This is a genomic window from Flavobacterium sp. PL002, from assembly GCF_054165825.1.
Genome location: NZ_CM135110.1, coordinates 2,501 through 60,171 on the forward strand (window position 1 = coordinate 2,501; position 57,671 = coordinate 60,171).

The window sequence follows — 57,671 nt, forward strand, 5'->3', positions numbered from 1 at the left end:
TAACACTACTGACTAAAGCGCCCTATTCAGACTCGCTTTCGCTACGGATCCGTGACTTAACCACTTATCCTTGCCAGCAACGTTAACTCGTAGGCTCATTATGCAAAAGGCACGCCGTCACCCCACTAAAGGGCTCCGACCGCTTGTAAGCGTATGGTTTCAGGATCTATTTCACTCCGTTATTCACGGTTCTTTTCACCTTTCCCTCACGGTACTGGTTCACTATCGGTCTCTCAGGAGTATTTAGCCTTAGCGGATGGTCCCGCCAAATTCAGACAGGATTTCTCGTGTCCCGCCCTACTCAGGATACCACTATTGTTATCTTCTATTACTTATACAGGGCTATCACCTTCTTTGGCTTTACTTTCCAGTAAATTCTAATTCTATCCGCAACAAATAACGTGGTCCTACAACCCCAACATTGCCGTAACAACATTGGTTTGGGCTAATCCGCGTTCGCTCGCCACTACTTACGGAATCACTTTTGTTTTCTTCTCCTCCGCCTACTTAGATGTTTCAGTTCAGCGGGTTTGCCCACCCGAAGGTGTACTAGATCTTCAATCTAGTGGGTTGCCCCATTCAGGAATCTACGGATCAATCAATGTGTGCTTGTCCCCGTAGCTTTTCGCAGCTTATCACGCCTTTCATCGCCTCTGAGAGCCAAGGCATCCCCCATACGCCCTTATTTTGCTTATTGTACCAATCTTAAAATTAATTAAGACCGTTTTTTCTTGTATTTTACTATCTCTAGTAAAAAACGCTTTCTACTTTTAATATTTTTCTTATCTCAATATGTCAATGAACTTTTTCTGTAAGCATGAAGGCTTAATTATTAAGGCATAAGTTCTCACTTAATCCTTATTTCTTAATCCTTACTACTTTAGATAGTGGAGAATAACGGAGTCGAACCGTTGACCTCCTGCGTGCAAGGCAGGCGCTCTAGCCAGCTGAGCTAATCCCCCATTTTTGAGCGACTAGTGAACAGTAATTAGTGACTAGCACTAATTTTTGTTGCTTTTCAACTCTAGAATTTCCTTTAAGTTTAAATAGTTGTCTCGGACAGACTCGAACTGTCGACCCCTACATTATCAGTGTAGTACTCTAACCAGCTGAGCTACGAGACACTCTTATTCTTAAATTATTTTTTATTCAATTTCTTTAAATTAACAGCAAGAGTAATAAAACTTCTAAATCAGACCCCAATGTCTCTTTTCGTCTCTTTCCCTACCGTGCTTTTCTTAATCCTTAATTCTTAAGTATAAATACTTATTCATTAAAAATAATACTTAGCTAACACTAAGGCTCTAGAAAGGAGGTGTTCCAGCCGCACCTTCCGGTACGGCTACCTTGTTACGACTTAGCCCTAGTTACCAGTTTTACCCTAGGCAGCTCCTTGCGGTCACCGACTTCAGGCACCCCCAGCTTCCATGGCTTGACGGGCGGTGTGTACAAGGCCCGGGAACGTATTCACCGGATCATGGCTGATATCCGATTACTAGCGATTCCAGCTTCACGGAGTCGAGTTGCAGACTCCGATCCGAACTGAGAACGGTTTTGTAGATTCGCTCCTGGTTGCCCAGTGGCTGCTCTCTGTACCGTCCATTGTAGCACGTGTGTAGCCCAAGGCGTAAGGGCCGTGATGATTTGACGTCATCCCCACCTTCCTCACAGTTTACACTGGCAGTCTTGTTAGAGTTCCCGACATGACTCGCTGGCAACTAACAACAGGGGTTGCGCTCGTTATAGGACTTAACCTGACACCTCACGGCACGAGCTGACGACAACCATGCAGCACCTTGTAAATTGTCTTGCGAAAAGTCTGTTTCCAAACCGGTCAATCTACATTTAAGCCTTGGTAAGGTTCCTCGCGTATCATCGAATTAAACCACATGCTCCACCGCTTGTGCGGGCCCCCGTCAATTCCTTTGAGTTTCAAACTTGCGTTCGTACTCCCCAGGTGGGATACTTATCACTTTCGCTTAGCCACTGAGATTGCTCCCAACAGCTAGTATCCATCGTTTACGGCGTGGACTACCAGGGTATCTAATCCTGTTCGCTACCCACGCTTTCGTCCATCAGCGTCAATATATTAGTAGTAACCTGCCTTCGCAATTGGTATTCCATGTAATCTCTAAGCATTTCACCGCTACACTACATATTCTAGTTACTTCCTAATAATTCAAGTCAGACAGTATCAATGGCCGTTCCACCGTTGAGCGATGGGCTTTCACCACTGACTTATCTGACCGCCTACGGACCCTTTAAACCCAATGATTCCGGATAACGCTTGGATCCTCCGTATTACCGCGGCTGCTGGCACGGAGTTAGCCGATCCTTATTCTTACAGTACCGTCAAGCTGGTTCACGAACCAGTGTTTCTTCCTGTATAAAAGCAGTTTACAATCCATAGGACCGTCATCCTGCACGCGGCATGGCTGGATCAGGCTTGCGCCCATTGTCCAATATTCCTCACTGCTGCCTCCCGTAGGAGTCTGGTCCGTGTCTCAGTACCAGTGTGGGGGATCTCCCTCTCAGGACCCCTACCCATCGTAGTCTTGGTAAGCCGTTACCTTACCAACTAACTAATGGGACGCATGCTCATCTTTCACCGATAAATCTTTAATAGTGGTCTCATGCGAGACTACTATACTATGAGGTATTAATCCAAATTTCTCTGGGCTATCCCTCTGTGAAAGGTAGATTGCATACGCGTTACGCACCCGTGCGCCGGTCTCATTATCCGAAGATAACTACCCCTCGACTTGCATGTGTTAAGCCTGCCGCTAGCGTTCATCCTGAGCCAGGATCAAACTCTTCATCGTATATTATTTGCTTATTACTAAGCTATTTATTTTTGACTGAAGATCTATTGGTTATACTCTAATCTATCTATTCTATTACTCTTATTCTTTTGTTCTAACATCTCTATTAAAACGGCTGTCAATTCAATATGTCTAGGAACGTGTTCTTACCTTTTTGTTAACCTCGTTTTCATGTTATACATGTTTCTCGAAGCGGGTGCAAAAGTAATAAACTCTTTTATTTCTCACAAGCTTTTTTTAAAATAATCTGAAAATAAATTTTCAACTTATTTCGTTTTGCCTGCCATAATGTAAAGAACTTATTCGCTGTTGCGGGTGCAAAAGTAACTCCTTTATACCGTTAAACAATACTTTTGATTGCCTTTTTTTAATGTTTTTATAACTTTAATTTTAAACTACTGAAAACCTTGTCTTTGAAAAAGAGCTGCTGATGCGGTTTTGTGTAAAAGTAGGAATTATTACTATTGTAGATTGGGTTTTTATTAGATTTACAACCTATTAATTGTTTTCCCTAAGTTACAACTCGCTTAAAAATACTTTCATTAAACTACTTTACAGCTAAGAGCGACTTTGTAGAAGCGACTAATCCTCTTAACACAACTCAGTTATTACCTTTTATTACTAAATGCAATTTGAATAAACTAATCACTCCTTATATATAGGTATCAAAATCTTGATTCAAACACACCACTCCTCCCCTAGCCCTGATAGTAGTGGAAATCCTAGGGAGCCTCCCGATAACTATCGGGATTAGCGAACTAGATTGTAGCGGATAGCAGGAAATAGCTCCTATAAATTAATAATTCATTTTTCAATATAAAAACTTAACCCCGTCTCCATAAAAAAAATCCATAATCAAATATAGATCTAAATAAAAAAAAAAAAAAAAATGGAACCCAAGGGTTCCATTTTTATAATAGTAACAATATAATTTAAATTCTTAATTTTATTTTAAAAATTAAATTTTACATTTTAGCTTCTAATGCTTTTTTCTCAGCAGTCATTTCTAAAGCACTATATACTCCTAAAAGTGTTTTTGAAACATCCCCATTTTTAGGGTCAAGTTCTAATGCTTTAGTTAAATAAGGTATTGCAGTTTTAAACAATTCTTGCCTCTGTTTTTTCAATACATCATAACGCTGCATATCTTTATCAGAAGTGCCTAATTTATTCATTTCTGCAATAATCACACCTTCTTTATCTAATTTTAATGCCGCCATATTAATATAAGCATTTAGGTATTTAGGATTGATTTCAATAGCTCTATTATAATACTTTTCAGCATCAGCTACATTTTTAGCATTCGAACTAATTACTCCTAAGTTGAAAATTAAATCAGCATCATTTGGATTTTTTTCCAAAACTTGACCTATTAATTTCTTATAAGTATCAAAATCTTTAGTTTCTAAATACAAATTAGCCTCTGTCAAGATTAACGACGTATCATCTGGGTTTGTTTTTCTAGCAGCAGTAATCGCTTCTTTAGCCTCAGCAGTTTTACCATTTTGAACCAAAATTAAAGCGATATTTTTATAAATTTCTCCTCTTTTAGATGGAATTTCTTCAATTGTAGGCTGTTCATGAGTTCCTAATTTAACCATCCTATCTCTTTCTTGAAGCGTGCTGAAATTATCATTTTGTTGATTTAATTTATTAATCGCCAAATAATTTGTTGCTTTCCCCGAGTAGTTTAAGTCTTTTAAATCACCATATAACTTTAACGCATTATCATAATCCTGTGCATTGACATAAGTTGCAGCTGCGTAATACAAATTCAGAGTATCTTTTTTATCTAATAAATAAGCATCGTACAATTTTTTTGCACTTGAAGCGTGTTTATCGATTTTTGAATCAGCAATAGCACTATTTATTAACTTATTTTTTATAGTAATTATAGAATTCGCAGCCTCTCCTGAATATTTAGATTTCCCTGAAGCTTTTTCGGCAGCAATTAAACTTACATAAGCATCTGCTGCTAAAGATAAATTTTTATCCTCTTCTACATTTTTATTTGCTAAATCTAATAAAGCATTTCCTTTTATAAAAAAATATTGTGCTTTTTCAGAATCTGACGCATTAGTTATTAAACTTTCTGCTTCATTTAAAATTCCAACAGCTTCTTGAGCTTGCCCTTTTCTAAATGCTTTTTCAGCTGCTTTAATTTGATCTTTTTGAGCAAAAGTAGCTACTGATACCATTAAAGCTGATGCAAGTATTACATATTTACCTTTCATAACATTCCTTTTATTTAATTTTAATTTATTTATTCCTATTTATTAATCTTCATCTGAATCATCAGCATCATCCTCACTATCATCCTCTTCTACTTCGTCATCAGAATCATCGTCGTCATCGTCATCAGAACCTTCATCTTCTAAAACCTCTAATACAGGTTTCACTCTTTCGATTGTTTCAACCTCAATAACATTACCGTCTTCATCAACAATAACCTCTTCAGCGTCATCTTTCATTACTTTAGTAACCGCAGCGATAGAGTCTTTTCCTTTCAGGTTGATTAATTTCACCCCTTGAGTCGCACGACCCATAACACGCAAATCTTCAATAGCCATCCTGATTGTTAATCCTGATTTATTGATAATCATTAAGTCATCAGCATCAGTAACCGCATTTATGGAAATTAATTGACCTGTTTTCTCTGTAATATTCAAAGTTTTCACTCCTTTACCACCACGATTTGTAATACGGTAAACATCTTCTCCGTCTTCATCAACTAATTTAGTACGTTTTCCGTAACCTTTTTCAGTTACAACTAAAACTTGGGTATCATTTACAGCGTCTTTATCAACAGTAATCATACCAATTACTTCGTCATTATCATCTTTAAGTGAAATTCCACGTACTCCAGAAGCCGTTCTTCCCATTGGTCGTGTTTTAGTTTCTTCAAAACGAACTAATTTTCCAGACTTTAAAGCAAGTATGATTTGGCTTTCACCATTTGTTAATTTAGCTTCTAATAACTCATCACCTTCCTTAATAGTAATTGCAGCAACACCATTAACTCTAGGTTTTGAATATTTCTCTAAAGAAGTCTTTTTAACCTGCCCTTTTTTAGTAACCATTACTAAATTATGAGAAGTAATATAATCTTTATCTTTAAGATCTTGAGTACAAATAAAAGCCTTCACTTTATCATCGCTCTCAATATTTATAAGATTTTGAATAGCCCTACCTTTAGCTGTTTTATTTCCTTCAGGGATTTCATAAACACGCATCCAGAAACATTTCCCTTTTTGAGTAAAGAACATCATATATTGATGATTTGTAGCTACAAACATGTGCTCTAAGAAATCTTGATCTCTTGTACCAGCACTTTTTTGCCCTACCCCACCTCTATTTTGAGTTTTATATTCCGATAAATTAGTACGCTTGATATATCCAGCATGCGAAATTGTAATTACAACATTCTCATCAGCAATTAAATCCTCGATACTAACATCACCACCAGCATATTCAATTACAGAACGACGTTCGTCTCCGTATTTCTCCCTAATTTCTTCTAATTCTTCTTTAATCAAAGCTATTCTTAAATTCACATCAGCAAGCAAAGCTCTTAAATGCTCAATTAATTTCATGATTTCATCATATTCTGCTCTTAACTTGTCTTGTTCTAAACCTGTTAATTGACGCAAACGCATTTCAACGATTGCTCTCGCTTGAATATCTGATAATTTGAATCTTTCGATTAATTTTCCCCTAGCCTCTTCTGTATTACTAGATGCTTTAATTAAAGCAATAACTTCATCAATATTATCCGAAGCAATAATCAATCCTTCTAATATGTGCGCTCTTTCCTCTGCTTTACGCAATTCAAACTGCGTTCTACGAGTTACCACATCGTGACGGTGTTCTACAAAATAGTGAATCATGTCTTTTAGATTCAACATTTGTGGACGACCTTTTACTAATGCAATATTATTTACACTAAAAGAAGATTGTAATTGTGTATACTTATATAAGGTATTTAAAACTACATTAGGAGTAGCGTCACGCTTTAAAATATAAACGATACGCATACCGTTTCTATCAGACTCATCACGTATATTAGCAATTCCTTCAATTTTTTTATCATTTACTAAGTCTGCCGTACGCTTAATCATGTCGGCTTTATTCACTTGATAAGGAATTTCAGTAACAATGATACATTCTCTACCATCTACTTCTTCAAAACCAACTTTAGCACGCATCACAACTCTACCTCTACCTGTTTTAAAGGCTTCGCGAACACCTTCATAACCATAGATTACTCCACCTGTAGGAAAATCAGGTGCTTTAATATAAGTCATTAACTCATCGATCTCAATATCATTGTTATCCATATAAGCTAACGTACCATTAATCACCTCTGTAAGATTGTGTGGCGGCATATTTGTAGCCATACCTACAGCAATTCCTGTTGCACCATTAATTAATAAAGTAGGAACTCTTGTTGGCATTACTTTTGGCTCATATAAAGTATCATCAAAGTTCAATTGAAAATCAACTGTTTCTTTTTCGATATCTGCCATAATTTCTTCCGAAATCTTACGCATTCTAGCCTCAGTATAACGCATTGCTGCTGGACTATCTCCATCAACAGAACCAAAGTTACCTTGACCGTCAACTAATAAATAACGTAAACTCCATTCTTGAGCCATACGAACCATGGCGTCATAAACAGATGTATCTCCGTGTGGGTGATACTTTCCTAAAACTTCTCCAACAATTCTTGCGGATTTTTTATGGGCTTTATTTGAAAAAACTCCTAAATCATACATTCCATAAAGAACTCTTCGATGAACTGGTTTTAAACCGTCTCTAACATCTGGAAGCGCTCTAGATACAATTACTGACATCGAATAATCAATGTAAGCTGATTTCATTTCATCTTCTATGTTAATAGGAATTAACTTTTCTCCTTCAGACATAAGTTGTTATATTAAATAATTATATTAGTTTCAAAACGTGCCAATATACAGCTTTTTAAAATTTTTTAAAGCTTTTAACAACACTAATTTCAAAGATTTATTAACAATGTTTTTATTGAATTTATTTACTATTTTTAAACTTAGATTAGCATATTTCCACTTTTTTTTGTCAATTAGCTGACAGACGAACTTAGGAACGGTTTTTGTTTTTACAATAGTAATTCACTAAATTTACATTTACTAAATATATATTATGGATGATAATTTTTCACCAAGAGTAAAAGATGTTATTACCTACAGTAAAGAAGAAGCTTTACGACTGGGACATGACTTCATTGGAACTGAACACTTAATGCTAGGCATCCTTAGAGATGGTAATGGCAAAGCAATACAAATACTTAATAACCTATCTGTTGATTTAGAACATTTGCGTCGAAAGGTAGAAATACTAAGCCCTGCAACACCTGGAACAGATATAAATACAGATAAAAAAAACCTACACCTTACACGCCAAGCAGAACGCGCACTGAAAACAACTTTTCTAGAAGCTAAAGTTTTTCAAAGCACTTCTGTAAGTACTGCACACTTATTATTGTGCATTTTAAGAAACGAAAACGATCCTACAACCAAGCTATTGAATAAACTTAAAATAGATTATGATCTAGCTAAAGAACAGTATATAAATATGACACCAAGCGAAGAAGAATTCTTGGAAAATTTACCAAGAGCGTCCGACTCATATAATGATGAATCAGGACAAGATGACAGTCTTAAAGAGAGTAATTTCAATAATCCCGCCAATAAATCCAATAAAAAGTCAAAAACGCCGGTTTTAGATAATTTTGGGAGAGATTTAACGGAAATGGCTGAGGAAGGTAAACTAGATCCTGTTGTGGGTCGTGAAAAAGAAATAGAACGTGTTTGTCAAATTTTAAGCCGACGCAAAAAGAACAACCCATTACTTATTGGAGAACCTGGTGTTGGTAAATCTGCTATTGCTGAAGGATTGGCTTTACGTATTATTCAAAAGAAAGTTTCTCGTATTTTATTCAATAAACGAGTAGTTACTCTTGATTTAGCTAGTATTGTTGCTGGAACTAAATACAGAGGTCAATTTGAAGAGCGCATGAAAGCGGTGATGAATGAATTAGAAAAAAATGACGATATCATTCTTTTCATCGATGAGATTCACACTATTGTAGGTGCAGGTGGAGCTACTGGCTCTTTGGATGCATCCAATATGTTCAAACCTGCATTAGCAAGAGGAGAAATCCAATGTATTGGAGCAACAACTCTTGATGAGTACCGCCAATACATTGAAAAAGATGGTGCCCTTGAAAGACGTTTTCAAAAAATAATTGTAGAACCAACATCTGTTGAAGAAACGATTACTATTTTGAATAATATCAAAAACAAATATGAAGATCACCACAATGTAACCTATTCGCAAGAAGCCATTGAAGCTTGTGTGAAGTTGACGGATCGCTACATGTCAGAACGTTTTCTACCAGACAAAGCTATTGATGCTCTTGACGAAGCAGGATCTCGCGTTCACATTACAAATATCGAAGTCCCTAAAAAGATTTTAGATCTAGAACGCCAACTTGAAGAAATAAGAGAACTTAAGAATGCTGTTGTTAAAAAACAAAAGTATGAGGAAGCTGCTAAACTTAGAGATGATGAAAAACGTATCGAAAAAGAATTAGCAATCGCTCAAGAACAATGGGAAGAAGATGCTAAAAATAACCGAATTGAGGTTACTGAAGATAACGTTGCCGATGTAGTTTCGATGATGACTGGAATCCCGGTAAATCGTATTGCGCAAACTGAAAGTAACAAATTAGCTAAACTACCTGAGCTTATTGAAAGCAAAGTAGTAGGTCAAAAAGAAGCTGTTTTAAAAATTGCTCGTTCGATTCAAAGAAATCGTGCTGGTTTGAAAGATCCAAACAGACCTATTGGTTCGTTTATTTTCTTAGGACAAACAGGTGTGGGTAAAACACAATTAGCAAAAGTATTAGCCAAAGAATTATTTGATTCTGAAGATGCTTTAGTTCGTATTGACATGAGTGAATACATGGAGAAATTTGCTATCTCTCGTTTAGTGGGAGCGCCTCCGGGATATGTTGGATATGAGGAAGGTGGTCAATTGACTGAAAAAGTACGTAGAAAACCGTATGCTGTAGTTCTTTTGGATGAAATTGAAAAAGCGCATCCGGATGTTTTCAATATGTTGTTACAAGTTCTTGATGATGGCTATTTAACCGATAGTTTAGGTCGAAAAATCGACTTTAAAAACACAATCATTATTATGACTTCTAATGTAGGAGCAAGACAATTGAAAGATTTTGGACAAGGTGTTGGTTTTGGAACTGCTGCTAAAGTTGCTCAAGCTGATGATAACTCGAAAAGTATCATTGAAAATGCACTAAAGAAAACTTTTGCTCCTGAATTCTTAAATAGAATTGACGATGTAATTGTATTCAATGCTTTAGAAAAACATGATATTGATTTAATTATCGAAATTGAATTGAAAAAGTTATATGCAAGAGTTGCTGAATTAGGATACAATTTAAAACTATCTGATAAAGCGAAATCATTTATTGCAGATAAAGGTTTTGATAGACAATTTGGCGCAAGACCATTAAAAAGAGCCATTCAAAAATACGTTGAAGATGCCTTAGCCGAAGAGATTATTACTTCTAAAATTGTATCCGGAGATGAAATTTTTATGGATATAGAAGAAGGTGCTCAAGAGCTAACTGTAAAAGTTCAGAAAGCAGAAGAGCCTACTAATTTATAATAAAATTTGTATAACTAAATAATAACAAACCCGTTACGTTTTTATAAACTAACGGGTTTTATTCTTTATATAAATACCCTTTAATTTAAAAACAAATATTTACATTTGGTTTTTATAAACAGTCTTAACAAAAATCGCTATATGTCTGAAAATAAAGTTATCCTTGGTAGTGAGGAATGGTGTTCATTTCCTGAATTAGGTATTCCTACTATAAAAGCAAGAGTAGATTCAGGTGCAAAAACATCTGCACTACATGCTATTAATATTGCTCCATTTATAAAAAATGAATCTAACTGGGTACGATTTGACATCAACCCTATTCAGAACAACCTTAAGACTGTTATCCATTGTGAAGCTCCTTTAATTGATAAACGAATCGTTAAAAGTTCAAGTGGTTTTAGAGAACAACGTTATGTAATTCAAACTAATTTGAAAATTGGTGAAGGATCATGGCCTATTGAAATGACGTTAACAAACCGTGACTCGATGGGTTTCCGTATGCTTTTAGGGAGAGAAGCAATGAGCGGAAGAGTACTTGTTGATCCAGAAGAAAAATACCTTTTAGGACAACCTACACCGGAGTCATTAAAAGAGTTATATGTGAATTCTGAAAAAGCCCCTACGGGATTAAGAATAGGAGTTTTAGCCAGTAATCCTGAATTATATAGTAATAAACGTATCATGGAAGCGGGTGAAATGCGTGGTCATGAAATGCATTTCTTAAATATTAAAGAATGTTATATGAAACTGGATGCACAAACTCCAGAGATTCATTACAGAGGCGGTATCATATTGAATCAATTTGACGCTATTATTCCAAGGATTCGCCCTAGTATTACTTTTTACGGTTGTGCATTAACCCGCCAGTTTGAAGCTTTAAAAGTATATAGTTTAAACTCGGCAAATGCCATCACGCAATCAAGAGATAAATTATTCTCCTTACAGTTGTTATTAAATAGCGGAATTGGCATTCCTACAACAGGATTTGCTAATTCTCCTTTAGACACTAATGATTTGATTAAAATGGTTGGTGGATCTCCATTAATTGTAAAATTATTAGAAGGAACTCAAGGAAAAGGTGTTGTACTTGCTGAAACTAAAAAAGCAGCCGAAAGTGTTATTAATGCTTTCAAAAGTGTAAATGCCAATATACTAGTTCAAGAATTCATCAAAGAGGCTGATGGTAAAGATTTACGTTTATTTGTAATTGATGGAAAAGTAGTGGCAACAATTCAGCGTGAAGCGATGCCAGGCGAATTTAGAGCTAACATCCACCTTGGTGGAACAGCTTCTATAATCAAACCAACTCCCGAAGAGAAAAAAATTGCTATTAAAGCAGCCAAAGCTATGGATTTAAAAGTAGCTGGAGTAGATATTATTCGTTCTTCTAAAGGGCCTTTATTGCTAGAAGTAAACTCTTCTCCAGGGTTAGAAGGAATTGAAGGTGCTACAAACAAAGATATAGCTGGTGAAATGATTAAAGCGATTGAGAAAAATTTTAAACACAGAATGTAAATAATCGCCAATGAACGTCTATTTAGATATCATTTTTAGAAGTACAGCGATCTACTTTTTTATGATTATCGCCTTGCGTATTTTTGGAAAAAAAGAATTATCTCAACTCAACACTGCTGACATCATATTAATCTTATTGATTAGTAATTCGGTTCAAAATGCAATGGTTGGAAACAACACTAGTCTTGCAAGTGGCTTAGTTGCTGCCTTAGTTTTATTTATATTAAATTTTATCTTAAAGAAAACACTATTTAAGTACACCAAACTAAGCGCTTTAATTCAGCAAAAACCTGAGGTTTTAATTCATAATGGCACCTTGGACTTTAAACTCTTAAGCAAGTTAAACATAAGCTCTGAGGAATTAAGAGAAGCAATGAGAGAACATGGCGTTGAACATTTTTCTGATGTAAAATTATAAATGCTAGAAATTGACGGAAACATTAGCATTATAACAGGAACTAATAATTTAAAGCAAACGCATTACAAAAGGCTAAAGAAATTAAAAAAGACAATCTATTAATTTTTTGAAACAAAAAAACCATCTTAGTTTAAGATGGTTTTTTTGTGCTTTTAAATTTATTTTTTAGATAAACAAACTAAGTATATAATAAACGATTGCTGCTAGCAAAGCCGAGATAGGAATAGTCAACACCCAAGCCCATAAAAGACTTACAGTAACTCCCCAACGCACTGCTGAGACGCGTTTAGTTAATCCTACTCCAATAATAGATCCTGTAATAGTGTGTGTTGTACTTACTGGAATCTTTAAATGTTCAGTGAAATACAAGGTCAAAGCTCCTGCAGTTTCTGCGGCAACACCTTCAAATGAAGTTACTTTGGTAATTTTTGAACCCATTGTTTTTACAATTTTCCAACCTCCGCTTAATGTTCCTGCGGCAATAGCAGAATAACATGCTAACGGAATCCAAGCTGGCATTTTGAACGCACCACTCTCTGATGGTAAAACAACATCCAACCAAGAATCCATATGTATTCCAGGATTAGCATTAATATAAACCGCAACGGCTGCTGCTATGATACCCATTACTTTTTGAGAATCGTTACCACCGTGTCCTAAACTAAATGCTGCAGAAGAAACTAACTGCATTTTTTTTAAGGCTGCATCTGCTTGATGTAGATTTAAGCTACTAAATATTAAACAAAAACAACTCACTGTTAAAATAATAAAAGCAACTAAAAACCACTTGATATTGTGAGGTTCAAAGGCGACACTCCAAAACTCAGAGTTCTCAAAACGAGGTAATTTTCCATCAGCTGTAATAACGTCGTAAGGAATCATTTGAACGTATACAAACCAAATTGTAGCAATCATTAAAGCAACGGTAAAAATCTTTGGATAGATACTTTTGCGTGAAGCATTAAGTAACCAAATAGAGATTAAATAAGAAGCCATAGCACCTAATAAAGGCGCCAAAACGATGAAGGCTATAATAATCAACACTCCTGATGGCATTCCACCATCTTTACTTGCTTTGTACCAGCTAACAATTTCATACCAATAATGTGTTGCCCCGTCAGCACCTATATAGGCTGAAAAGCCGTGCATTGCAATAGAGTGCGCAATTGCAGCTCCTGCAAAACCACCAATTAAAGTATGTGATGAACTGGATGGAATACCCAACCACCAGGTTAGTAAATTCCAACAAATGGCTGCGATTACTCCCGCAAGAATTACCACAAGAGTAATTTCCATGGTATTGGCCGTTTTAGCTACAGTATCTGCAACTCCAAAACCAAAAACCCAATAGGCTAGAAAATTAAAAAAAGCTGCCCATAGAACAGCTTGAAAAGGCGTTAATACTTTTGTAGCAACAACGGTAGCAATGGCATTTGCAGCATCATGAAAACCGTTGATGTAATCAAAAATTAAGGCTAGTACTATAATAACTAAAAGTAACGTCATAAACTTAGAACTTCAGAATGAAATAAAAATGAACTTTAAGAGTGTTTTACCGAAATAGATTCTAGAATACTAGCAACACTTTTACATTTGTCAGTAGCGGATTCTAAAACCGATAAAACTTCTTTGTATTTAATAATGTTCTTAGCATCAGTTTCGTTTTCGAAAATTTCAAAAACGGCCTTGTTATATACATTGTCTGATTTATTCTCTAATTTCGAAATTCTAGCACAAGCCGCTGTAATATTAGGAATGTTCTTGAAATTTTTCAACTCTTTTACAGCAGCATCAATATTCTGGCAAGCTTCAAGATTAATTTCAGTCAATTTTCTAATGGACTTAGTAATTTTATCTACTTGATACAAACGCATGATGCTTGAAGCTCCATGCAAACGGTCAGCTACATTATCAATTGCAGTTACTAAAGAGTGAATGTCTTCTCTATCAAATGGAGTAATAAAGTTTCTACTCAATTCTAAATTTGTTTGACGAGTGATATCTTCTCCTCTTTGTTCTAATTCATCAATTTTATGAAAAATCACTTCTCTTTCTTTTAAAGGAAGGTTTACCGCTTCGTGTAAATTTGAAGCCAATTCAATTAAATTACTTGATGCTTGTTCAAAAAGTGGAAAGAATTTTTTATCCTTCGGTACTAAAAACTGGAAAAGACTATTTAATGACATTTTGTTTATTTTTAAGGGTGCAAATTTAATTGATTTTTATCTTCGAAAACTAATCTAGTGCAATAAATCTTCTTCAATCTGGAAACTGTTCAAAAATGTAACTGTTTTCTCTATATCATAATGCAATATTCGGTCATCTTTTACAAAAGAAACTTCTTCGCGATAAGCATTCAAAAACATTTCAATAAATTCACTTGACTTCAACGGACTTCTAAACGCAATTGCTTGTGAAGCATTCATCAATTCAATTGCTAAAATACGTTCTAAATTGTCCATTACACGCAACGCTTTTGTAGCACCATTAGCTCCCATACTCACGTGATCTTCCTGACCATTACTAGAAACAATACTATCTACGCTTGATGGTGTTGCTAATTGTTTGTTTTGACTAGCAATACTTGCTGCTGTGTATTGCGGAATCATGAATCCTGAATTCAATCCTGGATTGTCTACTAAAAATGCAGGCAAATTACGTAAGCCTGATATTAACTGGTACGTTCTTCTTTCGGAAATACTTCCTAATTCAGCTAAAGCGATTGCCATAAAATCTAAGGCTAAAGCCAATGGTTGGCCATGAAAGTTCCCTCCAGAGATGATTTCATCACTTTCGATAAAAATATTAGGATTATCAGTAACCGAATTAATTTCGGTCTTAAACACTTTTTTCACATAGTCAAAAGCGTCTTTTGAGGCACCATGAACCTGTGGAATACACCTAAAGGAATATGGATCTTGAACATGTGTTTTCTCCTGCGCAATAATTTCGCTACCTTCAAGAAACTCTTTCACTCTTCCAGCAGTTACAATTTGTCCTTTGTGAGGCCTAATAAAATGAATCAATTCATGAAAAGGTTCTATTCTACCGTCAAAACCTTCTAAAGATATGCTGGCAATTAAATCCGCTAAATAAGAAAACTTATTTGCTTTTATCAAAATGTGAGCTCCATAAGCACTCATAAATTGTGTTCCGTTTAATAATGCTAAACCTTCTTTAGACTTTAAAATTATTGGTTCCCAACCAAAACGTTCCATTATTACTTTTGAATGCACTTTCTTTCCTTCAAAATAAACTTCTCCTTCACCTAATAAAGGCAATGATAAGTGTGCCAAAGGGGCTAAATCACCCGAAGCTCCTAACGAACCTTGTGTATATATGACTGGTAAAATATCATTATTATAAAATTCAATTAAACGATCCACAGTTTGCATCTGGATACCTGAATGACCGTAGCTTAATGATTGTATCTTTAGTAACAACATCAATTTAACAATTGTAAGGGGTACTTCCTCCCCTGTGCCACAAGCGTGTGATTTTACCAGATTTTCTTGTAGTTTGGATAGGTTTTCGTTCGAAATTTTCACATTACAAAGTGATCCAAAACCAGTGTTGATTCCGTATATAGGAGCTGAATGTGAAGCCATTTTTTTATCCAAATAATCACGACACTTTTGAATATTCACTTTCGCTTCTTCTGATAGTGCCAATAATTTATTGTGAGCTATAATTTCTTGCACTATTTCGAGCGAAAGAATTTCAGTACTTATATAATGTGTATTATCCATGTGGTTTTGAATTTTGAGTGCCAAAATTGATTAAATCAATATTAATAAACAACATATAATGGTTATAATTTAAAATATAGTTAAAAATATAGTCTGTATTTAAATTTCTGGCAATAAAAGGCTGAAAAATAGCACTTAAAATAGCTGTCTCTTTTTTAGTTATCCAAATAAAAAACTAAAAATGACCGCTAATAATTACAATAAACCAATTATTAGACAGAAAACGGTGTAATTAAATACCAATAATTTTGAAATCGTGAATTCTTACGAACCTTTCCTTAGTATTATTTCTGTTTTAAATAACAATAGTCTTGATTATCACCCTTAAAAATAGGAAATCTTAAACCTGAACCAATAAACTTAAGTTTTTTTAAAATATTCGTAAAACGATCTAAAAGGGTTTTTGAATTTTATAAAAAGCTGTATTTTTGAAAAACAACAATGATAAACAACAACGCAACATATCACTCTTCGATAACAACTCTAATTTGGGTTGGCACTGCTATAACGTTTACATTTTCTACTACAACTACAACCCCTTAGGGGTATACACTTTTACATATAACCGTATAATATTGTTATTTCTTTCGAGAGATAAAATTCTTGGGTGAATAATAAATATTCGCTTTTTTTCAAAATCAAAATGCACAACATGAAAGTATTAAAATTTGGCGGTACATCAGTAGCCAATGCCACAAATATAAAATTAGTCTTAGACATCGTTCAAAATCAAGCCAAACAAGAGCCATTAATCGTAGTGGTTTCTGCATTGAGCAAAGTGACCGATTTATTACAAACCGCTGCAGCAAAAGCGGCTTCTTGTGACGAGACTTACAAAACGTTAGTAATCGAAATTGAAAAAAAGCATTTAGACACCATTAAAGAATTTATTCCCGTTAGTGAGCAAAGCGGTTTATTGAGTCACATAAAAAGAATCGTAAACCACCTTGAAACGTTATTAGACGGTTGCTTCCTTCTAGGCGAACTATCTCCTAGAACAGCAGATACAATTTTGAGTTTTGGAGAATTATTGTCATCATATATTATAGCCGAAGCTTTAAAACAAAAAGTAACTAATTCAGGATACAAAGACAGTAGAGAGTTAATTAAAACCAACAGCAACTTTGGGAAAGCGGCAGTAAACTTTGATGTAACAAACGATTTAATTGCTACTTATTTCAAATCAGTTACCCATCAAGTAACGATCATGCCTGGTTTTATTGCGTCGTCACAAGACGGAATCACAACAACTCTTGGTCGTGGCGGATCTGATTATACGGCAGCAATTTTAGCAGGTGCCTTGGATGTTTCTGAATTAGAAATATGGACAGACGTAAACGGAATGTACACTGCAAATCCTCGTATTGTAAAGCAAGCCCAACCTATTGCTACTATTTCGTATCAAGAAGCGATGGAGCTGTCTCACTTTGGTGCTAAAGTTTTGTATCCACCAACAATTCAGCCCGTATTACGAAAAAATATTCCTATTCTAATCAAGAATACTTTTGAACCAGCAGCCGAAGGAACTTTTATTTCCAATAAGGCTGTCGCCAATGGGAATCCAGTAAAAGGAATTAGTCATATCGATAACATCTCGCTGATTACGCTTGAAGGACCTGGAATGATTGGGGTTTTAGGATCTTCAAAAAGATTATTCGAAACACTATCGCAGGCTAATGTGAATGTTATTTTTATTACACAAGCATCATCAGAGCATTCAATTTGTATCGGAATTTTGAATGCTGATGCTAATAACGCTGAGGAAGCTATCAACAAAGCATTCGAAATCGAAATTGCGCAAAACAAAGTGGAGCCTTGCATCGTTGAGAAAGACCTTTGCATTATTGCTCTAGTGGGTGAAAATATGAAAAACCACCAAGGATTAAGTGGTAAAATGTTTAGCACTCTTGGTAAAAATAATGTCAACATTCGCGCCATCGCTCAAGGTGCTTCTGAAAGAAATATCTCGGCAGTAATTAATGAGCGAGATGTTAAGAAAGCCTTGAACACACTTCACGAACGCTTTTTTGAAGAGAACACTAAACAACTTAACTTATTTGTTATGGGTGTTGGGAACGTAGGTGAAAAGTTTATCGAACAAATAAAACAACAGAAAAAATTCTTAAAAGAGAATTTGAAAATAAACTTGAGAGTGATTGCACTAGCCAATTCAAGAAAAATGCTTTTTGATGAGGAAGGTATTGATTTAAAATCTTGGCAAGGACTTCTTGATAATGGAGAGAAAGCAGACCAACAGCTATTTATCGAGCAAGTAAAAAACCTAAATTTGCGCAACAGTATTTTTGTTGATATTACTGCTAACGAAAGTGTTTCACAAACTTACGCTCATTATTTAAGAGAAAGTGTGGCGGTAGTTACTTGTAACAAAATTGCTTGTTCTTCTGCTTTTGATAATTATAAAAATTTAAAGAGTTTGTCACGCAGGTACAATGCCCCTTTCCTTTTCGAAACAAACGTTGGAGCAGGATTACCGATTATTGATACCGTAAAAAACTTAGTAGCTTCGGGTGATAAAGTGAATAAAATTCAAGCCGTATTATCAGGAAGTTTAAACTTCATCTTCAATAATTTTGATGCAAACAATTCTTTCCATGATGTGGTAAAAGAAGCCGGTGTTCAAGGCTTCACAGAACCAGATCCAAAAATTGACCTGAGCGGAATTGACGTTGCTAGAAAAATCTTGATTCTAATCCGCGAAAGCGGGTACCAAATGGAAATCGAAGACATTGCAAACGAATCGTTCTTGGCTGCCGAATGTATGGCAACGACAAACAATGACGACTTTTTTAAATCGCTTACACAATACGCAAGCCATTTTGAAGGAATTTTAGCGGAAGCCAATGCCAAAGAGAGTCGCTTGAAATTTGTAGCACAATTTGAAGATGGAAAAGCGAGCGTAGGATTGCAATTCATACCAAAAGACCATCCTTTTTACAACTTAGAAGGAAAAGACAATATTGTATTGTTCTACACCGATCGCTACGTTGACCAACCTTTATTAATCAAAGGTGCCGGTGCCGGAGCTGCAGTTACTGCCTCAGGAATTTTTGCCGATGTGATTAGAATAGGGAATGTTTAAAAAAAAGTTACTAAGTTACAGAGCTGCAAAGTTGCAAAGTTGTGAAGTTGTAAAGTAAAAAAATCTGTTTATAACCGCAAGCTTGCTATCTGTGAAACTCTGAAACTCTGAAAATCTGCAAATCTGAAACTTTGAAACTCGAAAGCTCTGAAACTCTGAAGCCTTGAAACTTTGAACCTTTGAAACTCTGAAACTCTGAAACTCTGAAACTTTGAAACTTTGAAACTCTGAAACTCTGAAACTCTGAAACTTTGAAACTTTGAAACTTTGAAACTTTGAAACTTATCAGCTAAGCAACTTAGAAACTATAAAAAAAATGAACGAAATAAAAATATTCTGTCCCGCAACCATTGCCAATCTATCTTGTGGATTTGATGTCCTAGGGTTGTGTTTGGACAATGTGGGTGACGAAATGATTATTAGAAAATCAGATCAAAAAGGCATTCGCATCACTAAATTAGTGGGTGCCGACTTACCGCTCGAAACAGAAAAAAACGTGGCTGGAGTTGCGGCTTTGGCAATGCTTGAAGCTTTGAAATCAGATGCGGGATTTGAAATCGAAATCTACAAAAACATCAAAGCCGGTAGCGGCATTGGTAGTAGCGCGGCTAGCTCTGCAGGTGCGGTTTTTGGAATCAATGAATTATTAGGAAGACCTTTTGAAATCAAAGATTTAGTGCAATTTGCCATGCAAGGCGAAAAACTAGCCTGCGGAAACGCCCATGCCGATAATGTAGCTCCTGCCCTTTTGGGTGGTTTTACGTTGGTTCGCAGTTATGCACCGTTGGATATTATCAAAATCGAAAGTCCGTCAGAATTGTATGCTACCGTGGTTCATCCTCAAATTGAGTTAAAAACATCGGATGCGCGTTCGGTATTGAAGCAAACAGTATCCCTAAAAAGCGCCATCATGCAATGGGGAAATGTAGGCGGATTAATCGCAGGACTGTATACTAAGGATTACGACTTAATTGGTCGCTCTTTGCATGACGAAATCGTAGAGCCTTTGCGCTCGGTATTGATTCCGGGATTTGATTTAATCAAACAAACCGCTTTAGAAAACGGGGCTCTAGGATCTGGAATATCCGGTTCTGGTCCATCTATTTTTGCATTAAGTAAAGGAGAAGCAACCGCAAACAAAATCGCCAAAGCCATGAGCGCAGTATATGACGAAATGCAATTACCGTACGGAATTCACGTGTCAAAAGTGAATCCTGATGGTGTGAGAGTAATAGCCCCCTAACCCCCGAAGGGGTATAAAATAATAAGATTAGATATTTAAAAAAGTTACGCAAAACACAAGTCACATCCGCATAGACTCCCTCCCCTTCGGGGAGGGCTGGGGTGGGGATCTCAATACAAATAAAATGAAATACTACAGTTTAAACCATAACGCACCAAAGGTTTCTTTTCAAGAAGCCGTAATTCAAGGATTGGCCAGTGATAAAGGATTGTATTTTCCAGAATCGATCACGCCACTACCACAGTCTTTTTTTGATGGTATCGAAAATTTATCAAACGAGGAGATTGCTTTCACAGCGATTCGCCAGTTTGTGGGAGACGAAATTCCAGAAAACGTATTAAAAGAGATCATCGCCGAAACCCTTTGTTTTGATTTTCCGGTGGTGGAAGTTGAAAACGGAATCTATTCTTTAGAGCTATTCCACGGGCCAACCATGGCTTTTAAAGATGTGGGAGCACGCTTTATGTCGCGTTGTTTGGGGTATTTTAACAAAGACAAAAAAAACAGTAAAAATACCGTGCTTGTAGCGACTTCTGGCGATACAGGTGGCGCGGTGGCTAGCGGTTTCCTTGGTGTGAAAGGCGTTGATGTTATTATATTGTATCCTTCGGGGAAAGTGAGCGATATTCAAGAGCGCCAATTGACAACCCTAGGACAAAATATTAGAGCTTTAGAGGTTGACGGATTTTTTGACGACTGCCAAGACATGGTTAAAAAAGCGTTTCTAGACGACAGTTTGAAGCAACACAATTTAACGTCGGCAAACTCCATTAATATTGCGCGCTGGTTGCCCCAAATGTTTTACTTTTTCTTTGCTTACAAAGCCTTGAAAAAACAAAATAAACCATTGGTTTTCTCTTGTCCTTCTGGGAATTTCGGGAATATTTGCGCGGGAATCATCGCTAAAAAAATGGGCTTGCCTATTGCACATTTCGTTGCATCAACCAATGTAAATGACACGGTGCCCCGCTTTTTGGAAAACGGAATCTACGATCCAAAACCATCTAAAGCGACCATTTCGAACGCGATGGATGTAGGGAATCCTAGTAATTTTGTGCGCATCCAAGAAATGTACAACAACGATTTGGAGCAATTCAAAAAAGACTTTTCTTCTTTTACATACAACGACGCCGAAACTCTAGAAGCCATGAAAACCATTTACAACGGCAACGGATACATCGCCGAGCCACATGGCGCTGTTGGATACTTGGGTTTGAAAAAAGAACTGGTTAATCACCCTGATGCTATTGGAATCTTCTTAGAAACTGCCCACCCTATCAAATTTTTAGACACCGTCGAACCGGCTTTAGGTATTAGCTTACCGATTCCGACGCAAATAGAAAGTGTGCTGAATAAGGATAAAGTAAGTACCAAAATCAAAACCTACGAAGAGTTTAAAGCATTTTTAGGATAAACAATACCAATATCAAAAACGACTAAAGTGATTTTACTTTAGTCGTTTTTTTTGTGCTTCATTTGGGCATGCCCCTACTTCCACTACGTTACAGTAGCGTGATACTGTACTAAAAAAGTGTGTAAAGTAAAAAAGTTGTAATTTTAAATTATGACAAATAAACTTACATACTATGAACCTTACACACGCTCAAATTTCGGAATTATTGTTGAATATAGCAAATTCTGAAAATGGAACAAACTTACTGATGCAAATGACATTAGATGCTTTTATGAAAAGTGAACGACATCTACATCAACTAGAGCATCCAGGAGATTCTGCAAATGGATATCGTACAAGGAAAGCACGAGGATTTGGTAAAGAAATGGTTTTAAAAGTACCTAGAACAAGAAATGGAACATTTTATCCAGTGCTTTTAAATGTGCTTCGCAATGAAGATGAAGAACATCGCAAGTTGATTTTTAGTTTATATCGCCGAGGCTTAACAACCGAGCAAGTTAGTGATGTTTACGAAGAAATTTACGGAAAAGAGTACAGTAAGCAGCAGATCAGTTATTTAATGAAAGATAGTCGCGAGGAAGTTTCAATTTGGCTTAAGCGCAAATTAGATTCTCACTATTTAGTGTTTTATATAGATGCAACTTTTGTTCATACTCGAAGAGAAAAATCGGTCAGCAAAGAGGGATATTATACTATATTAGGCATTAAAGAAGATGGTTCTAGAGAAGTCCTTAGTATTGTAAATCATCCTACAGAAGGAGCTTTGTTGTGGCAACAAGAATTAGAATCATTAAAAGAACGGGGTGTTCAGAGTGTTGGCCTAGTTGTCTCAGACGGCTTAACGTCAATAGAAAATGCCATTGCAAGGTCTTTTGTTAATGCTCAGCATCAGTTATGTGTAGTGCATCTCAAACGTAATATTTTAGCAGTTTTTCCTAGAACAAAACGTTTAGAAATAGGTAAGGAACTTCTTGAAATATTTGCAATAGAAACAAAAAACATTACCGTAGTAGAAGCATTTGAAAATTTATGTAAATTCGTAGAAAAGTATAAAAAAAGTTATCCTAGTTTAAAATCATTTTCAAACCAGCGAAATATAGCATATTTCACCTATTTAAATTATCCAATTTCGATTCAGAGAATGATTTATTCAACCAACTGGATAGAACGTTTAAATCGAGATTACAAACGGGTATTGAAAATGAGAGGAGCAATGCCAAGCTCAGAATCGGTACTTTTTTTAATGGGATCAGTGGCTATAGAAAAAGAATATAAATCCTATGTTTATCCCGTATCAGTTTTTAGAGAGATTGAAGAATTAAAAAGAATAATAGAAAAAGAAGAAGTCTAGTTCCGCTACGCTTCACTAAACTTCTTCTTTTTCTATTGAAATAATAATAATAACTTTTACACACTTTTTAATACACTACCAGTAGCGTCGGGCTGTACGCTACAATCTCCCGCAAAAAAAAGCGGGAGGATTTCCACTGCCATCCCTCATGCGCATACATTTTCGTACCACAATAACTGCTGTAGGAAAATTTGCTAATAAAATTCATTTCAAAACTTTAACATTTGCTTTTAAATGCTATATTTGTTGGAGAAACAACTGTATTCTATTACATAGCAGTTAACTTAAAAAATTACACTTTGTGATGATATTGTGTGGTTGTAATATATTTTAACGCCGAATTTTGCGGTGAAAAATTCCTTGCTTCACTCCTACTAAGAAAATAATCTGCAATCCAAAAAGTTGTCGTTTATAAAAGAAAATTAGAACAGTTTTATGTGAAATAGATTCTGGCGAAATCGTCAAGCCGAAAATAATTTGCTTGAATTAAAGTGATGCAGTTTGCGTCGAAATAGATTGTGGCGAAATCGTTAAGCCGAAAGTAATTTGCTTCAATTAATGCGATGCAGTTTGTGGTGAAAAATATTGTACCGAAATCATTAAGCCGAAAGTAATTTGGATTAATGAAAATGATGCAGTTTGTGGCGAAAAGTATTGTGCCGAAAAATTGAATAACGAGAAATCCTTGTGTTGATAAAAACATATTACAACAGCGGTTTGCATAAATGGCGAAATATGTGGTAAATTCACGTTTATCTTTCGCAAGAAATTTTATCTTAGCCGAAAATAATCGGTTACGAAGTTCGCCACTTTTGCAAGCCGCGACACGTTGGCAGAAATAATAGAAAATATGTGGTCAAAACTGAAAGAATTATTTGCGTCTTCACATCCTTTGGATTTGACAATTATTGATGAAACTAATTTGAAATTGGATACTTTAGTTAAATCCTTAATGGAAGAATTAATAACTAAGGATATTTGCTTAAAGCTTGAAGGTAAAAAAGTTGATATTATTATTCCAAAAGACTTTGGTGCTACAGTTTACAAATATGCAATTGATGAAGAAAAAGCCCATTATGATGCAAACGGATTATCGACTTCAAACGGCAATTTTAGTATTACGACTAAAAATAATATAATTTGTTTTAAACTTATTATTAATTCTCGCGTATTTGAGGATTCATTATATCTTAGTACAGTAACTCATGAATTCACTCATGCAGTTGATTTTTCAGAATACATAAATAAATATTCAAACCCATTTTTAATGAATTCTTCTATGAAAAATAAAAATTATTATCGAGAATTTTACTTGTGGACTGAATATAACGCAAAAAAGAAAGGGTTATTAAGATACCAAAAAGAACTCGACAAGGATAACTTAAAATTATCTATTACAGTAAATGATTTTATTCATGATGTAGAAAGCGAAATTTATAGTTTGCCAAAACTATATTCTTTAATGCATTTTTTTGCTAGAGTTTTTGTTTGTAATTATCAAGGCTATAAATTTAATATAGACAATTATGTGAGTAATTTTTTAATCTGTAAGTTTGGTTCAAATGTATTTTTAATTCAAACAACCATTGAAAAAATCAAAAACTTTAAAGATTTTGAAAAAAAGAAAGTAATTCTCAAATATTTAATTTTTCCATAATAAAGTACTTCTGCTAACAGCGGTTATTACAGATTTATCTCTACCTATAACCCCTCCTATTTTACTCATTGAAAATCCTTGTGAACGAAGTGTAGCAATTTCGTATCTTTGTTCAATCGTTAAATGTGACATCTTTTTTTTGTGCTTAGTAACCCAAAAATAAGAGAAATTTTTTTCGTAGCCTACTGATAAGTCTTGAAGATCTAGATCTTCAAGACTTATCAGTAGGCTTTATTTAAACAAATAAGGAGTGTTGCATTTATCACTTGAATATAAGAACAAATAAAACATGAAAATCAAAAAAAGTAATTATATATTTGAATTGATAGAAATAGTTGCCACGAAAGAACTCCTTGAAAATGCTTTATTTACTTGATTTCTAGCAGGAGTTCTTTTTTACAATGTTGCTAAAAACAGTTTGGGAATGTTGACTTTGATCTTCTGTATTTCATTTACAAATTGACTAACATCCAAGAAACAAAAAGAAAATTGGCTTAAAAACCTTATTAATAACAAAAAAAATGAAACTAAAAATTATCCAAATTTCATTGTTTTTAACTTTATTTATTTTACAATCTTGTAAAAATAAATCAAAAGAAGAAAATAATCACATTCAAGTTACTTCTGTAAATAATCATATGGAAGTAGATACCATAATTTCTCAAAGACAAAATAAAAAAAGTATGGTTGTTAAAACCGTTACTAATGCTACAAAAACATATAAAGATACTTTACAATATTTACAGGAAGGAGAAAATGAAGACAATATATATTCAATTTTTTTAACCAAAAAGTTGGATACAATTCGTATCGTTTTAGAAAATAATGAATATCTTACAAATGATTCCACAAACAAAATGTATGTTGCTGAATGGGAAAATATTTTTGTGACCTCAGGTGGAGATAGCGAAATAAAATATCAACAAGCATTTATGAAGAGAATGATTGAAATAAAAACAAAAAAATTCAAATAAAATTACTACAAATTGCAGTTTGCAAAAATGGCGAGATATGTGGTAAATTCACATTTGTATTTTGCAAAAAATTTAATTTTATTGGAAAATATGCGGTTATTAAATTCGTCAATTCTGCAAGTGATGACACGTTGAGCGTAATTATGTAGGAGGGACAAAAATAAAGTAAAAAATAGAAAATGATAGAAAATTTACCCTCATATATTACTTGGACTTTTGGACTAACAACAGTTTTGACTTTGTTCCTTTTTATTTGGACAATTGGAAATTCAAATTCGGAAACAACACGAAAAAAATCAATGTCAATTTTAATCGGTTTGACAATTTGGTTAATAATTCAAACTGGTTTGACGCTAAAAAATATTTACAAAACAGACACAAATTTATTTCCACCTAAAATTATGTTGTTTGGAATTTTACCTACAATATTGACAATACTATTTTTATTCGCTACTCAAAAAGGACGACAATTTATAGACAGTTTACCTCTCAAAAATTTGACTTATTTGAACGTTGTAAGAATTCCAGTTGAGCTTGTTTTATTTTGTCTTTTTCTCAATAAAGCAATCCCAGAACTAATGACTTTTGAAGGACGAAACTTTGATATTATTGCTGGTATAACAGCACCAATTATTGTTTATTTTGGACTATCAAAAACCAAATTAGACGACAAGGTAATTTTAATTTGGAATTTAATTTGTCTTGGACTTCTAATAAATATAGTTATAAATGCTTTATTTTCTGCACCTTCACCAATACAGAAATTTGCATTTGAACAACCTAATATAGCAATTTTGAATTTTCCCTTTAGTTGGTTACCGACATTTATAGTTCCAATAATATTATTTGGACATTTAACTTCGATTAGACAATTATTAAAACGAAAAAAATACTAAAAACGTCAAATAACGAACGCACAACTTCGATTTGCAAAAATGGAGAAATTGCGTTAAATTCAAGTTTATCTTTTGCAAGAAATTTTATATTTGTAGAAAATATGCGGTTATGAAGTTCGCCACTTCTTGAAGCCGCGACACGTTAGCGGTCAGCAGTGTTGGAGCGCAGAGAAAATTGAATAAACAAAAAGCAGAAACTTTAAAAGTAAAATTTCAATCAGTTTTTATTAGCTTTTTAAAGTAGAAAAAGAATGTTTAGTAGAAACCAATGACGACAAAATATAATGAAATATTTGAGCAACTTTTGACAGAATACAAACTGTCAAATGACTTTATATTTTCAGTCAACTTTCCGACAGAGGTTAAAGATATTCTTTCTGACCAAATATTATTGACGAAATTTGGTATTACATTAAAATCATTTGATAGACTCTATAATGCAAATGAGAATTGGGAAAATCAATCTATAATTGAAGACAACGAGAACCATTTTCATGTTGACTCATATATAGAGCCTGTTAACAATAAAAAAGCATTTATGCTTGGTGTAAAAACTATAACTTTATTAGCGGACAAATTTCAAAAAGAAAAAATGAATAATATTAGGTTTTGGTACTCTTTTCAGACACCCGAACTCGGAAGGCTTCATGCAAGTGAAAACAATCTAGAAGAAGCAGATGATGACTATTTTATTAGTGACCGATTAAGCTTTTTTAAATTGCGTGACGGAGAGGATGTCATTACAATTAGCGAATTTGAAAATAAATTTTGTGCAATCTTAATAATAGATATTTAAAAATAAAACTCAAAAAATAAAAAGTAGAAACTTGGAAAGTGAAATTTTTACTAGATTTTTTTAAATGTTTAATGCATAAAGAAGATGTTCAAGACAAAAAAAAGAATTAAATTTGGAATAATTAGGAATGGACATACATAAAACATAAACTGCCGAACCGCTAACAGCGCTTTGTAAAGATGGCTAAATATGTGGTAAGTTCATGTTTATTTTCGTAAGAATTTTTATCTTAGTCCAAAAAATATAGGTTACGAAGTTCGCCACTTCTTGAAGCCTCGAAACCTTACTGATATTAAAAAAACCGATATGGAAAAAGTATTTAAAAAAGACATTCTTAACATTTATTCTAAATTTCAAGATAATATTATTCAACAATTAGAATATCATCATTATGTATTATCAATAATTCTTATCGAAAAAAATTTAGATAAAGAAAATCAAATTGAAAAGTACTTAGGAGTTCAACAAAAAAAAAACATTTGATAATGCAAAAAAGAATCTAGAGAAGGATGGCGAAGGATTAAGAAAAATAACTAATGAAATTATTTATAAAAATTATTATCAAATATATGAAGAGTATATTGCCTCCTTATTTTATGCTTTATTCTCTCACTATCCAAAATTTATCAAAAAGGATAATGATAATTTATTGGTTCAATACTCTAACATTTTTGAAAATGAAAGCATTGATTTTGTAAAAAATGCAATCATAGAAAAAAGAATTAAAGAATTAATGCAGAGTAACAATGTTACTAACATTATAAAAAAGTTTAAAACAATTTTTTGTATTGATATCAATATTGATAAAAATGAGATTGATTTTCTTAAAATTTTTGCGTTAAAAAGAAATTTACTAACACATAATAATGGAAAAGTTAATTCAATATATTTAAATGAGCTTGAAAAATTAAATATTAAAACTGGCTTAAAACTTAATGAAAATATTTTTTCTGATTCAAATGATAGTGACAAAGTTCTTGCAGATATTATGAGTATTTCTCAAAAAATAAGAGAAACTATATTACAATTTGAAAAACAAGTTACAAAACACCATCAAAACATCAGCTAATAACGGTTAGCAAAAACCACAAACGCTTGGACAACTTCTTGAAAATCCTGTCGGATTTTCTATTAGGTTTTTATTTATTATATAACCAGTAATAATAGATTAAAATTCAAATCCTTTTTAAAATATCCTCTTTACAATGAAAATATTCAAATACATAGTGATCAGAATTTTAGTTTTAATAGGCTTCTTGACACTATTATGGAATAATGCTTATTACCTTTTGCCAGAAAGTTTGCAAGAAGGTAAATTCAGTTTTTTTTCAGAAGCAGTTGTTTTTTTAAGAATAAGTTTGTTATTTGTATTTTTGTTTTTGTGCTATACACTTTATGAACTCAATAATTTTAATAAAAACAGTCAGTATCAATTACGAAATACTGCAATTGTTTTTAGCCTTACTTTAATATTAATAGCAACACCCTTAGTTATATACAACATAAAATATTAGCTCAAATGAAATTTATATTACCCTTTCTTTTTCTGTTATTTTACTCCCATTCTTGTTTTGCACAGGAAGGATATCCAGAACCTGAAAAAACTACAAGCCGCCTTTTTTATATACAACACAGCAACAACCACAATACTTATGTTTATGATGCCAATATAAAAGATGGTGTTATTAATTCGACTGCCCCTATTGACGAATACCAAATTGTTTACACTGAAAACGGAATAAAAAAACCACTGTCTATCATTCAAAGAAAATTAGCTTATGGAATGATTTTAGAAGAATCAAAAACAAACTCATATAAACTACGTCTCGCTGCATCAGACAAACTATACTTCTATCTTAACTATAGTCATAACAAAGGCGCCAGAATTCATGTTATTGTCAATAATCACAAAATGTATTTAGACAAGATGTTCGTACAGCTCAAGGATGGTTTTCTTGGACTTCAAGCAAAAGCTGATTTTGTATTGTTTTATGGAAAAGACTTTAGCTCTGGAAAAACAATTATCGAAAAAGTTATAATTGATTAAATTATTTAGTTTGTCCATTTATAACTTCAATTATAAAATTAAAAGCTGAATAATAACTAACGATTCATTTATAAAAAAAACACTAATCCCATAAATTATTAAAACCAAAAAATTAAAACCAAAAAATTAAATGCAAGAAAACTTTAAATACATCGCAAAACTATCTGGATCTGCCTTATTTAGTTTTATAAAAATCAATCTTTTAGGTACTATCTCTACTATTATTGTAGTCGTTATTGGTTTTTTCCTGTTGACACAAGACGTTAATGTGGGCAGCTCTGGTCATGCTACACCTATTCCGTTTATAATAGCAACTTTTATTTTAAGACCTGTTAGCACAATTTTATTTTCTATCGTTTTCTTTTCTAGTTCTGCTTTATTTTTAACATTCGGAAATAAATACATTATATCAAAACTTGTTAACCGAATTACGATTGATAAAGGAGAAGGTTATCTTGTTGCACTATTAGATAAGCTAATGTTGAAATACAAAAAACAACAACCAGCCATTTTAAGAAACGCTGGAGACTTTTCTATTCAAAAATTAAAAGTAATACAAGACATTAAAAATGACAAAACAGTAAACAAATGGCTTAGAAAAGTTATTGTTTTAGGGATGGGAAAAATAAGACTGGATGGTATCGAATTTAATGATGAGAATCAAAATCCTTATGATATTATAAGAAATAGAACTATTGAAAGTTTGAAAAACATAATGGAACCTAGCCGAAAAATGATTTGGATGATATTTGCTTTACAATGGGCAATTTTACTATTTATTTGGTCTTCTAATTTTTAATAAAAAAGATGTTTCATGTAAAACTAAAGTTTAAAAATGTTCCAAAACAGGTATTCTAGTAGTATTACGATATTAATTTAAAGCTTCATTACACCGCCTTTTCTTTCTTTTTGCTTAAAAACTTTTCTTATATTTGAGATTATATAGCTTCACTTCTAAAACAATTAAGTGATTTCAGAACTGTAAACGCTATGTTTTCATGATGTTAAATGCATTTTAAACTATCTTTTTTATCTGCAGTTTTCAATCTTTATAACTGTAGAAAAAGTATAAGATGCAAAATACAAATCTGTAATTAATTTTTTATGCCGCAAAAAGACACTCCACAATTAGATCAAGATAAAAATATTTCTTTTCAAAAAAAAGTATGGATAACTACGGCTATAATTACTTTTACAATCAGTGCATTATTACTTTTTAAAGCTACTTTTAATGTGTTTTTATTAATATTAGCAGGAACTTTAATTGCTGTTTTTTTTAGAGGTTTAAGTGATTTTATACAACGTAAAACAAAATGGAAAGAAAATGTATGTGTTGCAATTTCTATTCTAGGAACGTTGTTTATTGTTGCAGGATTGTTTTGGTTAATTGGCGCCAAGGTGCAAACCCAAATGACAGATTTGATGGAAACCTTACCCAAAACAATTGAGAATGTAAAAATACAAATGAATAACAGCATAGTGGGTGAAAAAATTATAGACAAACTATCTTCTAAAAATTCTACCGATAAAGTACAAGTTTTTGCAGGACAGTTTTTCCAATCAACATTTGGTGTTTTTGGAGATATTTATGTTATTTTATTCATTGCTATTTTCTTTACCGTATCACCTCAAACTTACATCAAAGGAATTGTACAATTAATCCCTGTAAAAGGTCAAGATAAAGCAAATGATGTTCTCGATAAATTAAACAAACAATTACGGAACTGGCTTAAAGGAAAGTTGTTTTCTATGTTTGTAGTTTTTATTTTAACAGCAATTGGATTAGCAATAATTGGCATGCCGCTTTGGTTGGTTTTAGCACTACTAGCGGGCTTAATTAGTTTCATTCCTAACTTTGGGCCTTTACTTGCTTTAGTTCCAGCGGTATTAGTTGGTTTGATGCAAAGTCCTGAAACAGCGGCATTAGTTGTAGGACTTTATGTTTTAATACAGTTTGTTGAAAGTAATTTTATTACTACGCTCGTACAGCAAAAATTAATTGATATGCCTCCTGCCCTCATTATAATTGCACAACTTTTAATGGGTGCGCTAACTGGAGGATGGGGTTTAATTTTGGCTACGCCAATAATTGTCATTCTAATTGTTTTAATTCAAGAATTATATATCAAAGAGCGAGACAATTAAACTTTTATTTCAAAAAGAATTAATGCCATAAGCCTTTTTAGTTTAGTAGAAACTAAAACAGGTTTAGCCTACCCATTATCATACTAAATATTCATAATCAAATAAACGACCATAAATAGCTAAAAAATGCTATTGAATAATTGTACATAAACTATAGATTTTAGTTTTTATGGTAAAAGGAAATGTAAATTACTTAACTTCGTTAGTAACTACATAAATATATTTTAATGTGTCCCAAACAAATTGGAATAAAACGTTGAATAATTATATAACCACACTAATACTATTTAAGATGATGAATAAAAAAATATTAGCCATTATTGTAGTCGCAATTGTAATTTTTTCTTGTGAAAAAAGTAAAAAACAAACCCCCGAAACAAATGAGAATAGTCAGTCTCAAGAAATAGTTTCTAAAAAAATTGACATAAAAGAGCTTAAAGGTTCTGGATTTGAACCTGGTTGGAGTATTTTAATATCTCAAAAAAATAAAAGAAATTTTAGCTTTGAACTACTAACATTACTAGGTCAACAGAAAACAACGGGAACCCTCTACTTAGAAAGTGACTTTATAGAAGAACAAAACGCAATCGTTTCCTTTAAAGGTACCGATACCGATGGAAAAGAAATTACAGTCACTTACTTACTAAAAAGCTGTCTTGACATGGCTGGCAATGAAACAGGCGGCATCATTGATGTAAAATGGAATGAAGAACAGTTTAATGGTTGCGGTAATTATTTAGTTAACTATAAATAAATAGTCTCGTATCGTTTTATTAAAATGTAAACTTCAGAAACTGATAAGGATATTTTAAACTGTAAAATAAATCACGAAAATTATGATTGAGCTTTTGAACAAATATTATGTTTCACAAATAGTTGTTCTATTGTAAATTAATAAAAATCGGTTAAGGAAACTTAATCGTTTTTTTTATGTCTTTTATTTATGAGATTGGTTTCTATATCATTAGTAATTATTAAAACGCTGATTTTTATCTAGAACGAACTGAGAACCATTAATTCATATTGACTAAAATTGATGTGACAAAAAAATAAATTGGATTGTAGTGTATTGATTCTGATATTAAAAACAAGCACAAAACTATTTAAAACCTAATAATGGTCTAGCTGTTTTATCAATAAACAAAAAAAAACAGCTGTAAATAAATAGTGAAAATTTCTATTTACTAAATTTTACAACTATTTCAATAAAATTATTCATTTATTTAAAGCACTAAATATCAATCACTAAACTAACAAATAACAGACTCTAGTAGCCCAATTAAAAGTTAAATAAATACTGTGGCACAGTTGTTGGATTTACAGTAAATGTATATACGAAATGAATAAAAAAATTAAAAATATAATTGTAAAATATAGAAAATATGAAAACTTTAAAACTAATAGCCGCTGGAATAATTCTACTTATAACAAGCACATCAAATGCGCAACTTTCGATTAACCTCAACATAGGAAACGCTCCTGTATATCATAACAATACTAATGTAGCTGTAGGCTATTATTACCTACCAGATATACAATCATATTATGATGTACGTGCCAATCAATATATTTATTTAAATAGAGGAAACTGGGTACGCTCAAGAAACCTACCTACTCAATACCGAAACTATAATTATAAAACTGGATATAAAGTAGTGCTTAATGATTATCACGGTAACGAACCTTATAGAAACTATAAAAATGATCACACAAAATATTATGTTGGATATAGGGGTTCAGCTCAAAAAGTAGTTTTAAACCGTAATAACAATACTGTTGTTTACAACAATAATAAAAACTATAAATACAATGGTTACAACCATTATGATAAAAAAAATAATCACAGACGTTAATTAATACTATAAAGAGCTTCAATAAGAGGCTCTTTTTTTTGGTTGTAACCAAAGTAAAAAAATCAAGAGAATATTTTTCTTAGCAAATCATTATTACACAACTTTATAAATATCGAAACATATATGAACTTAACTTAGTTTTTGTGAAGAAATAAAAAACATCTTAATTACTTGTTTTTAAATGCAGTAAATGCCTTCTGAGTCCCTATTAAAAAACCAACAGTTTCTATAAAAGTATGTAAAATGAAAAATAAATAGTATTTTAGTACCAAATCTAAACTTTCAGTAAAGTTAGATTAGCATTTTTTGTTAAATCAATAATTTACAACTACTATGTTTACGTTAGAACAAATAAAACAAGCTTACGATAAAGTAAAAACAGGAGCTGATTTTACTAATTACATTCAAGAATTAATTACCTTAGGCATAAAAGGATATGATACCATTACTGCAGATAGTCGCGTAGTATATTACGGTGCTGATAACTATGAAGTAAGTACTGATAAAAAACACGATGATTTCGTTATTGCAGCTACTCCTAACAAAGAACGTTTTATTGAGTACATCGTAATGCATCAAAGTGGTCAAACTGATTATATTACTTTTTGTGAGCAAGCCGCACAATGCGGAATTGCAAAATGGCGCATCGATATTATTGACATGACTTGTACCTACTATTCTACACAAGGAGAAGCTATTATCATAGAAAAAATACCAACTTAAACACGTTATTTTTTTTCAATTTAAAACAAAAAAAACGGGAAATATCCCGTTTTTTTTATGCTTATATGTAGATTTTAGAATTTAAAATTCAATCCTGCTGTAAATGTAGTTCCGTTAAATCCAAACTGGTTTACTTCCCATGGATATTTAAAACGACCTCCTAAATCAGTTACCACATCACCTTTAGTATCGATTACATCAGGATAAACATTGAATAAATTGTTTACCATAACGTTTGCTGATATTGTATTTGTAATCTTGTAGGCAACTCCTAAATCAGTAAGAATCTTACCAGAGAATGTTTGATCTTTTCCTGGATCAGTAGCATGTTGCCAAGTCACTTCACCAAAATAAGTATTGTTTAAGATAAATGTAGCTTTCTTGAAATCATAATTAGCTCCTAACAATACTTTTGTATTAGGTCTCGCGCTTAAAATTCTAGCTTGCTCCTTACGATCAAAAATATCATATCCATTTGCTTTCAAGATTGCTGGTGTATCAATTTTACCATTGATTTTAGTTTCAGCAATATTTGATGCTAAGCTTAAACCAAGTTTACCCTCACCTATTTTCAAGTTTTTATAGTTCAACACGATATCAACTCCTTTTGTAGTTGTGTTAATAGCATTAATAAAGAATTTCATACTTGTAATGTCATTTGCAACTAGTACTGCTTCTACTGGATTTGTTGTCGTATCGTCACCATCAAAACCTACTTCACCTGAAAATAACACACGGTCATTAACTTTAATATGATAAAAGTCAAGCGATGCAGAAAAATTAGCACCAGATCTAAAGGTGATACCTGTAGAAATATTTTGAGATTTTTCAGCATGTAATTTTGGAACCCCTAAACCACTTACTGCTGGATCAACGTTGTTAAAAGTTCCTTGGTTTGAGATAGTTCCCCCAGAAACAAGCGTTTGAATGTTACTCAAATAAATTTGGTGTAAAGCCGGAGCTCTAAAACCTGTGCTAAACGAAGCTCTAACTGTAACGTCATTTGTTAATTTATAACGAGAATTTACTTTCCAAGAAAAATTATCTCCAAAATCAGAATAATTCTCATAACGTAACGATCCTCCAATTAAAAAAGCATCAGTAACGTCATAATCTAAAGTTGTATACACACCTACATTGTTACGATCTTTCTTTAAAGCATTTGCTGGTTGTAATCCTGGGAAAGATTGTGCTCCTCCATCTACATAAGATTCCACTTGACCTGCTCGAGCTTCAAATTGTTCTTTTCTAATTTCGGTACCAAAACCAAAAGTTATTTTATCAAAACTTCTAGAGAAATCAGCATTTCCTACTAATTGACTAAAGGTATATCCTCCCACATTAAATTCTGTTGGACTACTTGCTCCTAAATCCACATTTAAAGTATTACCTACAGTATAATCTACTTTGTTAGATCCTGCAGTTAAACTAAAATCTGAATTAAAACCTAATATTGAAGTTCTTAATCCTACAGAACCTAAATTATCAAAAACATCTGTATTAAATGTAGGTTGGAAACCATTATAAGTCGTTCCAGCATCATGTAATAAATTATTTGGATCAGCAACCCAATAAGGCGTTCTGTTTAATGCAAAACTTGTTCCTTTACGGATGTTGATATCTCCAAATGCATATAAAGTAGTTTTATCCGAAAGTGGGTACTCTGCATTAACAACTAAAGCTCCCATTTTAGTATCTGGCTGACCAATGTTCATTCCTAAATCAGGATTGTTTTTTAAATAATCGCCCCACATTGGATCATTTGCTTCAACTCCAAATAAACCATCTCTTCCTGGTTTTCCTGCTCTATTTGTTTTGTTTTGATCTAAGTACGAAAGATTAAAATTCACAAAACCTTTCTCAGCAATTTTAAATCCTGAATTTAAATCAGCACCAAAATTAAAACCATCTCCTTTTGAAGTAATTCCCGAAGTTAAACTAACCTCTGTAAAATTAGTTTGCTTTTTAAGGATGATATTTACTACACCCGCAATAGCATCTGAACCATATTGTGAAGATGCACCATCACGCAAAACCTCTACTCTTTCGATAGCAGAAAACGGAATACTTTTCATATCTGTTCCTACTTCTCCTTTTCCAGGAGTATCATTGATATAAACAAGTGCACTTTGGTTTTTTCTTTTTCCATTTACTAATACTAACGTACGGCTAGGCCCTAATCCACGTAAATCTGCTGGATCAAAATGCGCAGTAGCATCAGAAACTGCTTGTGTGCTTGAATTGAAAGAAGGAATTTTATAAGCTAACATTTTATCAAATGTAACTTGCCCGCTTGATTTTAAATCTTCGGCATACAACTTGTCGATAGGCACAGCAGAACTTAACACGGTACGCGTTTTTGCTCTGTTTCCTGTCACTACAACTTCATCAAGACTATTGTTTGGGGCCAAAGCAAAAGTTACCACTGTTGATTCATCAGCTACCTCAATAGATTTATTTTGGTAACCCACATATTTGGCAATCAAAGTTGCAGGTAACGCTTTTACCTTAATTTCAAATTTTCCGTTTGCATCAGTAGTTACTCCACTTGATGTACTCTTATCAATAACGTTAGAAAATGGCAAAGCTTGTCCATTATCATCTGTCACTACCCCCTTAATTGTTTGGGAATTCATCACTGCAGGCATTATTAACATAAATAATAGACCTAAAACAAAATGGTTAAATTTCATAAATCTTAATTGTATTTATTTTTCTTAAATATCTTAACAAAACTATAATTAATAGTTAATAAAACAATAAAAACATTAATTTTTACACAAAACACCACATAATACTAATTTTAACAATCATTTTTAGTGTATGTTCAGTTAATGATTATATCTGCTAATGATTATCAATTAAAGATGACCTAATAAAACAATAGAAACACTACAATAAAATACGCTTTAGGCTTTTATTATACCTAACTAGCACCTTGTTAGCAGTAATATCTTTATATTTATTATTAAAAAACCACTAATTCCCCAAAAAATACTCTTGCTTAAACGAAACATTACCATAAGATAAAGTTAAGGAAATAGGAATTTTAAATAAAAAGTGTTTATTTGGTAAACCACATTCCAAAACAAGTTATAGATACCTCTTATTAAAAAAATACCACTATTGACTGGAGTTATTTATTCAACTTTATATTTCTAATCTTTAAAATCAAAAATAAAAGATGAGTATTAAAAGTAATATCAACAATGTACGAAGGAAGCTGATGCACAGGTTAACTAAAAATATTGGTCGATCGAATTTTGATAAAACGGCTAACATTACAAAAGTAGATGTGAAGCGGATTCTAATATGCCGACCCAATCCTAGATTAGGAAACCAGTTACTCATAACCCCCTTACTACAAGAAGTTATTGCAACATATCCTGATTGTAAAATTGATTTATTTGTAAATGGAAATGCCGCCCCAAGCATTTTTAAGAATTACCACAATGTTAACCAAATCATTCGCTTACCTCGAAAACCATTCAAAGAACTTCATAACTATATGAAAGGCTGGATGGCAATCAAAAAACACAAATACGATATTGTAATAAATGTTGTAAAGAACTCTTCATCAGGCCGACTTTCAACCCAATTTGCTAGCGGTAAATTCAAATTCTTCGGTGATGACATTGATGATCTAACTAATACTTTTACTGATTACAAACATATTGCTAAGGGTCCCGTTTATAACTTTAGACATTATCTTAACCTATTAGGAATGCCAAAAAACAATAATCCCGTTCCACCATTAAACTTAAAATTAGCTCCTTCAGAAATTGCTGAGGCAAATAAGTTAGTTCAGGATATTGTAAAAAATAACAAAAAAACTATTTGCATATTTACCTACGCCACTAGAGCAAAATGTTACAACCTCAACTGGTGGGAAACTTTCTACCAATCTTTACGTGATGCTTTTCCTGAGTACAATATCATTGAAGTTTTACCCGTAGAAAATGTATCTCAAATTGGCTTTAAAGCCCCTACGTTTTACAGTAAAGACATTAGAGAAATCGCTGCTTTCATAGCTAACACAGCAATATTTATAGGGGCTGATAGCGGCATGATGCATCTGGCTAGTGCCTCCCTAACACCTACTGTAGGTTTATTTTGTGTAACTGATGAAAGAATGTATGCTCCTTATGAAAACAATAGCTTCGCCATCAATACTACAAACACAAGCACAGCCCAAAGTATCGAGATTATTGCGGCTCTTTTAAATAAAAATTTCGCTTAAAGCAAAAGCGACTAAGATACTTATAATGATTCGGTAAAGTCGGAGGTGATTTTGTGTTTCAAAAGAATTTGTTTTACTACTTTTACAATTCCAAAAAATACAACTATGTCTGTAGCAAAAAAAGATTATAAAAGAATTACCACGAAGTCATTAATAGAAATGAAAGCCAATGGAGAAAAAATCTCTATGTTAACGGCTTACGATTATACAATGGCAAAAATTGTAGATACCGCAGGAATTGATGTAATTCTGGTGGGAGATTCGGCTTCAAATGTAATGGCAGGTCATGAAACTACCTTACCTATTACTTTAGACCAAATGATTTATCATGCTTCCTCTGTAGTTAGAGCCATTGAGAGAGCATTAGTAGTGGTTGATTTACCCTTTGGTAGTTATCAATCTGACCCTAAAGAAGCTTTACGTTCTTCTATTCGAATAATGAAAGAAAGCGGTGGTCATGCCGTAAAATTAGAAGGTGGTAAAGAAGTAAAAGAATCAATAAAAAAAATATTAAACGCCGGTATTCCAGTAATGGGACATTTGGGTTTAACGCCACAGTCAATTTATAAATTTGGTACGTACACTGTTCGCGCTAAAGAAGAGGAAGAAGCTGACAAACTTGTTGCGGATGCTCAGTTACTTGAACGTTTAGGTTGTTTTGCTCTTGTTCTTGAAAAAATACCTGCTCATTTAGCCGAAAAAGTAGCCAAAAGTATTTCTATTCCCGTAATTGGAATAGGTGCTGGTGGTGGAGTTGACGGTCAAGTACTAGTGATTCACGATATGTTAGGAATGAACAATGAATTTAGTCCACGTTTTTTACGTCGTTACATGGACCTTTATGATGGAATGACTACGGCAATCAGTCAATACGTTGCTGATGTGAAATCTAGTGACTTCCCTAATGAAAAGGAGCAGTACTAAACAAACCAATAAACCCTTAAATTAGTACCTTAGTTAAAACCATTACTAAGACTAAATTAAGGGTTCTTTTTTTATAATAATCCAAAATACACCTTCTATTTTGAAAATAATTTCAACAAAAAACAACCTCCAGGTCTTACACGAAGACAACCATATTATTGTGGTTAATAAACGTGTAGGCGATATTGTACAAGGGGATAAAACCGGAGATAAGCCCTTGTCAGAAGTTGTAAAAGAATTCATCAAAGACAAATACAATAAACCTGGCGAAGTTTTTCTTGGCGTAGTACACCGTTTAGACAGACCTACAACAGGAATTGTAATGTTTGCAAAAACCAGTAAAGCACTCACGCGCTTAAATGAATTGTTTAAAAATAGAGAAACACAAAAAACGTACTGGGCAATTGTAAAAAACAAACCAGCAAAACCAGCAGATAGTTTGATTCATTTTTTAAAAAGAAACGAAAAGAATAACTCTTCTAAAGCACATATAAAAGAAGTTCCAGACAGCAAAATGGCACACTTAGATTACCGTATTTTTAAAGAATTAAATAATTACTTTGCTTTAGAAATTGACTTACATACTGGAAGACATCATCAAATTAGAGCACAGCTAGCTGCAATAGGATCTCCTATAAAAGGAGATTTAAAATATGGTTTTGACCGTAGTAACCCTGATGGCGGAATCCATTTACATGCACGCCAATTGGTTTTTATACATCCAGTAACAAAGGACTCTTTAAAAATTGTTGCGCCAGTTCCTAACGAAGTTATTTGGAACGCAGTTCAGTAATAACAAAAATAGATTTACAAAGTCAGTTCCTGAATTAATTTACAGTTTGACAATCAATCTTCAGAAAAAAACATACCTAATGGATTATAAAACAAATGTAGATTACCGCAAAAAAACCTTAATAAAATTACTGGACAAAGTTTTACTTTATGAAAGCGAAATTATTAATGCTTTGTATGAAGATTTTAAAAAACCCGCTTTTGAAGCCGTACTTACTGAGACCAGTTATGTAGTAGCGGAATTAAAAGACACAATAAACAATATTAAGAAATGGGCAAAGCCAAAAAAGGTATTGCCTTCCCTACTTAATTTCCCTTCCACTGACTATTTATACAAAGAACCTTATGGTAAGGTATTAATCATTGCTCCTTGGAATTACCCGTATCAATTAGCACTATGCCCTTTAATATCTGCTGTAGCAGCTGGAAACCAAGTAGTACTTAAACCATCTGAACTAACACCTAATACCGCTACTATATTAGCTAAAATTATTGCTGAAACATTTAATCCAGAACATGTTTCTGTTGTTCAAGGAGGAGTAGAAGTTTCTAAAGATTTACTAGCAAAACGTTGGGATTATATTTTCTTTACGGGCAGTGTTCCTGTAGGTAAAATTGTTGCTCAAGCAGCAGCCGTTCATTTAACACCTGTCACACTTGAATTAGGTGGTAAAAACCCTTGTATTGTAGATGAAACTGCAAATTTAAAACTTGCAGCTAAAAGAATCGTTTGGGGAAAATACATTAACGCTGGACAAACCTGTATTGCTCCTGACTATATCTTAATTCAAAAAGATATGAAGGACAAATTTATAACACATCTAAAAAATGAAATCACTTTGGCTTATGGAAAAACGCCAAAAACTTCTCCGGATTATGCCCGAATAATCAATGCAAAAAACTGGAGTAGGTTGAGTGAGATGATTGACCCTGATAAAGTAATATTTGGTGGAGAAACTGACAAAGATGACTGCTACATTGCTCCTACCCTTATTGCAGAAACAAACCTAGACAGCTTGGTAATGAAAGACGAAATTTTTGGGCCTTTATTACCAATATTAACATACGCTAGTGATGCTGATTTACATACTATTATTTCTAGATATGAAAAACCATTGTCTCTTTATGTTTTCACAGAAAACAAATCGTTTGCTCATAAAATAATTGCTAATTACTCTTTTGGAGGTGGTTGTATCAATGATACCGTTGTTCATTTTTCTAATAAAAGACTTCCTTTTGGAGGAGTTGGTCATAGCGGAATAGGTGCCTACCACGGAAGTTTAAGTTTTGATGTTTTTTCACATAAAAAAGGAATTGTAAAAAAATCAAATTGGTTGGATTTACCAATGCGTTATGCACCTTATGACGGTAAACTAAAAACAATACGAAAATTACTAAAATGGATTTAACAAACCAAAAAACCGTTAGTGAAGCAATTGAATACCGTAGGTCTGTAAGAGTCTTTAAAAAAAACACTTTAGATGATGCTAAAATAAAAGAATGCATCCGTTTAGCAACATTAGCGCCTACAAGTAGCAACATGCAGCTATGGGAATTTTATCATATAACATCAACTACTATTTTAGAACAACTTACTGAGGCGTGTTTGGGACAAAATGCAGCCAAAACTGCACAGCAAATGGTTGTGGTAGTTGCTCGTAAAGATTTATGGAAAAAAAGAGCCGCCGCAAATATTGCTTTTCTTAGCTCCCAATTTGGCGATAAGCCAAAAGAGGACTATTCAAAAAGAGAAAAATTTGCACTCAATTATTATCAAAAATTGATTCCAACATTATACTTTGACTTCTTAGGTATTTTTGGGTTTATAAAATTTTTAGTTTTCCAAATTATTGGATTATTCAAACCCATATATAGACAAGCAAGAAGTAGTGATATGCGTATTGTAGCTCAAAAAAGTGCCGCACTTGCAGCTCAAAATTTCATGATCAGTATGGCATCCATAAATTACGATACTTGCCCAATGGAAGGTTTTGACTCAGTAAGAGTAAAAAGAATACTAGGCATACCATCTTCAGCTGAAATTAATATGATTATTGCCTGTGGAATAAAAGACGAAACTGGAATCTATAGTGCACAGTTTAGAGTACCACTAGAAGACGTTTATTTTAAAAAATAAGTAACCAAACCATTTATAAACACACTAAATTATTATGACAACAGTAGAAAAAAGAGTTGAAGAAATAAAATCGAAAGGATACGAATTAGATTTTGGAACCGTATTCAATCACGCATTTGAAAATTATAAAAAAATCGCATTATATGCTGGTTCCATGATTCTAGTTTTTCTGGTTGTTATGGCAATCTTAATCACAGGAGGTTTTATTTTAGCGATAGGAATGCCTGCTTTTATAAAAATGGCAAATCCTGAAAATTTAAAAACCATAGAAAGTTTAGTTGGCATTAACTTAATTTTATATTTAGGATCTATGCTTGCTTTAGGACTATTAATTGGTCCCTTTTTTGCAGGTTTTTTAAAAATGGCGCATTCAGCTGATAAAGATGAAGCTTTTACCAGCGCTGCTATATTTGAATATTATAAAGCACCTTATTTTTTACAAATAATTATTTCTTCATTAATAATAAGTGTCTTCAATATGACTATCTCTCTTTTATTAAATAGAACGGGAATATTATATTTAGGAACGCTAAGTAGTTTAATTATTAACTTTATTACTTTACTTACTGTCGCTTTTATTGTTTTTGGTAAGTTAAATGCATTAGACGCAATTAAAGCTAGTATTACTGTTGTACTAAAAAATCCTATTACTATTTTAGCATTAACTATTACAGCCTTTATTGGTTCATTAGTAGGTTTTATTGGGTGTTGTATAGGTGTATTTTTTACGTTACCTATCATGTACTCTATGACATATGCACTTTATAATGCAATAATAGGTTTTGAAACTAAAAAGATAGATTAATCTTATTTGATTTAAATAATTATACTCTAACTGCAATTGGATTTTAATATCTGGTTGCAGTTTTATTGTAAAATAATTATTAACTTGTTGCATATTGCTCATAAAAACAGTTAAAAAGAATTAATGATAGTATTTTACACAAATTTTTTATCAATAATTGAACGCTTTACCACATTTATATTGGTAGATATGTGTACTTCAGCTATTACTAAATATTCTTTTTTTATAAACGAAAATATGATTAAATACAATTTGTATTGGATTATAATACCAATGCTCCTTTTCTTTACATTTATTTTCTTTTTCCATTTTTATAAAGTTAAAGGCAAGCTTAAAAATCCCTTCATAGATAGTAGTGACAGTAATTATTATCAAAATAAAGAGTATCAAACTTATCTTTTATTTTTAGGAATTCTACTTCCTTTAATGGAAATTAATAATGAACTTTTCTCAATAAGGCCCCAAAGTTTAATAGCGAGTAACTTATTAATAGGTTGTTTTTTATTGATATTATATATCATCAGTACTAAATCAGCAATTGTATTTCATCATATCAGGTCAATATATATTTTTATATATCTTGCCTTTTTTATAATTACAGCTGAAAATTTAATCAGCTTACCAAATGATATAATTCCTACAATTACATTTTTATTAGCGTTATTTTTTTCCTACACAGTTCTAAAACCTATAAGGATATATTGGGCCGTAATTACAGCTGCGTTTGCATTTATTATAATTTGCTATACTTTTGAGCTATTACCCTTAAAAAGAACGGTAACACTCTTTAATTTTACTTTACTTATTTTTATTCTTAACTATATTAGACAAATTAGTTACTTGAATATTCAGGATAAATTTCGTTTTTCAAATGAAATTGTCAATAATGGAAATTCGTTAGTAATGGCAACTACAAAAAAAGGAGAAGTAAAATTTTGTAGTGAAAACATCACCTCAATATTAGGTTGGTCTATAGATGATGTAATGGGTATGGGTTTTTGGAAGGTAACAGAAGATCCTGATTTTATAGGAGAAGATTTCCACAATAATAATATTGAAGAGAGGTCTTTTACGCGTAAATTAAAATGTAAAAACGGTGACTATAAATACATTAAATGGAATGACAAACGGTTCTCAGAAGATTTAATTATTGGTATAGGACAAGATGTTACGAATGAAATAGAAAACCAAAAATCTTATGAAAATTTAATTGAGTCTGCTAATGACATTATATATCAATTAGATACCGAAGGCAATTACCTTTTTATAAATAAAAACACTGAGATTATAACTGGGTATACATTAGAGGAACTATATGAGTCTAAATTTTATAGATTAATTACCGAGGATTACCGTCACAAAGTATTAGAATTTTATTTAGATTCAGATAAACAATCTGCAAATTATCAAATCTTAGAGTTCCCTATTATAAAGAAAAATGGCGATAAAATATGGCTGTCTCAAAAGGTAGCTATTAATAGGGATCAAAAAAATAATATTATTGGTTATTTTGCTATAGCAAGAGATATTACCTCTATTAAAGCAAATGAAATTGAGCGAATTAAACGCATCCAAAAAAATCAAAAATATAGCGAAGCTTTAAAGAATTTTACAACCGAAAGTTATTCAAGTAATGAAACATTAGAAGGAATTCTTAAAAACATATTACAAATTACGACTAAAATTATTGGTGTAAATAGAGCAAGCTATTGGCATTATTACAATGATGAGATCGTTTGCGAAAATTTATATATTTTAAAACAAAATAAATTTATTAAGGAAGAGACATTATCCTTAGATAAGTACCCTTCTTATTTTTCACATATAACTAATAAGACACAACTTGTTGTATCTAACGTTTATAAAAGTCCTTTTTTTACTGAATTAATCAAAGATTATTTCCCACAAAATAATATATTTTCTCTTATTGATACTCCCATATTTATAGATGGCGAATTAAAAGGAATCATTTGTTTTGAAGCTACTGATGAAATAAAAAATTGGGATAATGAAGACATCAATTTTGCACGTTCAGTATCCGATATTATAACAATTGCTTTTGAGTCTCAAAATAGATTGAATGCCGAAATCAAGCTTAGCTATAAAAGTGAACTGCTCGCCGCAATGACTTTATGTACAGAGAAGTTTTTAAATAACAAGGACTTAGACGCAATTTTTTCGGATGTTTTGATCATTATGGGAAAAGCGACTAAATCACACCGCGCCTATTATTATGTAAATAATAAAAAAGAGGAAACTATAAGTCAAAGGTACCGTTGGAAATCTGACGACGATACCCTTTTTGAGAATAATATCAATTTACAAAATTTACCTTACCCCTATTTTGAAGACCTTTTAATTCCTATTTTAAATAATAAAATTTACAATAAAAGGATTTCAACTATTGAAAATGAATCACTCAAAAACAAATTAATTAACGTAGGTGTCATATCATTAATTCTATTTCCAATTTTTGTAAAAAATGAGTTTCATGGCTTTTTAGGATTTGATGATACAGATCAAGAGAGAGTATGGTCTGAGGATGAAGTCAATATTTTGCAAACTCTAGGTAGGAATATCGCGGCCGCTATAGATCGCATCAATACTGAGACTGCTATTTATGAAAGTGAAGAAAAGTTTAGGCTTTTAGCCAATAACATACCGGGTACTGTTTATTTATCTGAAAACAATCAGCGATTTACTAAAATTTATTTGAATGATGAAATAGAAAAACTTACTGGATATCGCAAAAATGAATTTTTAGAACACAAATTAAATTATATAGAAATCATTCACCCTGACGATCTTTTAAGGGTTATAGCTGAGTCTACAAAACAATTATCTAAGTTAGAGTCTTTTCATTTTACTTATCGAATTATTAAGAAAACTGGGGAGATTGTTTGGGTAGAAGAATTTGGTGATGCTGTAATTAAAGATGGAGAAATTGTTTATATCGAAGGAATTATGCTTGATATAACCAAAAGAAAAGAAGCTGATGATGCCATTCAAGCAAGAGAATATGCCGAAGCAGCAAATAAAGCCAAGTCGGAGTTTTTAGCAAATATGAGTCACGAAATCCGAACTCCTTTAAACGGAATCATTGGTTTTACTGATTTATTGATGAAAACTGAGCTAGCCGATATTCAGCAAAAACACATGATTACAGTGAATCAGTCGGCACATTCTTTACTCGGAATTGTAAATGACATTCTTGATTTCTCTAAAATCGAAGCTGGAAAATTAGAATTACACGTTGAGAAATTTGAAGTTAAAGAGCTCTTAGAACAAATAATTGACCTCATTTTATATGAATCAAACCAAAAAAATCTAAAATTAGAACTGAATATCGCTGTTGATATTCCAAAATATTTTTGGACAGACACCATTAGATTGAAACAAATTTTAATTAATTTATTAGCTAATGCAGTCAAATTCACTAATAAAGGAGTTATTAAACTAGATTTAACTCTTTTAGAAAAAATAGACAAGAAACATGCTCAAATACGTTTTGCCGTAATCGACTCAGGAATAGGAATTCTTGAAGAAAATAAAAGTAAAATATTTAAAGCTTTTTCACAGGAAGACAGTTCTACAACTAAAAAGTTTGGTGGTACAGGGCTAGGACTTACTATTTCAAATAAACTATTGGGTTTGATGAATAGTCAATTAAATTTAGAAAGTAAAATAGGTATTGGAAGTACCTTTTACTTTGATCTAAATTTAAAAACATCAAATAAAGTACCTAATACTAAAAAACTAATTGCAACACAAAACCCCGCTGATATTGATGCTCTTTTTGAAAATTTAGAAACTTCAAATAAACTAAAAATAATGTTGGTTGAAGATAATAAAATCAACATGTTGCTACTAAAAACAATTATAAAAAACGTAATGCCTGAAGCTGCTATTTTTGAAGTATTTAACGGTAGCGAAGCTGTTGTTCAATTTGAAAGTATTTTACCTGACATCATTTTTATGGACATACAAATGCCTATTATGAATGGTTTTGAAGCCACTAAAGCAATTAGAAAATTAAATAATGGAGCTGAAATTCCTATTATTGCAATCACAGCTAGTGCTGAATTAGAAATTAAAGAAAAATGCGTAGAAGCTGGTATGAATGATTACATCTCAAAACCTATAATAAAGAAGATAATTGAAGAAACTATTGCTAAGTGGATTAATTTATCCTAAAAAAAGGTGATTTATTAACCTAATTGTAAAAAAAAATATAAATTCGTTTATTATAAAAAAAAGCATAAAAAAACAATACTATGAAATGGCAAGGCAGACGTAAAAGTGACAATTTAGAAGATAGAAGAGGAATGTCCTCAGGTGGAAAAACTGTTGTTGGTGGTGGAATTATTGGTATAGTAATTTTACTTTTAAATGTTTTTGGTGGTGAAAACGGAAAAATGATCACCCCAGTATTAGAACAATTTAATCAAGGGAATAGCGCTCCAACTGAACAACGGGATCTAACTACAAAAGAAAAAGAAGAACATGCTTTCATAAATGCACTTTTAGTAGACAATGAAGATGTATGGACAAAAATATTTCAAGAAAATGGAATGACTTATAAAGAGCCAAAAGTAGTCCTATTTAGTGATGCTGTAAACACTAAATGCGGAAGTGCTACATCAGCTTCTGGTCCTTTTTACTGTCCTGCAGACCAACAAATATATATGGATTTACGTTTTTTTGAAGAACTAAAAACTCGTTTTGGTGCTAAAGGAGGTGATTTTGCTACCGCTTATGTTTTAGCACATGAAATAGGACACCATGTACAAACTTTGTTAGGTACCTCTAATAAAATGCGCCAAATGCAACAAGGCAAATCAAAGGCTGAAGCCAATAAATTGTCTGTAGCTTTAGAATTGCAAGCAGATTTTTATGCTGGAGTCTGGACGCATTACAACCAAAAAATGAATAATATTCTTGAAGATGGTGATCTTGATGAAGCCTTAAGTGCTGCTCATGCCGTAGGTGATGACGCCATACAAAGTAAAATGCAAGGACATATTGTGCCAGAATCATTTACTCACGGAACATCTGAACAACGTAAATACTGGTTTATGAAAGGATATAAAACGGGTGATATCAAGCAAGGAAATACTTTTGACGAGATTAGATAAATTAAACTTATAATCAATAAAAAATTGGGATTAATTCCCGATTTTTTTTGTTTAAAGCCTATCCTAACCAGCCGTCTCTATCCAAACTTCGGTACTGGATCGCTTCGGCAATGTGGGCAGAAACAACTGTAGGAGAAGCTTCTAAATCAGCTATAGTACGCGCTACTTTCAAAATTCGATCATACGCTCTAGCTGATAAATTAAGACGCTCCATTGCGGTTTTTAATAATTGTTTGGACACATCGTCTAAGGCGCAAAATTCCCTGATTTGTTTCGTATTCATTTGCGCATTGTAATGAATATGCTCTATAGCTTCAAAACGCAACGTTTGCAATTCTCTTGCTTGAGTGACTCTTTTTCTAATATCTACACTACTTTCTGCTTTTCTATCATCTGATAATTTTTCAAAAGGAACTGGCGTTACTTCAATATGAATATCAATACGGTCCAATAAAGGACCTGAAATTTTACTCAAATACCGCTGCATTTCATGTGGTGATGATGTTTGCGGTGCATCAGGATCGTTAAAAAAACCACTCGGACTTGGATTCATACTCGCTACCAACATAAATGACGATGGATAAGTAACCGTAAACTTAGCCCTTGAAATTGTTACTTCACGATCTTCTAATGGCTGTCGCATCACCTCAAGCACATCACGTTTAAATTCAGGTAATTCATCAAGAAATAAAACACCATTATGCGCCATAGAAATTTCTCCAGGTTGAGGATAACTCCCTCCTCCTACTAATGCAACATTAGAGATAGTGTGATGCGGACTCCTAAACGGACGCTGATTCATCAATCCTACTTCTTTTAACTTACCGGCTACACTATGAATTTTGGTTGTTTCAAGCGCTTCTCGCAAAGTCATAGGCGGTAAAATACTAGGTAATCGTTTGGCTAACATCGTTTTACCCGCTCCCGGAGGCCCTATTAAAATAATATTATGACCTCCTGCTGCAGCAATCTCCATCGACCTCTTAATTGATTCTTGTCCTTTGACATCGCTAAAATCAAATTCTGGAAAATCTAAATCCTTATAAAACTCTGTTCGTGTATCGATTACTGTGGGTTCTAAATTTCCTTTTCCTTCTAGAAAATCAATAACCTCTTGAAGTGTTTCTACACCATAAACATTGAGTCCCGTAACAATTGCAGCTTCTTTTACATTTTGCTTAGGCAGAAAAAAACCTTTAAAACCTTCCTCCTTAGCTTTTATAGCAATAGGTAATGCGCCACGAATTGGTTGCAAACTTCCATCAAGCGAAAGTTCTCCCATAATAATATATTCGTTGTATTCAACTGCTTTTATTTGTTCAGAAGCGACTAAAATCCCTATCGTTAAAGTTAAATCATAAGCGGATCCTTCTTTTCTTAAATCGGCTGGAGCCATATTAATCGTTATCTTTTTGCCCGGCATTTTGTAGCCATTATTTTTAAGAGCAGCTGCAATTCTATAACTACTTTCTTTGATTGCATTATCTGGTAAACCCACTAAATGATATCCTATACCATTGTCAATATTTACTTCAACGGTAATCGTTGTTGCTTCTACTCCAAACACTGCACTTCCAAAAGTCTTAACTAACATATTGCCGATTTTTCTCTAAAAATAAACATTTATTATATACAAAACATCCTTATCAATAAGTAATACCTTAAAAAATAAGTGTTTAAAATCAACCCTCCTTAAAACCTTATAAAATAAAAGGAATATTGTGAAAAAAGAATATCCTCCATAAGTGTAATTTTAATCAAAAAATCAATTCTAATAAATCGACATCATGGACTTAAAATCTGGACTCCCTTTTTGGTTAATAAAAAATGGCCTATCAAATGACTATACCACATTAGACACAAACATTACAACTGAAGTTCTCATTATAGGTTCTGGAATTACCGGAGCTTTAGTGGCACATTTTTTATGTGAAGCAGGTGTAAAATGTGTCATTGCTGATAAAAGAATGTCCTCCACAGGAAGCACCACGGCAAGTACCGCGCAATTGCAATACGAAATAGACACTTTTCTTTTTGATTTAATCGAAAAAGTTGGCGAAGAAAATGCTGTTAAAGCCTATAAAAAATGTTTAGAATCTATTTACACCCTCGAAAAAATCATTAAAAAATTAAAAATAGACGGAGAATTCAATTGGAGATCGAGTCTTTATATTGCCTCAAATGCTGCTGGATTGAAAGATTTAGAAAAGGAATATACTATTCGAAAAAAACACGGCTTACCCGTTACTTTTTTAAATCAAAAACAATTGAAGACCAAATTCAATATTGATAAAAAAGGAGCTTTATATAATGACTGCTCTGCACAGATCGATACTTTTAAACTTTGTAATGCTATTTTAGATTATCATAAAAAGAACTCTGGATTAGTTGTTTATAGTCACACTGATATTGTGAAAATCGAAAATAAAAATGATCACATTCTAGCGCACACCCAAAAGAAAAATACTATTAAGGCTAAAAAAATAGTCGCAGCACCTGGTTTTGAGTCGGAGTCTTTATTGAATGAAAAAGTAATGCAGCTCAACTCCACCTACGTTATTGTTAGTAAGCCCATGAAAGAAGAAGATTTCTGGAATGAGAAATGCTTGATTTGGGAAACAGCAAGACCGTATATTTATATTAGGACTACAAGTGATAACCGCATTATGGTTGGTGGATTTGACGAACCTTTTCAGGATCCAAAACGAAGAGACAAATTAATGGAGCAAAAAAACGAAGCCATTTTAAAACGCTTTAAAAAGTTTTTCCCTGATAGTAAAATAGAAATTGACTTTTATTGGTGTGGAACTTTTGGAGAAACTAAAGACGGCTTACCCTTTATTGGCGAACATAAAGACCACCCTAACATGTACTTTGCGTTAGGCTATGGAGGCAACGGAATCACGTTTAGCGTTATCGCAGCTGAGATGATAAAAGATTTGTATTTAGGCAACCCAACCGATGTTGATTTGTTTGCTTTTGACAGGTAGTTAGGGCTCAATCTATCTAAATTATTTAGTACTTTTTATCGAAAATTAAACCTGAAAAACAGCGCACATAACAGTACGCTAAAATTAGCTTCTTGTTGTTTTAATAGCATTATGGTTATATTTTCTTATATTTGCCCAGATTTATTTGATTTTTAGGTCAAAAAAATGGTTTTTACACCTATTTTGTAAAACCTATTTTTATCTAATTTCCTAACCTTGGAAAGCAATTTAAAATCATAAATCAACTGCAAATAATTGCATCTTTTGCCTCAGGAAAAATTCCTTTTACAGGCTGCTAAATAATCCTAAAATACGAAAAATGCATCCAATAGATTATATAATCTTTGTTGTTTACATGCTAGCTATGCTAGGTGTTGGAGTCTATTTTTATAACAAAAATAAAACAGCCGAAGACTTTTACGTAAGTGGTCGGAATATGAGTAGTTGGCACATAGGTTTATCAGTTGTTGCTACTGACGTAGGTGGCGGTTTCTCGATTGGATTAGGTGGACTTGGTTTTACAATGGGAATTTCAGGTTCTTGGATGCTTTTTACAGGATTGTTAGGCGCATGGTTAAGCGCGGTTTACCTGATTCCGAAAGTAAGTCATTTAGGTCACAAACATAAATTTTTTACTTTCCCACAAATATTCAATCATTTTTATACGCCTAGAGTAGCGTTATTAGCAGGAATTATATCGGCTATAGGGTATATTGGTTTTACTAGTTCTCAGGTTTTGGCTGGAGCCAAATTAGCATCAGCAACTATAGATGGATTGAATTTACAAACTGCTTTAGTCGTGATGGGATTAATTGCAGTAATTTACACTGCAATTGGAGGGTTAAAAGCAGTAATTTATACCGATACAATACAATGGCTAATTTTAATAGGTGGTTTGGTTTTCATAGGAATTCCTATTGCTTACAATGCAGTAGGAGGATATGATGCGATAAAAGCAACTTTACCACCAGAATACCTCTCTCTTACCAATGTTTCTTGGCATCAAATCGTAAACTGGTCCATTACCATTATTCCCATATGGTTTGTGGGAATGACACTGTATCAAAGGATTTATGCTAGTAAAGGCGAGAAAGAGGCTAAAAAAGCCTGGTTAATCGCAGGAGTTTTTGAATGGCCTATTATGGCATTTATGGGAGTTATTTTAGGTATGCTTGCAAAAGTAGCAGCTACTAAAGGAATGTTTACCGGAATTACTGATGCTGCTTCAATGGATAGCGAAATGGGATTGCCTGTTTTACTAGCAACTATTTTACCTGTAGGTTTAATGGGATTGATGCTTTCTTCTTATTTTTCGGCGATACTTTCTACTGCTGATAGCTGTTTAATGGCAGCTTCAGGAAATATCGTAACGGATATTATTGCTAAGTTTTCTAAAAAAGAATTAAGTCATAAAAAAGAACTGCAGCTTTCGCAAATAGTAACCTTACTCGTAGGTTTTTTTGCTATTCTTTTAGCTTCGCAAATGCAAAACGTGCTAGAACTAATGCTTTACTCCTATGCCTTTATGGTTTCAGGATTATTTGTCCCCGTTATTGGTGCTTTATTTTGGAAAAAAAGCCATCCTACAGCAGCATTTTGGAGCATGCTCCTTGGCGGAAGCACAACAATTTTTTTAATTATCAGCGAAAATGAATTACCTTTAGGAATAAAATTACCCGAACACCTGGATGCTAACGCCTATGGTATTTCGGTGTCATTGATTTTATTTGTAACAATATCACTTTATCATTATAACAAAAACAATAAACAAAATGGAATTCAAAATAATTAACGCAGCTACAGGAGCTGATCAAACTTATACAAATCAAGTAATTGCTGAGTTTCTTTTTACTCATTTAGAAGAGTACGGAGACAAAGTAGCTGACATTCTTAAATGTATAGACTACGTTATGAACCCTGATAAAGGCGGAAATATTGTGGTAGGATTAGACAATAGTAAAATTGTAGGTGTTGTGATTTTAAACAATACAGGAATGAAAGATTTTATCCCTGAAAACATCTTGGTTTATATTGCCGTTGACAATAGCCAACGTGGTAAAGGTTACGGAAAACAATTAATGGAAAAAGCGATCGCTACTGCTGAAGGAAACATTGCATTACACGTAGAACCCAATAATCCTGCTAAAAAATTATACGAAAAACTAGGTTTTACAAACAAGTACCTAGAAATGCGATTAGTAAAATAACAACAAAATGAAAAAGGAAAAGTCAAGTTTAACGCTACTTACTGAGTTGCGTAAAACCTTACATCAATATCCTGAAGTATCTGGTAAAGAAGTAGACACGGCACAACGCATTGTTTCTTTTCTTAATGAATATCCTCCTGACGAAATGATTACGGAAGTGGGGAACAACGGCATAATTGCTATTTATAACGGAAAGAAACCAGGTAAAAAAGTGCTTTTTAGATGTGAACTTGATGCTTTACCTATTGAGGAGATTAATACTTTTTCTTATCGTTCTGTTTTTGATGGCGTTTCTCATAAATGTGGCCACGATGGACATATGGCAATTCTTTGTGGATTAGCTGTAGAACTCCATCATCAAAGGCCTGAATCAGGAAATGTAATTTTACTTTTTCAACCTGCCGAAGAAGATGGAAGTGGTGCCGAAAAAGTTTTTAACGATCCTAAATTTGGCGTAAAACCTGATTTTGCTTTTGCATTACACAATTTACCAGGATATCCTAAACATCAAATCATTATTAAAAACGGCACTTTTACCTGTGCCGTTAATAGTATGATTATTCAATTAAAAGGAAAAACGGCTCACGCAGGAGAACCTGAAAAGGGAATCAATCCTACCCTAGCTATTGCAGCAATAATAACCGAATTTAACAACCAGATTCAAACGGATCTTTCTAAAGAAAATTACTGCCTCGTTACTCCTATTTATACTCGAATAGGAACAAAAGCCTATGGCGTATCAGCGGGTGATGGTGAAATTCATTTTACAGTAAGAAGCAACAGCAACTTACAAATGAGAAAAGTAGAACGTACTTTAGAAAATATTGTAAATAAAATTGCTAATCAAGACCAATTACTACCTTTAATAAATTGGGTAGAAAGCTTTCAAGCAAATGAAAATAATGAGACCGTTGCCAACCATATTAGGACTGCAGCAAATTCAAATGATTTTGATCTACTCGAAAAAGAGTTTCCATTTACATGGGGAGAAGATTTTGGTCTTTTTACACAGCAATTTCCGGGTGCGATGTTCGGTTTAGGTTCAGGTACTGATACTCCCGCTCTACACAATCCAGATTATGATTTTCCTGATGAAATAATTACAACAGGAGTTGCTGTTTTTCATACAATTAGTAAACAAATATTAAATGCACACTAACTCGATTATCGAACTCAACCGTTCGGCATATCAAAACAATATCAATTTCTTAAAAAAAACATTTGGAAAAAAAGTAGTCCTTTCCTCTGTGGTAAAAGGTAATGCTTACGGTCACGGTGTTAGAGAGTTTGTCTCTATGGCTTATGATTGTGGGGTAACTCATTTCTCTGTTTTTGATGTTGAAGAGGCAAAAGTCGTTAAAGAAACCCTATTTGACCAAGTTACCATTATGGTAATGGGACTCGTTCAAGAACAAGATATGGAATGGGTAGTTGCTAATAACGTAGAATTTTTTGTATTTGATAAAATAAGATTAAATCAAGCGATTCGTGCAGCCAAAAAGTTGAAAAAACAAGCAATCATTCATATTGAAGCTGAAACGGGAATGAACCGAACTGGTTTTGAAAAAAAAGAACTTACAAGTATTATTCCTTACCTTAAGAAAGAAAAGGAACACCTTTACTTCAAAGGACTCTGTACACATTATGCTGGTGCAGAAAGCATTGCAAATTATTACCGCGTAGACAAACAAATCAAAAAATTCGAAGAAATTTATCAATATCTTTGTAATAATGATTTACGTCCTGAAATAAAACATTCTGCTTGTTCAGCTGCATCGATTATGTTTCCTGAAACCCGCATGGATATGGTGCGTATAGGAATTATGCAATATGGTTTATGGTCTAGTCCAGAGGTATTTGTCAATTTTTTAAATACTAAAAAAAATAAAACAGACCCTTTAAAGCGAGTTATTACTTGGAAAAGTAGTGTGATGAGCGTTAAAAAAGTAAGTATTGGTGATTTTATAGGATATGGAACGAGTTTTCTTGCCGAAAGGAATATGAAAATAGCAGTTATTCCTATAGGATATTCCCATGGTTATAGTCGTTCTTTGAGTAATCAAGGGCGAGTGCTAATTAATGGGCAGCGTTGCATTGTAGTAGGATCAGTAAATATGAATATGATGACTGTTGATGTTACTGACATCGAAACAGTAAAAAAAGATGACGAAGTTGTTTTAATAGGGACACAAGAAGAGCTTACGGTTTCTGTATCTTCTTTTAGTGATTTTAGTAATCAATTAAATTATGAATTATTAACCCGAATAGCAAAAACGATTCCGCGTAAAATTATAATATAATGGCGTTTATAAAATTATATAGAAAAAAATTAGAAGAGAATTATCAGTTTCTCGATACGATCTTTAAAGCTAGAAACATACAGTGGGGCGTTGTGTCAAAACTACTTTGTGGAAACAAAATATACCTTAAAGAAATTATTGCCCTAGGTGTGCGAGAAATTCACGATTCAAGAGTAAGTAATCTACGAAAAATTAAAGCCTTAGACCCAACGATCCAAACGGTTTACATTAAGCCACCTGCAAAAAGAAGTATTGAAAACATTGTACGTTATGCTGATGTAAGTTTTAATACTGAAATTTATACCATCGAAATGCTTTCTAAAGAAGCACAAAAACAAAATAAAATTCATAAAATCATTATTATGATTGAAATGGGTGATTTGCGTGAGGGAGTTATGGGTGAAGAGCTAATAGAGTTTTATGGTAATATTTTAAAATTACCTAATATCGAGATTCTAGGAATTGGTACTAACTTGAATTGTTTGAGCGGTATCATGCCTACGCAAGATAAATTGATTCAATTAAGTTTATACAAACAATTAATTGAAGCTAAATTCAACATTAGTATTCCATGGGTTTCTGGAGGAACATCCGTTGCGATTCCGTTATTACTAAAAAATGCACGTCCTATGGCAGTGAATCATTTTAGGATAGGAGAAGCATTATTCTTTGGAAAAGACCTTTTCACTGGTGATACAATTGAAGGAATGCACAATGATGTTTTTAAATTATACTCAGAAATAATAGAAATTACCGAAAAACCAGATGCTCCCATTGGAGAATTAGGCGAGAGCGGTGTAGGAACTTCATACATAATGAATGCTGATGATGATCTAGGAGAAACCTCGCTAAGAGCAATATTAGACATTGGTTTATTAGACATGCAACCACAATATATAGAACCTGAAGACGATACAATTACTATTATTGACGCTAGTTCTGACATGTTAGTTATTGATATTTCTAACTCGAAACAAAAATATAAAGTAGGAGATTTAGTCTCTTTCAAAATAAAATATATGGGGGCACTTTACCTCTTGAACTCTGATTATATTCAGAAAACGATTGGATAACAGTAATACAGTTCTAAAAAAAGGGAAATGAAAATTAAATTCATTTCCCTTTTTTTTTTCGAAAAACACAAAGATTCGTTTTATATGACGAACAAGTGTTAATTGTTTAAATTCTTTGCTCTTTTCTCAGTTGAATGTTTATTTTTATTACAAATTAACTAAAACCACATGAAAAGAATCGTTTCCCTACTATTTCTATTGATTTTTATTCCAAAAATTAATGCACAGGAATATTTTCCAAACAATGAAAGTATTCAACACAAAAACAATAATTATACGGCTTTTACCAATGCTAAAATTATCGTTTCCCCTTCTCAAGTAATTGAAAAAGGAACTTTATTAATCCAAAACGGAAAAATTATTGCCGTAGGAACTGCTATTACTATTCCTAAAAATTCTGTTATCGTTAATCTTGAAGGACAATCCATTTACCCTAATTTTATAGATATGTATTCTAGCTTTGGAATCGAAAAACCAAAACGAACAGAGCGCAGTCAAGATCCTCTTTATGACACTAAAAAAGAAGGGTATTACTGGAATGAGCACATAAAACCGGAAGCAGATGCTTATCAAAACTTTAAATATGATACTACAAAAGCCGAAGAGTTATTAAAAGCGGGTTTTGGTGTTGTAGCCA

40 protein-coding genes, 2 tRNA genes, 2 rRNA genes and 2 pseudogenes (2 of these 46 running past the window's edge) are annotated in these 57,671 nt (G+C 32.9%); 34 read left to right on the plus strand and 12 right to left on the minus strand.

Going from position 1 to position 57,671, the window contains the following annotated elements; genetic code table 11:
* The 6 genes from ACVEGE_RS00010 to gyrA form a co-directional block, all read right to left on the minus strand.
* Positions 1-697: ribosomal RNA gene (locus tag ACVEGE_RS00010) — 23S ribosomal RNA — on the minus strand (it extends 2,187 nt beyond the left edge of the window).
* A gap of 191 nt (positions 698-888) precedes the next feature.
* Positions 889-962: transfer RNA gene (locus tag ACVEGE_RS00015), tRNA-Ala, on the minus strand.
* 88 nt (positions 963-1,050) lie between these two features.
* Positions 1,051-1,124: transfer RNA gene (locus tag ACVEGE_RS00020), tRNA-Ile, on the minus strand.
* A gap of 184 nt (positions 1,125-1,308) precedes the next feature.
* A 16S ribosomal RNA gene (locus ACVEGE_RS00025) occupies positions 1,309-2,822 on the minus strand.
* Together the 16S and 23S rRNA genes with 2 tRNA genes alongside form the textbook arrangement of a ribosomal RNA operon.
* Before the next feature lie 965 nt (positions 2,823-3,787).
* A complete protein-coding gene (locus ACVEGE_RS00030) occupies positions 3,788-5,056 on the minus strand; it encodes a tetratricopeptide repeat protein (RefSeq protein ID WP_192500473.1) in 1,269 nt (422 codons plus the stop codon).
* Positions 5,057-5,098: 42 nt separating this feature from the next.
* The gene (gene gyrA, locus ACVEGE_RS00035; protein WP_173854139.1) at positions 5,099-7,747 is read right to left on the minus strand and encodes a DNA gyrase subunit A; all 2,649 of its coding nucleotides are present in this window, start codon (positions 7,745-7,747) and stop codon (positions 5,099-5,101) included.
* Between the two features lie 253 nt (positions 7,748-8,000).
* Between gyrA and ACVEGE_RS00040 the strand changes: the two genes are divergently transcribed.
* The 3 genes and pseudogenes from ACVEGE_RS00040 (at position 8,001) to ACVEGE_RS00050 (ending at position 12,585) form a co-directional block, all read left to right on the plus strand.
* Positions 8,001-10,550, plus strand: coding sequence for an ATP-dependent Clp protease ATP-binding subunit (locus ACVEGE_RS00040; RefSeq protein WP_192500474.1), 2,550 nt, complete (start codon positions 8,001-8,003; stop codon positions 10,548-10,550).
* A gap of 141 nt (positions 10,551-10,691) precedes the next feature.
* The gene (rimK, locus tag ACVEGE_RS00045) at positions 10,692-12,065 is read left to right on the plus strand and encodes a 30S ribosomal protein S6--L-glutamate ligase (protein WP_173854141.1); all 1,374 of its coding nucleotides are present in this window, start codon (positions 10,692-10,694) and stop codon (positions 12,063-12,065) included.
* 10 nt (positions 12,066-12,075) lie between these two features.
* A pseudogene (locus tag ACVEGE_RS00050) lies at positions 12,076-12,585 on the plus strand (DUF421 domain-containing protein).
* Between the two features lie 63 nt (positions 12,586-12,648).
* Here ACVEGE_RS00050 and ACVEGE_RS00055 read toward each other — a convergent pair.
* The 3 genes from ACVEGE_RS00055 to hutH are packed head-to-tail and all read right to left on the minus strand — an operon-like array spanning position 12,649 to position 16,232.
* Entirely contained in the window at positions 12,649-13,989 is a 1,341-nt protein-coding gene (locus ACVEGE_RS00055) for an inorganic phosphate transporter (RefSeq protein WP_192500475.1), read from the minus strand.
* Positions 13,990-14,024: 35 nt separating this feature from the next.
* Positions 14,025-14,669, minus strand: a complete 645-nt coding sequence (locus tag ACVEGE_RS00060; RefSeq protein WP_173854144.1) for a DUF47 domain-containing protein — start codon at positions 14,667-14,669, stop codon at positions 14,025-14,027.
* A gap of 54 nt (positions 14,670-14,723) precedes the next feature.
* Positions 14,724-16,232 (minus strand): histidine ammonia-lyase, encoded by a 1,509-nt coding sequence (gene hutH / locus ACVEGE_RS00065; protein ID WP_192500476.1) that lies wholly within the window; start codon positions 16,230-16,232, stop codon positions 14,724-14,726.
* 652 nt (positions 16,233-16,884) lie between these two features.
* On the opposite strand from hutH, the gene thrA reads away from it, so the two are divergent.
* From thrA to ACVEGE_RS00090, 5 genes are all read left to right on the plus strand, one after another.
* Positions 16,885-19,332, plus strand: coding sequence for a bifunctional aspartate kinase/homoserine dehydrogenase I (gene thrA, locus ACVEGE_RS00070; protein ID WP_192500477.1), 2,448 nt, complete (start codon positions 16,885-16,887; stop codon positions 19,330-19,332).
* Positions 19,333-19,648: 316 nt separating this feature from the next.
* Positions 19,649-20,575 (plus strand): homoserine kinase, encoded by a 927-nt coding sequence (locus ACVEGE_RS00075; protein ID WP_192500478.1) that lies wholly within the window; start codon positions 19,649-19,651, stop codon positions 20,573-20,575.
* 124 nt (positions 20,576-20,699) lie between these two features.
* Positions 20,700-21,989 carry a threonine synthase gene (gene thrC / locus ACVEGE_RS00080; protein WP_192500479.1) on the plus strand — a complete coding sequence of 430 codons (1,290 nt, stop codon included), beginning with the start codon at positions 20,700-20,702 and terminating at the stop codon, positions 21,987-21,989.
* A 172-nt stretch (positions 21,990-22,161) separates the two neighbouring features.
* Positions 22,162-23,340, plus strand: a complete 1,179-nt coding sequence (locus tag ACVEGE_RS00085) for an IS256 family transposase (RefSeq protein ID WP_458008584.1) — start codon at positions 22,162-22,164, stop codon at positions 23,338-23,340.
* An 829-nt stretch (positions 23,341-24,169) separates the two neighbouring features.
* Positions 24,170-24,997 (plus strand): hypothetical protein, encoded by an 828-nt coding sequence (locus tag ACVEGE_RS00090; RefSeq protein WP_192502052.1) that lies wholly within the window; start codon positions 24,170-24,172, stop codon positions 24,995-24,997.
* Positions 24,998-25,018: 21 nt separating this feature from the next.
* Here ACVEGE_RS00090 and ACVEGE_RS00095 read toward each other — a convergent pair.
* Positions 25,019-25,129, minus strand: a pseudogene (locus ACVEGE_RS00095) (helix-turn-helix domain-containing protein); the annotation flags it as partial.
* Positions 25,130-25,518: 389 nt separating this feature from the next.
* Here ACVEGE_RS00095 and ACVEGE_RS00100 point away from each other — a divergent pair.
* The 11 genes from ACVEGE_RS00100 (at position 25,519) to ACVEGE_RS00150 (ending at position 34,431) form a co-directional block, all read left to right on the plus strand.
* Positions 25,519-25,971: a hypothetical protein gene (locus tag ACVEGE_RS00100; protein ID WP_173856783.1), complete on the plus strand. Its 453-nt coding sequence runs from the start codon at positions 25,519-25,521 to the stop codon at positions 25,969-25,971.
* A 179-nt stretch (positions 25,972-26,150) separates the two neighbouring features.
* Positions 26,151-26,867, plus strand: a complete 717-nt coding sequence (locus tag ACVEGE_RS00105; protein WP_173856784.1) for a hypothetical protein — start codon at positions 26,151-26,153, stop codon at positions 26,865-26,867.
* Positions 26,868-27,135: 268 nt separating this feature from the next.
* Entirely contained in the window at positions 27,136-27,663 is a 528-nt protein-coding gene (locus ACVEGE_RS00110; protein ID WP_173856785.1) for a hypothetical protein, read from the plus strand.
* Between the two features lie 306 nt (positions 27,664-27,969).
* Positions 27,970-28,146: a hypothetical protein gene (locus ACVEGE_RS00115; RefSeq protein ID WP_173856786.1), complete on the plus strand. Its 177-nt coding sequence runs from the start codon at positions 27,970-27,972 to the stop codon at positions 28,144-28,146.
* A gap of 166 nt (positions 28,147-28,312) precedes the next feature.
* Positions 28,313-28,732: a hypothetical protein gene (locus ACVEGE_RS00120; RefSeq protein WP_173856787.1), complete on the plus strand. Its 420-nt coding sequence runs from the start codon at positions 28,313-28,315 to the stop codon at positions 28,730-28,732.
* A gap of 450 nt (positions 28,733-29,182) precedes the next feature.
* Positions 29,183-29,710, plus strand: a complete 528-nt coding sequence (locus ACVEGE_RS00125; RefSeq protein ID WP_173856788.1) for a DUF4833 domain-containing protein — start codon at positions 29,183-29,185, stop codon at positions 29,708-29,710.
* A gap of 130 nt (positions 29,711-29,840) precedes the next feature.
* Positions 29,841-30,509, plus strand: coding sequence for a hypothetical protein (locus ACVEGE_RS00130; protein WP_192500675.1), 669 nt, complete (start codon positions 29,841-29,843; stop codon positions 30,507-30,509).
* Between the two features lie 305 nt (positions 30,510-30,814).
* Entirely contained in the window at positions 30,815-31,855 is a 1,041-nt protein-coding gene (locus ACVEGE_RS00135; RefSeq protein ID WP_192500674.1) for an AI-2E family transporter, read from the plus strand.
* Between the two features lie 292 nt (positions 31,856-32,147).
* The gene (locus tag ACVEGE_RS00140; RefSeq protein WP_192500673.1) at positions 32,148-32,609 is read left to right on the plus strand and encodes a hypothetical protein; all 462 of its coding nucleotides are present in this window, start codon (positions 32,148-32,150) and stop codon (positions 32,607-32,609) included.
* 628 nt (positions 32,610-33,237) lie between these two features.
* Positions 33,238-33,708, plus strand: a complete 471-nt coding sequence (locus ACVEGE_RS00145) for a hypothetical protein (protein WP_192500672.1) — start codon at positions 33,238-33,240, stop codon at positions 33,706-33,708.
* 333 nt (positions 33,709-34,041) lie between these two features.
* A complete protein-coding gene (locus tag ACVEGE_RS00150) occupies positions 34,042-34,431 on the plus strand; it encodes a DUF1398 domain-containing protein (RefSeq protein WP_192500671.1) in 390 nt (129 codons plus the stop codon).
* A 74-nt stretch (positions 34,432-34,505) separates the two neighbouring features.
* Here ACVEGE_RS00150 and ACVEGE_RS00155 read toward each other — a convergent pair whose 3' ends face one another.
* Positions 34,506-37,124, minus strand: a complete 2,619-nt coding sequence (locus ACVEGE_RS00155) for a TonB-dependent receptor (protein WP_192500670.1) — start codon at positions 37,122-37,124, stop codon at positions 34,506-34,508.
* A 491-nt stretch (positions 37,125-37,615) separates the two neighbouring features.
* Here ACVEGE_RS00155 and ACVEGE_RS00160 point away from each other — a divergent pair, with 491 nt between their 5' ends.
* The 8 genes from ACVEGE_RS00160 (at position 37,616) to ypfJ (ending at position 48,464) form a co-directional block, all read left to right on the plus strand.
* The gene (locus ACVEGE_RS00160; protein WP_192500669.1) at positions 37,616-38,671 is read left to right on the plus strand and encodes a glycosyltransferase family 9 protein; all 1,056 of its coding nucleotides are present in this window, start codon (positions 37,616-37,618) and stop codon (positions 38,669-38,671) included.
* 105 nt (positions 38,672-38,776) lie between these two features.
* Positions 38,777-39,595, plus strand: coding sequence for a 3-methyl-2-oxobutanoate hydroxymethyltransferase (gene panB / locus ACVEGE_RS00165; protein WP_173854163.1), 819 nt, complete (start codon positions 38,777-38,779; stop codon positions 39,593-39,595).
* 100 nt (positions 39,596-39,695) lie between these two features.
* On the plus strand, positions 39,696-40,388 hold the full coding sequence (locus ACVEGE_RS00170; RefSeq protein ID WP_173856795.1) for an RluA family pseudouridine synthase: 693 nt from the start codon (positions 39,696-39,698) through the stop codon (positions 40,386-40,388).
* A gap of 79 nt (positions 40,389-40,467) precedes the next feature.
* Positions 40,468-41,796: an aldehyde dehydrogenase gene (locus tag ACVEGE_RS00175; RefSeq protein ID WP_192500668.1), complete on the plus strand. Its 1,329-nt coding sequence runs from the start codon at positions 40,468-40,470 to the stop codon at positions 41,794-41,796.
* Entirely contained in the window at positions 41,787-42,524 is a 738-nt protein-coding gene (locus ACVEGE_RS00180) for a nitroreductase family protein (RefSeq protein ID WP_192500667.1), read from the plus strand. The genes ACVEGE_RS00175 and ACVEGE_RS00180 overlap by 10 nt, the downstream gene beginning before the upstream one ends.
* Positions 42,525-42,558: 34 nt before the next feature.
* Positions 42,559-43,329, plus strand: a complete 771-nt coding sequence (locus ACVEGE_RS00185; RefSeq protein ID WP_192500666.1) for a DUF2189 domain-containing protein — start codon at positions 42,559-42,561, stop codon at positions 43,327-43,329.
* A gap of 426 nt (positions 43,330-43,755) precedes the next feature.
* Positions 43,756-47,523: a PAS domain S-box protein gene (locus ACVEGE_RS00190; RefSeq protein ID WP_225738098.1), complete on the plus strand. Its 3,768-nt coding sequence runs from the start codon at positions 43,756-43,758 to the stop codon at positions 47,521-47,523.
* 80 nt (positions 47,524-47,603) lie between these two features.
* Positions 47,604-48,464: a KPN_02809 family neutral zinc metallopeptidase gene (gene ypfJ, locus ACVEGE_RS00195; protein WP_192500665.1), complete on the plus strand. Its 861-nt coding sequence runs from the start codon at positions 47,604-47,606 to the stop codon at positions 48,462-48,464.
* Positions 48,465-48,522: 58 nt separating this feature from the next.
* On the opposite strand, the gene ACVEGE_RS00200 is transcribed toward ypfJ, so the two are convergent.
* Positions 48,523-50,058 carry a YifB family Mg chelatase-like AAA ATPase gene (locus tag ACVEGE_RS00200; RefSeq protein WP_173854169.1) on the minus strand — a complete coding sequence of 512 codons (1,536 nt, stop codon included), beginning with the start codon at positions 50,056-50,058 and terminating at the stop codon, positions 48,523-48,525.
* A 193-nt stretch (positions 50,059-50,251) separates the two neighbouring features.
* Between ACVEGE_RS00200 and ACVEGE_RS00205 the strand changes: the two genes are divergently transcribed.
* The 7 genes from ACVEGE_RS00205 to ACVEGE_RS00235 form a co-directional block, all read left to right on the plus strand.
* Positions 50,252-51,454, plus strand: a complete 1,203-nt coding sequence (locus ACVEGE_RS00205; protein ID WP_192500664.1) for an NAD(P)/FAD-dependent oxidoreductase — start codon at positions 50,252-50,254, stop codon at positions 51,452-51,454.
* Between the two features lie 319 nt (positions 51,455-51,773).
* Positions 51,774-53,246, plus strand: a complete 1,473-nt coding sequence (locus ACVEGE_RS00210) for a sodium:solute symporter family protein (protein WP_192500663.1) — start codon at positions 51,774-51,776, stop codon at positions 53,244-53,246.
* Entirely contained in the window at positions 53,227-53,661 is a 435-nt protein-coding gene (locus ACVEGE_RS00215) for a GNAT family N-acetyltransferase (protein ID WP_173854172.1), read from the plus strand. The genes ACVEGE_RS00210 and ACVEGE_RS00215 overlap by 20 nt, the downstream gene beginning before the upstream one ends.
* Positions 53,662-53,668: 7 nt before the next feature.
* Entirely contained in the window at positions 53,669-54,820 is a 1,152-nt protein-coding gene (locus ACVEGE_RS00220) for an amidohydrolase (protein ID WP_192500662.1), read from the plus strand.
* On the plus strand, positions 54,810-55,961 hold the full coding sequence (gene alr, locus ACVEGE_RS00225) for an alanine racemase (RefSeq protein WP_173854174.1): 1,152 nt from the start codon (positions 54,810-54,812) through the stop codon (positions 55,959-55,961). The genes ACVEGE_RS00220 and alr overlap by 11 nt, the downstream gene beginning before the upstream one ends.
* The gene (locus ACVEGE_RS00230; RefSeq protein ID WP_192500661.1) at positions 55,961-57,034 is read left to right on the plus strand and encodes an alanine racemase; all 1,074 of its coding nucleotides are present in this window, start codon (positions 55,961-55,963) and stop codon (positions 57,032-57,034) included. Before alr ends, ACVEGE_RS00230 begins: the two co-directional genes overlap by 1 nt.
* A gap of 168 nt (positions 57,035-57,202) precedes the next feature.
* On the plus strand, positions 57,203-57,671 hold the start of the coding sequence (locus ACVEGE_RS00235; protein WP_192500660.1) for an amidohydrolase family protein. Its footprint extends 2,528 nt past the window's final position; only the first 469 of its 2,997 coding nucleotides appear in the window; its start codon is at positions 57,203-57,205; its stop codon lies off the right edge, out of view.

Bases quoted from the DNA above. Each gene is read 5' to 3' on its own strand.
- ACVEGE_RS00030 (WP_192500473.1), bottom strand. From the start codon at position 5,056: ATGAAAGGTAAATATGTAATACTTGCATCAGCTTTAATGGTATCAGTA.
- gyrA (WP_173854139.1), bottom strand. From the start codon at position 7,747: ATGTCTGAAGGAGAAAAGTTAATTCCTATTAACATAGAAGATGAAATG.
- ACVEGE_RS00040 (WP_192500474.1), top strand. From the start codon at position 8,001: ATGGATGATAATTTTTCACCAAGAGTAAAAGATGTTATTACCTACAGT.
- rimK (WP_173854141.1), top strand. From the start codon at position 10,692: ATGTCTGAAAATAAAGTTATCCTTGGTAGTGAGGAATGGTGTTCATTT.
- ACVEGE_RS00055 (WP_192500475.1), bottom strand. From the start codon at position 13,989: ATGACGTTACTTTTAGTTATTATAGTACTAGCCTTAATTTTTGATTAC.
- ACVEGE_RS00060 (WP_173854144.1), bottom strand. From the start codon at position 14,669: ATGTCATTAAATAGTCTTTTCCAGTTTTTAGTACCGAAGGATAAAAAA.
- hutH (WP_192500476.1), bottom strand. From the start codon at position 16,232: ATGGATAATACACATTATATAAGTACTGAAATTCTTTCGCTCGAAATA.
- thrA (WP_192500477.1), top strand. From the start codon at position 16,885: ATGAAAGTATTAAAATTTGGCGGTACATCAGTAGCCAATGCCACAAAT.
- ACVEGE_RS00075 (WP_192500478.1), top strand. From the start codon at position 19,649: ATGAACGAAATAAAAATATTCTGTCCCGCAACCATTGCCAATCTATCT.
- thrC (WP_192500479.1), top strand. From the start codon at position 20,700: ATGAAATACTACAGTTTAAACCATAACGCACCAAAGGTTTCTTTTCAA.
- ACVEGE_RS00085 (WP_458008584.1), top strand. From the start codon at position 22,162: ATGAACCTTACACACGCTCAAATTTCGGAATTATTGTTGAATATAGCA.
- ACVEGE_RS00100 (WP_173856783.1), top strand. From the start codon at position 25,519: ATGAAACTAAAAATTATCCAAATTTCATTGTTTTTAACTTTATTTATT.
- ACVEGE_RS00105 (WP_173856784.1), top strand. From the start codon at position 26,151: ATGATAGAAAATTTACCCTCATATATTACTTGGACTTTTGGACTAACA.
- ACVEGE_RS00110 (WP_173856785.1), top strand. From the start codon at position 27,136: ATGACGACAAAATATAATGAAATATTTGAGCAACTTTTGACAGAATAC.
- ACVEGE_RS00115 (WP_173856786.1), top strand. From the start codon at position 27,970: ATGGAAAAAGTATTTAAAAAAGACATTCTTAACATTTATTCTAAATTT.
- ACVEGE_RS00125 (WP_173856788.1), top strand. From the start codon at position 29,183: ATGAAATTTATATTACCCTTTCTTTTTCTGTTATTTTACTCCCATTCT.
- ACVEGE_RS00130 (WP_192500675.1), top strand. From the start codon at position 29,841: ATGCAAGAAAACTTTAAATACATCGCAAAACTATCTGGATCTGCCTTA.
- ACVEGE_RS00135 (WP_192500674.1), top strand. From the start codon at position 30,815: ATGCCGCAAAAAGACACTCCACAATTAGATCAAGATAAAAATATTTCT.
- ACVEGE_RS00140 (WP_192500673.1), top strand. From the start codon at position 32,148: ATGATGAATAAAAAAATATTAGCCATTATTGTAGTCGCAATTGTAATT.
- ACVEGE_RS00145 (WP_192500672.1), top strand. From the start codon at position 33,238: ATGAAAACTTTAAAACTAATAGCCGCTGGAATAATTCTACTTATAACA.
- ACVEGE_RS00150 (WP_192500671.1), top strand. From the start codon at position 34,042: ATGTTTACGTTAGAACAAATAAAACAAGCTTACGATAAAGTAAAAACA.
- ACVEGE_RS00155 (WP_192500670.1), bottom strand. From the start codon at position 37,124: ATGAAATTTAACCATTTTGTTTTAGGTCTATTATTTATGTTAATAATG.
- ACVEGE_RS00160 (WP_192500669.1), top strand. From the start codon at position 37,616: ATGAGTATTAAAAGTAATATCAACAATGTACGAAGGAAGCTGATGCAC.
- panB (WP_173854163.1), top strand. From the start codon at position 38,777: ATGTCTGTAGCAAAAAAAGATTATAAAAGAATTACCACGAAGTCATTA.
- ACVEGE_RS00175 (WP_192500668.1), top strand. From the start codon at position 40,468: ATGGATTATAAAACAAATGTAGATTACCGCAAAAAAACCTTAATAAAA.
- ACVEGE_RS00180 (WP_192500667.1), top strand. From the start codon at position 41,787: ATGGATTTAACAAACCAAAAAACCGTTAGTGAAGCAATTGAATACCGT.
- ACVEGE_RS00185 (WP_192500666.1), top strand. From the start codon at position 42,559: ATGACAACAGTAGAAAAAAGAGTTGAAGAAATAAAATCGAAAGGATAC.
- ACVEGE_RS00190 (WP_225738098.1), top strand. From the start codon at position 43,756: ATGGAAATTAATAATGAACTTTTCTCAATAAGGCCCCAAAGTTTAATA.
- ypfJ (WP_192500665.1), top strand. From the start codon at position 47,604: ATGAAATGGCAAGGCAGACGTAAAAGTGACAATTTAGAAGATAGAAGA.
- ACVEGE_RS00200 (WP_173854169.1), bottom strand. From the start codon at position 50,058: ATGTTAGTTAAGACTTTTGGAAGTGCAGTGTTTGGAGTAGAAGCAACA.
- ACVEGE_RS00205 (WP_192500664.1), top strand. From the start codon at position 50,252: ATGGACTTAAAATCTGGACTCCCTTTTTGGTTAATAAAAAATGGCCTA.
- ACVEGE_RS00210 (WP_192500663.1), top strand. From the start codon at position 51,774: ATGCATCCAATAGATTATATAATCTTTGTTGTTTACATGCTAGCTATG.
- ACVEGE_RS00215 (WP_173854172.1), top strand. From the start codon at position 53,227: ATGGAATTCAAAATAATTAACGCAGCTACAGGAGCTGATCAAACTTAT.
- ACVEGE_RS00220 (WP_192500662.1), top strand. From the start codon at position 53,669: ATGAAAAAGGAAAAGTCAAGTTTAACGCTACTTACTGAGTTGCGTAAA.
- alr (WP_173854174.1), top strand. From the start codon at position 54,810: ATGCACACTAACTCGATTATCGAACTCAACCGTTCGGCATATCAAAAC.
- ACVEGE_RS00230 (WP_192500661.1), top strand. From the start codon at position 55,961: ATGGCGTTTATAAAATTATATAGAAAAAAATTAGAAGAGAATTATCAG.